Origin of the sequence: Lutimaribacter marinistellae, from assembly GCF_042648365.1 — a bacterium.
Lineage (GTDB): Bacteria > Pseudomonadota > Alphaproteobacteria > Rhodobacterales > Rhodobacteraceae > Lutimaribacter_A > Lutimaribacter_A marinistellae.
This window is the reverse complement of record NZ_JBHRXI010000006.1, coordinates 166,559-209,767: the sequence shown is the minus strand read 5'-3', so window position 1 is coordinate 209,767 and position 43,209 is coordinate 166,559. Positions and strand designations below refer to the sequence as shown.

General features: G+C 61.8%; 43 protein-coding genes, 1 tRNA gene and 2 pseudogenes (1 of these 46 running past the window's edge). 29 read left to right on the top strand and 17 right to left on the bottom strand.

Going from position 1 to position 43,209, the window contains the following annotated elements:
- Window positions 1–141 precede the first annotated feature (141 nt).
- Both ACFORG_RS08340 and ACFORG_RS08335 read left to right on the top strand, forming a co-directional pair.
- Window positions 142–840 carry a DNA-methyltransferase gene (locus ACFORG_RS08340; protein ID WP_386734956.1) on the top strand — a complete coding sequence of 233 codons (699 nt, stop codon included), beginning with the start codon at window positions 142–144 and terminating at the stop codon, window positions 838–840.
- Between the two features lie 369 nt (window positions 841–1,209).
- Complete coding sequence (locus ACFORG_RS08335) at window positions 1,210–1,485, top strand: hypothetical protein (RefSeq protein WP_386734955.1); 276 nt, start codon at window positions 1,210–1,212, stop codon at window positions 1,483–1,485.
- A 359-nt stretch (window positions 1,486–1,844) separates the two neighbouring features.
- Here ACFORG_RS08335 and ACFORG_RS08330 read toward each other — a convergent pair whose 3' ends face one another.
- The 5 genes from ACFORG_RS08330 to ACFORG_RS08310 form a co-directional block, all read right to left on the bottom strand.
- Entirely contained in the window at window positions 1,845–3,941 is a 2,097-nt protein-coding gene (locus ACFORG_RS08330) for a 3'-5' exonuclease (RefSeq protein WP_386734954.1), read from the bottom strand.
- Window positions 3,938–7,684, bottom strand: a complete 3,747-nt coding sequence (locus ACFORG_RS08325) for an AAA family ATPase (RefSeq protein ID WP_386734953.1) — start codon at window positions 7,682–7,684, stop codon at window positions 3,938–3,940. The genes ACFORG_RS08330 and ACFORG_RS08325 overlap by 4 nt, the downstream gene beginning before the upstream one ends.
- A gap of 16 nt (window positions 7,685–7,700) precedes the next feature.
- Entirely contained in the window at window positions 7,701–9,068 is a 1,368-nt protein-coding gene (locus ACFORG_RS08320; RefSeq protein WP_386734951.1) for a hypothetical protein, read from the bottom strand.
- A gap of 9 nt (window positions 9,069–9,077) precedes the next feature.
- Window positions 9,078–12,188, bottom strand: a complete 3,111-nt coding sequence (locus ACFORG_RS08315) for an SNF2-related protein (RefSeq protein ID WP_386734950.1) — start codon at window positions 12,186–12,188, stop codon at window positions 9,078–9,080.
- Window positions 12,189–12,396: 208 nt separating this feature from the next.
- Window positions 12,397–13,758, bottom strand: coding sequence for a DUF6538 domain-containing protein (locus ACFORG_RS08310; protein WP_386734949.1), 1,362 nt, complete (start codon window positions 13,756–13,758; stop codon window positions 12,397–12,399).
- Between the two features lie 286 nt (window positions 13,759–14,044).
- Here ACFORG_RS08310 and ACFORG_RS08305 point away from each other — a divergent pair, with 286 nt between their 5' ends.
- The 4 genes from ACFORG_RS08305 (at window position 14,045) to ACFORG_RS08290 (ending at window position 15,635) form a co-directional block, all read left to right on the top strand.
- A complete protein-coding gene (locus ACFORG_RS08305) occupies window positions 14,045–14,380 on the top strand; it encodes an Arm DNA-binding domain-containing protein (RefSeq protein WP_386734948.1) in 336 nt (111 codons plus the stop codon).
- Between the two features lie 3 nt (window positions 14,381–14,383).
- Complete coding sequence (locus ACFORG_RS08300) at window positions 14,384–14,983, top strand: tyrosine-type recombinase/integrase (RefSeq protein ID WP_386734947.1); 600 nt, start codon at window positions 14,384–14,386, stop codon at window positions 14,981–14,983.
- Window positions 14,976–15,257, top strand: coding sequence for a tyrosine-type recombinase/integrase (locus tag ACFORG_RS08295; protein ID WP_386734946.1), 282 nt, complete (start codon window positions 14,976–14,978; stop codon window positions 15,255–15,257). Before ACFORG_RS08300 ends, ACFORG_RS08295 begins: the two co-directional genes overlap by 8 nt.
- A 195-nt stretch (window positions 15,258–15,452) precedes the next feature.
- A complete protein-coding gene (locus ACFORG_RS08290) occupies window positions 15,453–15,635 on the top strand; it encodes a helix-turn-helix transcriptional regulator (protein ID WP_386734945.1) in 183 nt (60 codons plus the stop codon).
- 69 nt (window positions 15,636–15,704) lie between these two features.
- On the opposite strand, the pseudogene istB reads toward ACFORG_RS08290, so the two are convergent.
- Window positions 15,705–15,923: pseudogene (gene istB / locus ACFORG_RS08285) on the bottom strand (IS21-like element ISPkr1 family helper ATPase IstB); the annotation flags it as partial.
- A gap of 94 nt (window positions 15,924–16,017) precedes the next feature.
- On the opposite strand from istB, the pseudogene ACFORG_RS08280 reads away from it, so the two are divergent.
- Window positions 16,018–16,316, top strand: a pseudogene (locus tag ACFORG_RS08280) (transposase); the annotation flags it as partial.
- Between the two features lie 359 nt (window positions 16,317–16,675).
- On the opposite strand, the gene ACFORG_RS08275 reads toward ACFORG_RS08280, so the two are convergent.
- Window positions 16,676–16,751 (bottom strand) — tRNA-Ala (locus ACFORG_RS08275).
- Window positions 16,752–16,891: 140 nt separating this feature from the next.
- Complete coding sequence (locus ACFORG_RS08270) at window positions 16,892–17,218, bottom strand: TIGR02300 family protein (RefSeq protein WP_386734944.1); 327 nt, start codon at window positions 17,216–17,218, stop codon at window positions 16,892–16,894.
- Window positions 17,219–17,320: 102 nt separating this feature from the next.
- Between ACFORG_RS08270 and ACFORG_RS08265 the strand changes: the two genes are divergently transcribed.
- The 6 genes from ACFORG_RS08265 (at window position 17,321) to ACFORG_RS08240 (ending at window position 22,592) form a co-directional block, all read left to right on the top strand.
- A complete protein-coding gene (locus ACFORG_RS08265; protein ID WP_386734943.1) occupies window positions 17,321–18,013 on the top strand; it encodes a M48 family metallopeptidase in 693 nt (230 codons plus the stop codon).
- 31 nt (window positions 18,014–18,044) lie between these two features.
- Window positions 18,045–18,701, top strand: a complete 657-nt coding sequence (locus ACFORG_RS08260) for a GntR family transcriptional regulator (protein ID WP_386734942.1) — start codon at window positions 18,045–18,047, stop codon at window positions 18,699–18,701.
- Between the two features lie 69 nt (window positions 18,702–18,770).
- Window positions 18,771–19,784: an ABC transporter substrate-binding protein gene (locus ACFORG_RS08255; RefSeq protein WP_386734941.1), complete on the top strand. Its 1,014-nt coding sequence runs from the start codon at window positions 18,771–18,773 to the stop codon at window positions 19,782–19,784.
- A 45-nt stretch (window positions 19,785–19,829) separates the two neighbouring features.
- Entirely contained in the window at window positions 19,830–20,597 is a 768-nt protein-coding gene (locus ACFORG_RS08250; protein ID WP_386734940.1) for an ABC transporter ATP-binding protein, read from the top strand.
- On the top strand, window positions 20,590–21,384 hold the full coding sequence (locus tag ACFORG_RS08245; RefSeq protein ID WP_386734939.1) for an ABC transporter permease: 795 nt from the start codon (window positions 20,590–20,592) through the stop codon (window positions 21,382–21,384). The genes ACFORG_RS08250 and ACFORG_RS08245 overlap by 8 nt, the downstream gene beginning before the upstream one ends.
- Before the next feature lie 62 nt (window positions 21,385–21,446).
- Window positions 21,447–22,592, top strand: coding sequence for a lytic murein transglycosylase (locus ACFORG_RS08240; RefSeq protein ID WP_386734938.1), 1,146 nt, complete (start codon window positions 21,447–21,449; stop codon window positions 22,590–22,592).
- A 113-nt stretch (window positions 22,593–22,705) separates the two neighbouring features.
- On the opposite strand, the gene ACFORG_RS08235 is transcribed toward ACFORG_RS08240, so the two are convergent.
- Window positions 22,706–23,668, bottom strand: coding sequence for an acetyl-CoA carboxylase carboxyltransferase subunit alpha (locus ACFORG_RS08235; RefSeq protein ID WP_386734937.1), 963 nt, complete (start codon window positions 23,666–23,668; stop codon window positions 22,706–22,708).
- 103 nt (window positions 23,669–23,771) lie between these two features.
- Window positions 23,772–24,365: a LysE family translocator gene (locus ACFORG_RS08230; protein ID WP_386734936.1), complete on the bottom strand. Its 594-nt coding sequence runs from the start codon at window positions 24,363–24,365 to the stop codon at window positions 23,772–23,774.
- 72 nt (window positions 24,366–24,437) lie between these two features.
- Here ACFORG_RS08230 and ACFORG_RS08225 point away from each other — a divergent pair, with 72 nt between their 5' ends.
- Both ACFORG_RS08225 and ACFORG_RS08220 read left to right on the top strand, forming a co-directional pair.
- Window positions 24,438–24,890, top strand: a complete 453-nt coding sequence (locus tag ACFORG_RS08225; protein WP_386734935.1) for an Lrp/AsnC family transcriptional regulator — start codon at window positions 24,438–24,440, stop codon at window positions 24,888–24,890.
- Between the two features lie 107 nt (window positions 24,891–24,997).
- Window positions 24,998–25,576: a PA14 domain-containing protein gene (locus tag ACFORG_RS08220; protein WP_386734934.1), complete on the top strand. Its 579-nt coding sequence runs from the start codon at window positions 24,998–25,000 to the stop codon at window positions 25,574–25,576.
- Window positions 25,577–25,696: 120 nt separating this feature from the next.
- Here ACFORG_RS08220 and ACFORG_RS08215 read toward each other — a convergent pair whose 3' ends face one another.
- Window positions 25,697–26,656, bottom strand: coding sequence for an L-malyl-CoA/beta-methylmalyl-CoA lyase (locus ACFORG_RS08215; protein ID WP_386734933.1), 960 nt, complete (start codon window positions 26,654–26,656; stop codon window positions 25,697–25,699).
- A 118-nt stretch (window positions 26,657–26,774) separates the two neighbouring features.
- Here ACFORG_RS08215 and ACFORG_RS08210 point away from each other — a divergent pair, with 118 nt between their 5' ends.
- The 4 genes from ACFORG_RS08210 (at window position 26,775) to ACFORG_RS08195 (ending at window position 29,867) form a co-directional block, all read left to right on the top strand.
- The gene (locus tag ACFORG_RS08210; RefSeq protein ID WP_386734932.1) at window positions 26,775–26,921 is read left to right on the top strand and encodes a hypothetical protein; all 147 of its coding nucleotides are present in this window, start codon (window positions 26,775–26,777) and stop codon (window positions 26,919–26,921) included.
- Window positions 26,922–26,953: 32 nt separating this feature from the next.
- On the top strand, window positions 26,954–27,955 hold the full coding sequence (gene dgcN / locus ACFORG_RS08205; RefSeq protein WP_386734931.1) for an N-acetyltransferase DgcN: 1,002 nt from the start codon (window positions 26,954–26,956) through the stop codon (window positions 27,953–27,955).
- Window positions 27,956–28,029: 74 nt separating this feature from the next.
- Entirely contained in the window at window positions 28,030–28,995 is a 966-nt protein-coding gene (gene dgcA / locus ACFORG_RS08200) for an N-acetyl-D-Glu racemase DgcA (RefSeq protein ID WP_386734930.1), read from the top strand.
- A gap of 11 nt (window positions 28,996–29,006) precedes the next feature.
- The gene (locus tag ACFORG_RS08195; protein ID WP_386734929.1) at window positions 29,007–29,867 is read left to right on the top strand and encodes a D-amino-acid transaminase; all 861 of its coding nucleotides are present in this window, start codon (window positions 29,007–29,009) and stop codon (window positions 29,865–29,867) included.
- Window positions 29,868–29,883: 16 nt separating this feature from the next.
- Here ACFORG_RS08195 and ACFORG_RS08190 read toward each other — a convergent pair whose 3' ends face one another.
- The 3 genes from ACFORG_RS08190 to ACFORG_RS08180 all read right to left on the bottom strand — a co-directional run bounded on the left by ACFORG_RS08190 (window position 29,884) and on the right by ACFORG_RS08180 (window position 31,890).
- Window positions 29,884–30,678 (bottom strand): dioxygenase family protein, encoded by a 795-nt coding sequence (locus tag ACFORG_RS08190; protein WP_386734928.1) that lies wholly within the window; start codon window positions 30,676–30,678, stop codon window positions 29,884–29,886.
- A 97-nt stretch (window positions 30,679–30,775) separates the two neighbouring features.
- Complete coding sequence (locus tag ACFORG_RS08185) at window positions 30,776–31,090, bottom strand: DUF1244 domain-containing protein (RefSeq protein ID WP_386734927.1); 315 nt, start codon at window positions 31,088–31,090, stop codon at window positions 30,776–30,778.
- 62 nt (window positions 31,091–31,152) lie between these two features.
- A complete protein-coding gene (locus ACFORG_RS08180; protein WP_386734926.1) occupies window positions 31,153–31,890 on the bottom strand; it encodes an N-formylglutamate amidohydrolase in 738 nt (245 codons plus the stop codon).
- A gap of 121 nt (window positions 31,891–32,011) precedes the next feature.
- Between ACFORG_RS08180 and pyk the strand changes: the two genes are divergently transcribed.
- From pyk to rplT, 4 genes are all read left to right on the top strand, one after another.
- Window positions 32,012–33,457, top strand: coding sequence for a pyruvate kinase (gene pyk / locus ACFORG_RS08175; protein ID WP_386734925.1), 1,446 nt, complete (start codon window positions 32,012–32,014; stop codon window positions 33,455–33,457).
- Window positions 33,458–33,467: 10 nt separating this feature from the next.
- Window positions 33,468–33,698: a hypothetical protein gene (locus ACFORG_RS08170; protein WP_386734924.1), complete on the top strand. Its 231-nt coding sequence runs from the start codon at window positions 33,468–33,470 to the stop codon at window positions 33,696–33,698.
- 109 nt (window positions 33,699–33,807) lie between these two features.
- Window positions 33,808–34,008, top strand: a complete 201-nt coding sequence (gene rpmI, locus ACFORG_RS08165) for a 50S ribosomal protein L35 (RefSeq protein ID WP_130403305.1) — start codon at window positions 33,808–33,810, stop codon at window positions 34,006–34,008.
- Between the two features lie 15 nt (window positions 34,009–34,023).
- Complete coding sequence (gene rplT / locus ACFORG_RS08160) at window positions 34,024–34,389, top strand: 50S ribosomal protein L20 (RefSeq protein WP_386734923.1); 366 nt, start codon at window positions 34,024–34,026, stop codon at window positions 34,387–34,389.
- A 311-nt stretch (window positions 34,390–34,700) separates the two neighbouring features.
- On the opposite strand, the gene ACFORG_RS08155 is transcribed toward rplT, so the two are convergent.
- Together ACFORG_RS08155 and ACFORG_RS08150 are read right to left on the bottom strand one after the other, a co-directional pair.
- A complete protein-coding gene (locus ACFORG_RS08155) occupies window positions 34,701–35,885 on the bottom strand; it encodes a YbfB/YjiJ family MFS transporter (RefSeq protein ID WP_386734922.1) in 1,185 nt (394 codons plus the stop codon).
- Window positions 35,875–37,008 carry a serine hydrolase domain-containing protein gene (locus ACFORG_RS08150; protein ID WP_386734921.1) on the bottom strand — a complete coding sequence of 378 codons (1,134 nt, stop codon included), beginning with the start codon at window positions 37,006–37,008 and terminating at the stop codon, window positions 35,875–35,877. The genes ACFORG_RS08155 and ACFORG_RS08150 overlap by 11 nt, the downstream gene beginning before the upstream one ends.
- Window positions 37,009–37,124: 116 nt before the next feature.
- On the opposite strand from ACFORG_RS08150, the gene pheS reads away from it, so the two are divergent.
- The gene (gene pheS / locus ACFORG_RS08145; protein ID WP_386734920.1) at window positions 37,125–38,198 is read left to right on the top strand and encodes a phenylalanine--tRNA ligase subunit alpha; all 1,074 of its coding nucleotides are present in this window, start codon (window positions 37,125–37,127) and stop codon (window positions 38,196–38,198) included.
- Window positions 38,199–38,266: 68 nt separating this feature from the next.
- On the opposite strand, the gene ACFORG_RS08140 is transcribed toward pheS, so the two are convergent.
- The gene (locus ACFORG_RS08140; protein ID WP_386734919.1) at window positions 38,267–38,692 is read right to left on the bottom strand and encodes a PACE efflux transporter; all 426 of its coding nucleotides are present in this window, start codon (window positions 38,690–38,692) and stop codon (window positions 38,267–38,269) included.
- A 186-nt stretch (window positions 38,693–38,878) separates the two neighbouring features.
- Here ACFORG_RS08140 and ACFORG_RS08135 point away from each other — a divergent pair, with 186 nt between their 5' ends.
- The 5 genes from ACFORG_RS08135 to ACFORG_RS08115 form a co-directional block, all read left to right on the top strand.
- Window positions 38,879–39,163, top strand: a complete 285-nt coding sequence (locus tag ACFORG_RS08135; RefSeq protein ID WP_386734917.1) for a YrhK family protein — start codon at window positions 38,879–38,881, stop codon at window positions 39,161–39,163.
- 69 nt (window positions 39,164–39,232) lie between these two features.
- Complete coding sequence (locus ACFORG_RS08130) at window positions 39,233–40,018, top strand: type 1 glutamine amidotransferase (protein ID WP_386734916.1); 786 nt, start codon at window positions 39,233–39,235, stop codon at window positions 40,016–40,018.
- Complete coding sequence (pheT, locus tag ACFORG_RS08125; RefSeq protein ID WP_386734915.1) at window positions 40,015–42,411, top strand: phenylalanine--tRNA ligase subunit beta; 2,397 nt, start codon at window positions 40,015–40,017, stop codon at window positions 42,409–42,411. Before ACFORG_RS08130 ends, pheT begins: the two co-directional genes overlap by 4 nt.
- 70 nt (window positions 42,412–42,481) lie before the next feature.
- A complete protein-coding gene (locus ACFORG_RS08120; protein ID WP_386734914.1) occupies window positions 42,482–42,931 on the top strand; it encodes a YtoQ family protein in 450 nt (149 codons plus the stop codon).
- A 57-nt stretch (window positions 42,932–42,988) separates the two neighbouring features.
- A protein-coding gene (locus tag ACFORG_RS08115) for a GMC family oxidoreductase (RefSeq protein WP_386734913.1) crosses the window boundary here: on the top strand, window positions 42,989–43,209 show its start. Its footprint extends 1,426 nt past the window's final position; 221 of the gene's 1,647 nt are visible here — the first part of the coding sequence; the start codon lies at window positions 42,989–42,991; its stop codon lies beyond the right edge, outside the window.

Here is a 43,209-nt window from a genome sequence, read left to right as displayed (position 1 = left end):
GCCATCTGCGCATCCGTCAGCCAGAAGAGATCAGACATGGTCACCGCTCGTTTTTCGAACCGTGAATCACGCTACCAAGCGGAAATCAATGGGTCCTGACCCTACGGGTTTGGCTACCTCGGCGCCGGTTGGGACTGCACCGTGCCCGCCGCCGCTCTGTGGAGCGAGGTCCTGCGAGTTCTCAAACCGGGGGCCTACCTGGTAGCGGCGGCTGCCGCCAAGAACTGTCACCAGACGGCAGCGGCGCTGGAAGCGGCTGGATTCGAAATCCGCGATATCCTCATCTGGGCGTACAAGATGTCATTCCCCGGCTCGCAGAAGCTCGAGGGAAAATGGCGATCGGGTCTGAAGACGAACCATGACCCCTGGATTGTTGCGCGCAAGCCTCTGGAAAAGGGCCTGACGCTTCGCCAGAACTGGGAGAAATGGGGTACGGGCGGCGTCCTGTGTGGCGAGGCCGGGCAAGGCACGCCATGGCAGTCCAACATCATCCATTGTGAAAAGCCGAAGAAGTGCGATCGCAACCTCGGTCTTCACATGCTGAGCCCGAAGCTGACGGGCGGGAAGAAGGCGACCGGCCATTTCGGACAGGCGGTTCAGGCCAACGACCACCCGACCGTGAAACCTCTCGCATTGATGCGAAGCCTGTGCCGCACCTTCTGCCCGCCGGGTGGCGTCATTCTGGACCCATTCATGGGTTCGGGCACCACAGGCATGGCGGCTGTTGCCGACGGCTACCAGTTCATTGGCTGCGAGCTTGAACATGAGCACTTCGTGAAAGCCTGCCTGCGCATCGACCACGCCCATTTGCATGCAAAGACAATACCGGCCGCTGCGTAATGCGCAGCAGCCATTCAGTGCAAGAAACGAAAGGTATTTGATTATGCCCAATGGGATTTATGACTTGAGCCTATTTGCGCAGATGAAGCTGCAGGAAGCTCAGGAGGCTGGCCTGGGAGTGTTTCTGGTCGACCTCTGTGCATGCCAGGAGCACCACAGAGTTTGCTGGGTGTGGGAGCAGCCGGATATTCAGACGTACCACACCTTTGAGCTCTTTGTTGAAGGAGGACGGATGAAACTCCAAACGCGCCTCTGTGCCAACAAAGACAAAGACGCCAGTGGTGAGTTGGTTGATGCTAGTGCCCGCCTAGCGCGCGATACTCTGGTATCTGTGTTTGGCCCCTCTACCACAGAGGATGTTGCTGCATAATGCTTGCCCGTCTCCAGAACGCTCAAGACTATGTCGCCCGCTGTATTGCGGCGGGCGACGAAAGTCTTTTGCCGCTGTTCGAGCGGTTGGAGCAGGAGATTCTGGTGGCAGAAAAGAAGAAAAATGCGCTTGAACGAGCCCGATACATGGCGGCAAAATATCGTGCTGAAAACGTTGTGGCGTTTTCGAATAAGACGCCTGCATCTAATGGAACTGCTTTCGGGGCTCGGCTCAGAACCGACGCTCGGCGCGCTCACGTCCTTGAACGCATTTGAGGTAGTCACGCGGCAAGCTCCGACAGGCAACGGAAGCTAGCTCGAACCCGACGTTGTGCCTCATAGATGCGGTCTTCGATGAGGGGCGCTTAGCGGAGTTCGGATTGAATGGCGGCGAGGTGCTTTTGGCGAGATAAGACAGCCTCGCGCTTGGACGAGGTCGAGTAGCGCATGCGGGATATTTCTAGAATTCTTAATCGCGGGTCGTTCCGCTCTTCTCGATGCATACAAAGTAATTCGTGGCTACACGTACTCTGAGCGACAAAGTCAGATGGTCGTAGCTTCTACGTACAGTGCGGATGTCCACATGGCCTATGGGTTTGGTGCTAGATGGTTCTAGCGGGTGATGCCAAGAATCTTCAGGTCTTCACTGTCCAGAGACCAGTCTTGAACGGGCTAAGGAGCTTGCTTCTCTGCCTTCTGGGTTGGACGACCATTAGGGCACGCATGGCCCGTGTCATCGCAACGTAAAGTGTCCGACGCTGCAAATCCTCAAGTTCGGCCAGCTCGGCGCTGCTGGCACCGGTCGGAACAAACGGAAAGGTTGGCGGCCAGAGTCCGGCAATGACCACCACTGGGAACTCCAGTCCTTTGGCTGACTGGAACGGGAGGATCTTCACGCTATCACTCGAAATGTCGAGGTCACGGCCCGTGCTGAACTCGGCAGGTAGTCCGGTCGAACGGAGGCGCTCGGCGATCGCTTGGCCCTGACGTCGAGCGGGAACCAAGATGGCACAGGATGATTGCGACAGCCTTAGGACGCTCGACGCTCCCGAGACGAATTGCGACACGACCCGCGCTTCTGACTCCTCGTCGTCTACGATGTAGTGAACGGGCATCGGACCGTCGTGGGCGTAGCGCTCATCGATTGTTCGCAAATCGGAGGTTCCCAGATAGCTCTTCGCCGCGGCATCGATCTGTTCGGTCGAGCGATAGTTGCCAGGTAGATCGGAGATCTTGGCCTCGATGCCCAGGGTTCGAAGGACTTCGGTCCACGCGAATGTGGAGCGGTAAATCGACTGCCCACCGTCGGCGGTCAAGAACAGACTGCTTCGGTCTACGGAGATGTTTGAGAGAAGGACGATCATGGCCGGCTCGAGATCCTGGACTTCGTCCACGATGACGGCGTCGAACGAGAGGGGCACACGTCCGCTTTCGACTAATCGTGCCGCTTCAACGCGCAGCTCGCTCCAAGTCTGGAGACTTTGGGTCGACAGGGCGTCTGAGAATTCTCGCGCGATACTCCAGACGAGCTCTCGCTCCACGGTCGACAACGGCTCTCTGCGTCCATGTCGAGGGTGATCGAGGTAGCTCTCCAGATCTCGAAGGCCCTGTGCAAGGACCACCGAGCAAACTTCGTCGAGCAAATAGCTCTCCGAAAATCTCGTTAGGGCGTCGCGGTTCCGTTGCTTTTCGAGTGCGTTCGAGCCTACGGCCGCGCGTGTCATCGCATGGCGAAGCGTGTCCCGCATCTGTGTCTCATTCGCAGGAGCAAAGCGGAGACCTGCCGCTTCGATGATCTCTTTCACGAGACTGTCCGCCGTCTTTACGACCACAGCCTCAGAGTGTCCGGGCAGTAGCGTGCGCAGAAGGGAAGTCGACACGTTGGTCAATGCATTCGTGTAGGTCGTGAAGAGTACACGGGCGTCTTTCTTTCCGGCCTCCGCTGCGCGCCTGACGATCTCCGCAGCCCGATAAAGGGCGACGGTACTCTTTCCGCTTCCCGGACCGCCCTTGACCAAAGTCGGCTTCGTTCCGTCAATGTTGAAGTCGACCAAGGCTTGCTGCCCTGGGCTCAGCTTCAACAGGAAGCCAGGAAGATCACCGGCTTTGAACCGGAAGAGGTCCTCGACGCTTTCGGCGACGAATTCTGGCTGATCGAGGACTTCCCTGAGGGGCTTTTCGAAGATGGCCTCGTGGATTCGCAGCAGAAGCTCGTCGTTTACGCCAGGACAATCGAGGAGCTCTTCCTCGGTCTGTACGTCCAATAGGCGTTCTTGAAGCTCTTTGGGGACGAACAGTCGGTCGAGCAACTTGTCCGTCAAAGGCGAGGGAAGACGACGTTGGCCGGCTCTGCTTTGTTCGAGAGCGAAGGCCTCCCAATATCCGGCACTCGATCTACTGTCTACACCAGACATTTCCAGGTCGGTATCGCCGGGCCCGCCGAAGTTCACTGCTGCGATTTCTTCGTCGTAGGTATCCTCACTGCGACGACGCAGTGCCAACAAGCTGATGTACGGCTCGTCGATTGCGTAGAATATCCTGTAGTCGCCGCTTCTCAGTCTGTAGACGTTTCCGCCCTTCCAGTTCTTAAGCTGCTTCTTGACCTTGGCATCCGGAAGTGGGTCCTCCACGAGTTGACTGAGTTTCTTCTGAATCTGAGCATTCTCCTTCGGCGGCAATGCCAGGAGCTCAGATTGAAAGTTCTTCCGAAGGCTCAGGGTCCATTCCGTCATCGACCGAAGACCTCCTCGAGTCGGCGCTTGATCTCGGCGGCGTCGATCGATCCGTCGCGGCCGTCCTCGGTGACGACGAGCCTCGCGCGCCCTCCACCTTCCGGCGTCACGTCATTTGCGGCATACCATGCGAGCTTAAGCTGCCAAGCGCGCTCATAGGCAGGATCCGCAAGCATCCCCAAATGCTCGACTAGGACCGTCTCCCCGGTGTCATCGTCCTCGATCGTGAAGTCTGGGAACCTCGCGGTACCGTCAATGCCTTCGAAGCGCCTCTCGTATGCGTAGTCGAGGCCGAGGCTCGTCAATATGTCCGCCACGATCACCTCGCTCTTGGACCGTACGAACTCGTTCGTAGACGTGCGATGGACAAGTTTCGCCTCCATGAGCCGTGACTTCTCTCCTCTCGTGATTGCGACGGGCTTGGGGGCTTCGAACAAATTTGTGAGGCGCCGAGCGATTTCCGAATGCTCGGCAGAGGAGTAGGTCTTCAAAGCTTCAACTTCACCCTGATGGAAAACCGTGAGCGCCGTGCGATGTCGGGTGAGAGCGGTGTAGAGCAATTCCCGGCTCATGAGCGCACTCTTGGCCGGCAATACGAGGAAGACGCGGGAGAACTCGCTCCCTTGAGACTTGTGGACGGTGATGGCGTAGGCGAGCTGTAGCGGCGACGTTCCTTCGTCGCCGTCCAACGTCCCCCGCCAGAACGTGTACTTGAACCCCGGTTGTGTCGAGAACTCGACCTCGAGATGCTTCGGCACACCCCTGAAGTTCTTTCCTTTGAATGTCCCGACGACGCTTCCGATCTCGCCATTGGCGACGTATTCGATGGAGCCATCGGGATAGACTTGGTTCCTTCGCTTTCGTTCGTTTCGAATGTTGATCACCTTGTCACCGTAGATGATCCGTTGCGGGCCTGCTGGTCGTGGCACCTTCTGGTGCCAACGTTCCGCGCTCAGTGCACGCTCTATGGCCTCTCCCCGATACGTCCGGTGAATGTGATCGTTAAGGGCTTCGACACCCCAGTCACGCCCCCAGACCGGCGACAAGATTTGCCATAGCTCGGCCGACTTCCCCGCACCGTCCTCTCCCTTGCGACTCGGATGGAAGTAGATGCTTCCGTTGTACTCCGAGCCACCGATGGACTTTTCGAACCAAACCGGGTCTTCAGGATCAGAGCCAAAGGTCTCCTGAAGCTTGGATGTCAGTCGGTCCTGAAGTTCGGCTGATGTGTCCCATCGGACGAAATCGACACCCGCGCCCGTCGACTCGGACTTCAATTCGTCCCAGACGATATCGCTTTCGGGGTCGTCACGGCGATCGGTAAACCAACTTGCGAGAAGCGTGTCCAAGCGCCGCTCACCTGCGTCTTGACGTTGTTGAACGCGAAGCTCGGCGTAGCCTTTCGCGATCGATCGAAGGTACTCTGCGATGTCCACGAATGGCCGCCCAGCTCCGATTGGAGGAAGCTGTCTCGTATCGCCGACCAGCACGAAACGCTTCACGCCCTTCAGCGCGTCGATCGTCGCCGAGAGCTGTTCTTCCGTCAGCATCGACGACTCGTCGATGATCACCGTGGCATGGTCGGCCGACTGGCGATCGGTTCCCATGAGAGAATACGATCCGGTTTCGGTGGAGTAGCGTCCAAACTTCAATAAGAACTGAGCTATCGTCTGAGCGCCTGTCTCTCCGGTTACCTGTTCGAGGCGCACGCGCGCCTTCCCCGTCGGCGCGAGGAGGAGAACTCCCCCGCTTCTCACTTCAGGTAGAGCGCACAATGCCTTCAAGAGAGTCGTCTTTCCGGAGCCTGCGGGGCCGATCAAGACAGAGACGCGTGAAGCGTGAAGCTCTTCGAGTGCTCGCGCTTTTTCCTTTCGTCCAGCCTCGTCTCGCGTGTCGTTTGGTTTGGCGGTCGACTCGATCGCCTGGTCGACGCGTGCCCGCCAGTTGTGCTGACCTTCGTGGCGGGCGCCTGCTGCGCGTCTTTCGACGAACCGGCGAATGACGTCGCCGACGCGCGCCAGACGTGCGAGCTGGAAGTTTTGTTCGCCGTCCGCGCCTTCCGACTTCGTCAATTCTCCTTCGAGAAAGCTCTCAGTGAAGTCGAAAAGGTCCGTGGTGAGGGCGCATTTGGGGTCGACCGGTGCGGCGCGGACCCTGGAGATGAGTTCTCCTTTCGGAAGCAGCGTCGAGCCCTCTTCGCGCGCGCATCTCTCGAGCACGTCAATCGCCACTGCGCGAACTCTGCGAGGGTCGTCTGGCTCTTCAATGGGTGAACTGCCTGGTAGTGGAAAGCGCGAAAGAACGTTTTCCCTTGCAAACACGCCACGATCGATACGTGCTAATGGAATTGCGTCCGGAGCGCGTCTATCGACTTCGAACAGGAGGTAGGGGTTCTCCACGATCTCGGCGTCTGACGCCTCGATGCCTGACCCCTTTCGCTCCGTAGGTTCGAAGAAACGTGTCGCTTGCCTCGTCGTTAGTGGAAACCGGCTCAAAAGCGTCAAGAGGGTGCGCCGTTCTTCGGGGAGAGCCTTGTAGAGGGCGAGCTTTCTGACGCCCAGATACTGACGGGCGGCGCTTGGTAGGAGGGTCGGGTTCTCCAGCGCGGCACCTACGAGATCCCAGGGGTTCTCGCGCCACTCCCCATCGTCGGTGCGAAGCGCCCGTTCGATCTCGAGGGCCACCAACGTGCCGTGGTGGACGCCAAAGGCCTCCAGAGCCGAACCGAGACCTGGGAAGGGACCACGCATACGCCAAAGGCGATTGAGTTCCGTGTTGACCCAATCGATTGCGCTCGCGACATCGAATTCGGCCTCGGACGGGAGCTGCTCAAGGGCGCGAAGGATCGACATTAGTGAGGAGATCGCTTCATCGTCAGTGACGTGTTCGGTGCCATAGCTGAATGCGTCGAAACTCTCCTCAGGGGCAAAAGCTATCCGCGTTGCCAGATCGAAATCCTCGTCTCTATCGGCGATTTCGAGGAGCTTGTGATAAGGTAACAGAAAGCCATCTCTTCCATCGGGGCGTATGGAGTGTCGAACGTTTCGTTCCCAGATCACGGAAGAGGGAAGGCTGTCGCTCTCGTGTCTGTACTCATGGTGTGATCCCACATGTTTGATGCGACCGACGCCAACGATAATCCGACGAGGGTCGTCGCTCAGCGGTGTTGCCTTCGCGTAGAAAAAGCAGAGCGACGTCTCTGGCCTGAGGGCGCTGAAGAAGGTATCCAATAAGGCGAGTTGGTTGTCGCGAGCTTGGACCCAGGCGGTGTTGCCGTACTTCAAAGAGGGTTCTCGGTTCACGTCGAACGTGACACCGAAGCGGTCCGCGAGGCCATCCTCATCTTCGGAACCTTCAACTTTCTCCCGAAGCATCCATGCATAGGGTATACATGCTGCGGAATAAGCGGGATGCTCGAACGTTGTTGGCAGGAACCCTGAATATGCTTCTTCGAAGTCCACGTAGGGATGGTTGAATCGCCTCGTGTACGCGCGTTCCGACATGAAGGCACCGTGTTCGTCGGCACAGGGCGGGAGCTGATGGGCTTCGAGCTCAGACCAAGCTTTGCCCGCGACGCTCTGCTCGAATTCGTCGCGCCGTCCTTCTGAGATCCGTCGCAGGGCCATGCAAGCATGGTTGCCGATCGGATTGTTGCACACGTGCCCCGTCCAGGCATTGTCCATCCATGGGACGCGGATCGAGACGTGGCGATGCGGGAGCGCTTTGACGGATGCTGTACTCAATGGGGGGCCTTTCGATTCAATCGTAAATATCCTTGTGATCGGCGTAGTCCGGCAGTCCGAAGGTCCGTTTGGGGGTCGGTGGTCTCGAGATCTCAAATTGACTCGGCAGGCCGATGTCTGGCCCCTCGCCGAACGGAACCGACAGGCCGTATGCGATCAGGAAGCGATGATACTCGTTTGGGTCAACACTTTGCATCTGGAGGTCGGGTGGAGCTGGCACTTCGACGAGGTCAAAAGGGGGGATTCCATAGCTTCTCAGAGTGTTGCGCTCGTAGGCACTTGAAAGGGACCTCTGATAGAAGGGCGATCTGTTTCCGCCCCCTCCAACGAACATACGCAAAGGGGTCAACTTGTCGTCGTTCCAATGTCGTCTCAACGTGCGATGTACCAAACCCGCTTGGAATTGGACTTTTCGCCAATCGCGACCGTCCGTGCGTTGTCCTTCATAGACGACCCGTCCGACAAGCTTCGATATCTCTTTGGAATAGGTGGCAAAGGCTGCGTCGACCTCCTCGGAGGCTTCATTGAGAAGGACGCGCTTTACCGACTCCGGATCATGCTCGTTTCCATCGTCTTCCCTGAGACGGCGACAAACGTCCTCAGAGATCCAGTCTGCTCCCAAGGACTCCACGTGCCCCGAATAGAAATTGATCCGGACTTCTCCGGCTGGACGAAGAAGGTTGAAGACGACGCCGTCCACGGTCCCTCCGCCGATGTCGAAGTAGACGTAGACCCCGGGCTTCGCATTTCGGCGCGCTGCAAACGACAAGACGGCGGCGGCAATCTCGGGATAGGTCTGGCAGTAGCTTTTCTGCGGGTGTTCACGCGCCGCAGTACGCGCGTAGCCTTCCAAGACATCTCGGATTTGGCCTGTCGGCGCGCCGCGTTCGGCCCATTCCCAAGCCACCGCAATGACTTCCTGAAACTTTGGGGCAACGTCCGAGTCGACGTATTCCACGGGAAGCCCCACATTGGCTGACCAGACCACCTCGCGGTCACCGATGTGCTCACTCCAAGCCGATCTCACCCATTGCTTGGCTCGCGCCATGACCGTCGCCAAGAAGAAGGCGGAGAGAGGTTCTGCGAGCTCTTCGGAGTGCTCGCCGAGCAACTCAGGACGGACGTTGAGGCCCAACTGTCCACGATCGGCGAGCGCCATCTTGAGATAGGCGACGAAGTTTTCTGGGTTCGAAGGTGACCCTGCATCAGGGACGGACAAGTGACCATTGTCATCCACCGAGACGACAGAGGGTACTAGAGCTCCATCCAACCCGTCGTCGAAATAGTCAACGATGGTCGCGCCAACACCTTCGGAACGCGCACAGACCTTCGTGAAGCGTGTGCCGAAATCGATACCGAGATTTATATAGATTTCTCCTGGCAACTGCTTTCCTCAGCTTTCGACGAGAACGAAACCACCGGCGACGTCGGAATAGCCGATGTCAACGTTGCTTCTTCGTTGGATTCGGTCGAGTTTCGTCTCAAGGATCTCTTCTTGTTTTCTGATCTGATCTCGCGCCAATCGGGCGCCTCGTTCCTTTCCTTGAGCCTCCATGCGCGCGGCTCGTTCGCGAAGCTCACCGATCTTTCGCTCAGCGAGCCGTCGTGCGCTCGTGCGCTGCTGAGCGCACCGCCGTTCGTTCTCCAAATCGAACTCCGTGGCCCGTTCTCCGAAATCCTCGGTCAGCAGCCGTGAGGTCATTCGATATGCTGAAAGCGCTTGATCCAACGCCGTGTCGTCGAGGCGACCGAACGGCAATTTGCGACCCAGTCTTGAGGCAGCCACGACGAGCCGCTCCGCATCCAGGGTATCGAGAGATCGCTCGTCGGTGACGCGCGTCGCCCGATGCGTGACAACCACTTCGGTACGTATTCCTCGCAGCTCCCATTTCTGGCTCGCAAAAGCATAGAGACCCGGCGCGCAGTCGACGTTCTGCTGGGCGACTACGAGGGCAAGTGGCGGGACGAAGTCGATGCTCTTGCTCGACATCTCAGCCTCAATCCAGCGCAGCAGTGGATGCATGGGATCGATGAGCTCACTGCCACGCGGAAGAGCTCCCGATCGCCTCGGGTCGAAGAAACAGAGGACCGGACGTGTCGACGTCTCCAGGGTCGACCGACGCCCACCCTTCATACGCTCGGCGTAGGCCGCCAGAGCGAGCCGTGCATCCGACGAGAGGCCCACGTTCAAGGCGTTCGGGGCATCGCTCTTCGGTTCGAGGCTGGTTCCAGGGTAGTACCGCTTGAAGAAGTCGTCGACGAAGGCAACGGTTTCCTCAGGCGACAACCATCGGCCCATGTTGCGGGCTTCCTTGATGGTGTCCATCAAGTAGTCTGAGAACCCTATCAAATTGACTGCTTTTGCTTCGAGGTTCTCTTGTTCCAGGCGACTGTTCTCGATGGCCATGATCGAAACATCGGCGATGCGCTCTCGTTCCTCGTCCGTCAGTTTGGGGTCGAAGATCCGTTCGAGCAGGGCGTCGCTCATGTCTCCGAGGATGCCTTCGAGATCGCCGATCGTCTGCTGGAACAAGGCGATCCGTTCGTAGAGGCGCATCAGGATGCGGTCCTCCACCGTGTTCACGACGGCGAAACTGACAATCGAGATGCGCTCAGCTTTCTGGCCAAGTCGGTCGATACGCCCGATGCGCTGTTCGACCCGCATTGGATTCCACGGAAGATCGTAGTTCACGACGACCCGGCAGAACTGCAAATCAATACCCTCACTTCCGACCTCGGAGGACAACAATATCGACGGTCCTTCCGGATCGGCGAAGTTCGCGAGCGTCTCGCTCCGTTCGGACTTCGATCGCGAACCGCCCCCCATTATGAGCGCGGTCTCGAAACCATCGGCCTGGAGCCGACGCTCGAGATACTTCAGCGTCCCTCGAAAGAAGGCGAAAACGATGACCTTTTCATAGGGATCATTGATGATCAGAGATCTCAAAAACTCTCTGAGTTTGAGATACTTGCTGTCGGTCTCTTCGAGAAGATGCGCCAAATCGAGATCGATGGCCGGCAGTTCCACTTCTACTTCTGTCAGGCCCTCGACCTCACGCCCGACGTCCTCCCATGCGAGATCCGCGAGAATGCCTTTGTCGTGCCAGGAATGAAGGGCGGCCGGCAGAGAGCTGGCCATCTGACGCTGGCGCGCGATCAGGGCGAAGACGGAGACGCCCTGTAATCCTTGAGACTGTTCCCTCAGGTTCTCCGTGATCCTCTGGTACGTGCGGCGCTCGTCCTCGTTGAACTCGACGGTCAAAACCTGAGGCGTGCGCTCCACCCGTTTTTCGATAACTTCGCGCTTTCTGCTGCGCGTCATATACGGAGCGATGAGTGACCGCGCCTCTAGCTTGCGGCCCATTTCCACGCGGCGGACCGGCGTCAGATCGTTGGTCGCGTTGAGCTCATCGACGAGAGCGGGAAGGGCAGGGTCGGACGCGAAGTATTCGTTCGTTGCTGCGTGGCGCAGAGCGTCAGCGGCTCGCTTCGGGTCGGGTGGTATTGTCCAGACGGCGCGTTGGGCTTCCACGATGGGAGCGTTTGCTTCGAGCATGGCGTCGAATTGACGGATGTCCTCGAAGACGTCCTGATCCAGGAGGCGCATGAGATTGTATAGGTTTTCTGACCCGATCTGGATCGGTGTCGCTGTGAGCAGCGCTAGGTGCCGAGACGCATCTCCGAGGAGAAGTCCGAGACGGTAGATTAGGGTATTGGCGTTGCGCATATAGTGCGCTTCATCGACCACCACGAGGTCGAGGAGCGGTTCGTCGCCTTCAGATGAAACCTCATGGAGCAGGCGTGCTATGTCGGCTCGCGGTCCGGTGACGTGGTCTTCGAGATAGTCTCTGGGTGGACGAGCGGCATCGAAACTTGCGATCAAGGTGAAGCTCGTTCGATCGGGTGCGGCACGGGCCTTCAGTAGTCGCTCACACAGAGCCTTAGCGTCGACGATCTCGGCCTCGAGCGAGAACAGCCGGTCCATGTCGGCGCGCCATTTTTCACGCAGCATTGATGGGCACACAACGAGAAGTCGCTTCGCGCGCTCGCGCGCTTCGACCTCGCGCCACAGATAGATTGCTTCAATGGTTTTGCCGAGCCCGACTTCGTCGGCGATCAGAATGCGTCCCGTAGGTGACTCCACGAATTTCATCACCGGCTTGAATTGGTGCGGGAAGAAATCGGTGCGGCTCGACTCCATAGAGTAGAAAACGTCGGTCAACTGGCCGCGAATCTTCTCGACGGCCAACGAGCGTCGGAGAGCGTCTGGGCCCGCCCATTTCCGCCCTGCGAGTAGCTCTTCAAGCTCTTCGGGATCGTCGGAAACGATCTCCAGTTCTTCGATCCGCTTGTAGGGTCTTTCATTCGGGCCGAACTCAATTTGCGCCAAGACAAAGGGACCCGCGTTGCGGATCTTGCCGGTAGTGATTGCCATGCGCGTGGGGTCGGATTTTAGGCGAACCCGCAGTCCCTGCTCGGCGAATTTCTGTTCAACATCAATCAAATGAACACCACTCTGTTGCTCCGGCAGCTAGCATCGCACTTGACCACATCCCGCCCAGTACAGCAATGTTATTGAAGTGACTTTGCGATCGGATGGCAAGCATATGAGTTTTGCAAATGATTGCTTTGGCATTTTGGAAAAAGAATAAAGACACCTATTAAAACGAGACTTGGTGCGGTCATTCAGCAACTGCCGACTGGTCAGCTTATTACAATTGATTGCGATCTAAATAGTGAATGTTTTCATTCTTAGGCTGCAGTTCAATTAATTGGTGGAATTGTAGCCTACGCTCGAGAGACATTTGATCCCCATAATGCTCGCGCCCTCTAATTCGCCTAACGCTATGTCCCATTAGCTCTCCTCTGTCATCACTATGAACCCCAGCGTTCTTTAGGCGCGTTTCAAATGAATGCCGTAGGCCGCCTATTGTTACCCCTTCGGGAAGCAGTGCCAACTGTTTCAATCTCAAGTTTGCCGAGCCTGAGAAAGTGCCCTTGCCGCGATATCGCGGAAAGCCTGAAGGATGCCTTTTCATTGCCTGCAGCGCCACTCCCACGAGTGGCACGGGACGGCTGGTGACTTTATTCTTCACTTCTCGAGCATTGTCGCCTGTCTCATGTCGTACCCAAATATGGGGTATGACGTGGTCCAAGAAAATTGAGTCCGGCGGTATGTCGGTTACCTCATTCTGGCGGCAACCGGTCTCCACAAGAACCAGTATGATGTCCGCAAGGTCTTGGTTCAGTGCGCCAAGTGCGCCGGGTGCGACTATGCGATTAATGTACTCGATGGGGACTTCTTTCTTGCGCCCTTCAGTGTCGTTGCGATCGAGGCCTGCGCCAAGACCTCTGAAGGGGGAACGAGGAATCTCGGTCTCATCTACTCCGATTGAAAGGTGGTACTTCTTCCAAAGCAGGTTGAGGTTTTGGATGTCCTTCTTCGCGGATCCGCCCTTTAAATTTCCTTCTAGGACCTGCTTTTTGAGACTGCCGACGAAACTGAGTGCTTCTTGCCTCTGCAACTCTTCGAGCACAGGGTCATAGCCCAAAAAAGAAACCAATTTCGATGCTGGCCGCGTCCACCTCGCACCCCATGTATCTCTTTGCTTGGGGGTCTTATACTTGACCTCTTCTTCGAACCGTTCGGCCATACTTTCCGCAACCGCGGTCAGCGTGAGGCGTGGCCGTTCTACGGCGCCAAGCAAGGCTTGGGATGCTAATGATCCAGGTTCATCCCCGGAAGCGATCAGCTTCGTTACTCTGCCCAGCACGTCTTCAATCGGCCCGCCTGCAAGCTCCCCTGCCGTTTTGTATGCATACCCGCGGTTGCTCGATAGCTTTGCAATGGCTTCAAACCGAGATTCTCTGTCGCTCGGCCCCTGAACAGCAAGCCGTGCGTCCAGCTCGTCCAATATCTGTGCTTCGACTATCGCGCGTCGGGCTTCAGCCTGTTTTCGATCGCCGGTCTTCAAGCTGCGGTGTAGCTCCTTTCGGTGCTCCACCGAACTGTAGCGAACCGGTACACGCATCCTTAGATGCCAAGTTCCATTGCGCTTGATAAGGCCTGCCATAATCGCTTTAAGTTGCTACACAATTTGCTACACAACAAGTGTTTTGCCAATAAAAAATGTTTATTAAAAACAATGACTAAGAAATTAATCACGTAGTGTTCCGATTCCGCCCCCGGACACCACAATCACTTACAGTTGTGGTTTGAAGCCTCTTCTAATAGCCTGAATTTTGTCGAAAATGTTGGACCTATCGTCCGACGTTGTCCGAAGCGACACCGCTCAATCTACCCCGAATGGGGGTATGTGTAGGGGTACCGCCGAAGTCTTGAAATAAGGGTACCCCCAGATGCCTGTGTTGAGCGATGCCAAGTTCCGTGCGCTGAAACCAAAAGAAAGGCCCTATAAACAAGCGGACTTCGATGGGTTGTTTGTGCTGGTCAATCCCGGCGGGCCGAAACTTTGGCGGTTCAAATATCGCTGGGCGGGGAAGGAGAAATTGGTCTCCTTTGGGAAGTGCCCGGATTTGAGCCTCAAACAAGCTCGGGATAAGCGAGACAAGGCGCGCAAGATGCTTACCGAGGGTCGGGATCCTTCCTTCGAGCGCAAGAAAGAGCAGGCCACAATGGAAGCGGAGCAGCGGGCAACATTCAGCAAGCTTGCCGATGCCCTTTTGGAGAAATAGCACTTGGAAGGCAAAGCCGCCTCGACCTTGGCGAAAACAGAATGGCTCCACGCCCTCCCATGTGCGGATCTGGGCAGCTATCCTATCAGCCAGATTAGCGCGCGGGACGTTCTCGTACCTCTGAAAAAGATGGAAGCAAAGGGGCGCAACGAAACCGCGCTACGTATGCGGTCAGCCGCTGGCCAGATATTTCGATATGCTATTTCGCAGGGCTTAATCGAAAACGATCCGACTTTTGGCCTCAAGGATGCGTTGACACGAGCCCCTGTAACCCATCGGTCTGCCCTCATTCACCCCGAGCGGGTGGGTGGCCTAATGCGCGCTATCGAGGGCTTTGACGGACAACCGACTACCCGAATTGCGCCTCAGCTTTTGGCAATGACCGCCTTACGGCCAGGCGAACTGCGCATGGCAGAGTGGGAGGAGATCGATCTGGATAAGGCAACTTGCACGGTCCCGGGACACCGCGCTAAAATGCGACGCGCTCATACGGTGCCTTTGTGCTCTCAGGCGCTGGGCAAGTTAAGCGAGCTTCAGGAGCTGACGGGCTGGGGGCGGTTGTTGTTTCCCTCCATCCGAATCTTCGAAGCGATGCATGAGTGAGAATACGTTAAACGCAGCGCTGCGTCGTATGGGGTATAGCGGCGAGGACATGACCGCTCACGGGTTCCGTGCGACATTTTCCACCTTGGCGAACGAATCTGGCCTATGGAGTGCAGATGCAATCGAACGTGCACTTGCTCACGTGGAAAGGAATGAGATTCGGAAAGCCTATGCGCGGAGCACTCATTGGGATGAAAGGGTCCGAATTGCTTCGTGGTGGGGCGAGTATTTACAGAAACTTGCTGACGGCAGCGCACGTCATACGACACCCTAGGACTCAAGATGTTCTATTTTGGTCCAAAGATCACGAAAGTGGCTTGTAGGACGTAAATTGCACAGTTAGTGTCCTGCCATCATAACGATGACGATGTGTCGTTTCCTGTTCCGCAAGGAACGCCCCGCCCGGCGGGAGGCGACACGCATCAGGTCTGAGCATCTCCTCCTGTTTTTCATGAACGAAACCAAGTAAATGGTTATGACAAATCCTGATCGAATATTGAGATGTAAAGACGTGATGGCCCTGACAGGACTTTCGCGCAGCACCCTCTATGCCATGATGAGCGAGGGGACATTTCCGGCTTCGATCAAGCTCAGCAAACGTGCAGTCGGCTGGCGCGCAACGGTTGTCCAGGCGTGGATTGACGCACGATGAGAGGCTAGCTGGCCCGATGCGATGTAGCCCCCATACAGCGCAGCTGTATCGAGCCAGCGTGGGTGCCGGTCATTCTCGGGTCTTGAAGCGCCAACTTTCGTTGCCGGTTGCAACGATGTCGCAGTGATGGGTCAGGCGGTCTAGCAGCGCAGTAGTCATTTTCGCGTCGCCAAAGACCGAAGGCCATTCCCCGAAGTCGAGATTGGTCGTCACTATGATCGAGGTTCGCTCGTAGAGGCGGCTGATGAGATGGGATAGCAGCTGGCCGCCGGTCTGCGCGAAGGGGAGATTCACTTCGCGCCGCGTGAATTTTAACGGAGTGTCCCATCATTCCAGCTCGCACGTCATTCGCGTAGCCTGCCTCTTCCATGCAGGCCTCAAAGGTATTCCGATCATTCCGATCCGCAAGAACGGGCGGCTATGGAAAGATGACTGCCCGCCGGCACGCGCCCGAAACGAAACCCGCGTGCGACGCGATACTACGGCAGGGCCTTCTGGAAACGCTGGACGGAATACCACGCCCGCAGCCGCATCGAGGCAAGGATGCGCTGCCTGAAAGCCTTCGGCGAGCGCATCATGGCAAGAGACGCCGACCGCCAGACCGCAGAAATCCATATCAGCGTCGCCCTTATGAACCGCTTCAACACCCTCGGCACCGCCGAGATTGGCCGCATCCCATGACGTCAGTGGGGTATGGGGCCATCACGTCTCAAGTGCGAGTTGCGCAACAACACCCTCAAAATGCTTCTGAGAGCGCCGTACAGACGCTATCCTGCGTTCAGCTGCGCGGGCGCGTGGCCCGATTTATCTGTAAGGCCTGCCAGCGGCCTCCTCTGGCTGTCTCTACGCCTACCCGATTGAGGCGCTCGGGTATCTCGTGCAAAGACTTGCCTGCAGCCCGATCAGAATTTGGTATTGGCCAGCGGAAGAAAAAGATGCCGTGTCTTGACCGGTTGGGATAAGCAGGAGGCTTCATCCTGTGTCACACCTGTGTGTCACACCATTCCGATGTTAAGCTATTTTGTTTAACTTGAATGATTTGGTGGAGCCTAGGGGAGTCGAACCCCTGACCTCTTGCATGCCATGCAAGCGCTCTCCCAACTGAGCTAAGGCCCCGGACCGCTAAAACGGCTGTCGTCGCTGCGGTGGCGGACAATTATGAAACGGCGGCGGCGAGTGCAAGGGCAAAAAGCGGAGGCTTGCGATTTTTTCCGCGGCCGGTTCGGAGGCGGGCGCCGGGGCGCCCGCGGCGGGTATCAGGAATCGTCGTCCTCGGACGAGACATCGGTGATCTCGTCGAGCGAGACGTTGTCTTCGTCATCGTCATCGTCCAGAACATCATCGCCCAGATCGACATCCACGTCATCGTCATCATCCAGGACGATGTCGTCGCTCTCGGTCGATTCCCGCGATTTTGCGGTCGCCGCGTCCTCGTTATCGGCGGCGATCATACGGCTCTTGCCGTTCTCGAATTCCACGATCTCTCCCGTGTAGGGGCTGACGATCGGGTCCTTGTTCAGGTCGTAGAACCGCTTGCCTGTGGTCGGGCAAACGCGCTTTACGCCCCATTCTTCCTTGGGCATAAGAAATCCCCTTGATATCTGCTGAGTCGTGTCGACGATTCCGGTCACCTGCCACAAGCGCAGGGTGCTGTCAAAACTTTTGGCCCGGGGTGTAACCCGCATATGGGAACGCGTTATCTCAACGGCAACCCGCTGGTTGCGATCACACTGCGCCGGACCGCCCGCGCGCGGCGTATCTCCTTGCGGATTTCTCAGGTCGATGGACGGGTTACGCTGACGTTGCCGCCCTACGTGGCCGAGCGCGACGCGCTGAAGTTCGCGCGCGAGAAAGAGGAGTGGATCCGCCACCACCTTGGCGCGCGGCCGCCTGTCGCGGCGGTCGGGCCGGGCGGTTCCGTCCCGGTCGAAGGGGTAGAACGCCGAATCGTGGCCACATCGGGGCGGCGGATCACGCTGGGCCAAGACGAGATCGCCGTCCCCGTGGCAGGTGCGGCGCGGCGGCTGGAACGGTTCCTGCGGGAACTGGCGCGCGACAGGCTGGTTGCGGCTTGCGACCTTTATTCCGTGCGGCTGGGCTTATCCTACGCGCGGATCACGCTCCGCGATACGCGCTCGCGCTGGGGGTCGTGCTCGTCCGAGGGCGCGCTGATGTTCTCATGGCGGCTGATCCTCGCGCCGCCCGATGTCTTGGCCTATGTCGCGGCGCATGAGGTCGCGCATCTGGCCGAGATGAACCATTCGCCGCGCTTCTGGGCGCAGGTTGAGCGTATTCACGGACCCTATGGTGCGCAGCGGGCCTGGTTGCGGGCCGAAGGCAGTGCGCTGCACCGCTATCGTTTCGACGTGGCGGATTGACCGTGCGGCGATTTGTGATCACATAGGTTTCATGCTGACCACGCGCCCCGGCGATGCCGCCCCTGCAACTCCTGCGACCCACGACCGGGTCTATCGCACGCTCCGCACCCGGATCATGCACGGAGAGATCGCGCCGGGAGCGGCGCTGACCCTGAGGGGCATTGGCAAGGATTTCGACGTGTCGATGACCCCTGCGCGCGAAGCCGTGCGCAGACTGGTGGCCGAGGGCGCGTTGTTCCTGTCCTCCTCGGGTCGTGTCTCGACCCCGGAGCTGAGCAATGACCGGATCGAGGAACTGGCGGCCCTGCGTGCGCTGCTCGAGGTCGAACTGGCCAGTCGCGCCCTGCCGCGGGCGCATATCGCGCTGATCGACCGGTTGCAGGTCATCAACATGACCGTCGCCGAGATGGTGACCAAGCGGGACGCTGTGGGATACATTCGTGCGAACCTCGAATTCCACCGGACGCTTTACTTGCGGGCGCAGGCCCCGGCGATGCTGGCCATGGCCGAAACGGTCTGGTTGCAGCTCGGGCCAACGATGCGCGCGCTTTATGGCCGGTTGCGCCGAACCGATCCGCCGCATCACCACAAGCTGATAATCGCGGCGCTCAAGGCGGGCGACGAGCCGGGCCTGCGCCTTGCCGTACGCTCGGACGTCACACAGGGGCTGCGGTTGCTGGTGAGTTGAGCCAATCGCGGATTGCATGTGCCGTCGCGGCTGGCCTAACCTGCCCCCGACAACAGGGGAGGAACCTAGATGACCGGTTTCACACGGCGCGGCGCGCTCGGATTGATGGGAGGCGCGGCAAGCTTGCCGATGCTGGGAACGCCCGCGCTGGCCAATACGAAATTGACCGTGGGCGCATTGCGCTTCACCAGCCATGCGGCGTCCTTCGTCGCGTTCGAGCGCGGCTATTTCACCGATGAGGGGCTTGATGTTGAGTTCCGGTTCTTCGAGGCGGCGCAGCCGATGGCGGTCGCCATTGCCAGCGGAGATGCCGATTATGCCGTGACTGCCATAACGGGTGGCTTGATCAGCCTTGCGGAAAAGGGCGCGACCAAGGTGATTGGCGGCGCGCTCAGCGAGGAAAAGGGTATCGACGGGCAGATGATCCTGGCATCGAATGCCGCTTACGAGGCCGGCCTGACAAGCCCTGCGCAGCTTGACGGCAAGACATTCGCCGTGACGCAACCGGGTTCATCCTTCCACTACATGGGCTCGAAAATCGCCGGTGCCGAGGGGGCCTCGGTCTCGTTCAAACCCTTGCAGAAGGTGGGGGCGATCATCGGCGCGATGAAGTCGGGCCAGGTCGATGCATGGTCCATCGTACCCCATATCGCCAAGGCGCTTGCAGGGGCCGGGGCGGTGCAGACCATCGGCCAAGTGGCCGATTACATCCCCGATTATCAGGTTACCACCGTCTTTACCTCGGCCGAGAATGCCGCAAACGAACGCGCCAAGTCCGAAGCTTTCTTGCGGGCCTTCTCGCGCGGGGCGGCCGATTTCAATGCGGCGCTGGTGGACAAGACCGCCGGTGACGAGGCGGCCGAGGACATGGTCAAGCTTATTCACAAATACGTCTATACCGACCGCGAATACGAAAAGGCGGCACCCTCGATCCGCAACGGTGCGATGCGCATCAACGCGAATGCCGCGCTGAACATGGGATCGGTCGAGGACCAGCTGGGATGGTTCAAGTCCGAGGGGCTGATCAAGGACGAGATCACGACCGAAACGCTTGTCGACAGCTCGTATGTCGATACCATGTAAGCCGACCGGGCGGGCCGTGCGCCCGTCCGGGACCACCCATTCTTCATGGAACTGAGAACCGAGGCGCTGACCCATCACTATGGCGACATGGTGGTGCTGGAAGATATCTCGCTTGCCATTCCGGCGGGCGAAATCCTGTGCGTGATCGGGCCTTCGGGCTGTGGCAAGTCCACGCTCTTGCGCATACTGGGCGGGTTGGAGCGGCCCGGGCAGGGCAGGGTGCTTCAATTTGGGGAGCCGCCCGCGGACTGCCTGAACCCGCTGACCTTCGTGTTCCAGGATTTCGCCCTGCTGCCGTGGCGCAGCGTTGCCGGGAACGTGTCGCTGGCGCTCGAGGATCACGAGCTCTCGCAGGCGCAGCGCGACGATATCATAGGAGATGTGCTGGCCCGCACGAAACTGTCGGACTTTCACAATGCGCTGCCCCGGCAATTGTCAGGCGGCATGCGCCAGCGTGTTGCCATCGCGCGTGCCTTGGCCGTGAATCCTGCCGTGATGCTGCTTGACGAGCCGCTTTCGGCGCTCGACGCGCAAACGCGCGAGTTGCTGATGGAGGATCTGGTCACCCTGTGGGCGCGGCAACCTTTCACCGCCGTTTACGTGACCCACAACCTTGCCGAAGCGGTAAGGCTCGGACATCGCATCGCGGTTCTGTCCCGCCGCCCCGGTCGGGTGCGCGAGGTGATCGAGATTCCGGTGCCGCTGGCCAAGCGCCAGACAGGTGATCCCCAGCTTGACCGTCTTCAGGCGCAACTTTGGCAGATGATGCGCGAAGAAGCGCAGGCCGCCGATCAGGAGCTTATGAATGTCTGACGGCGCCCGTCCGGTTCCCTTTCGCGGCGGCGGCTTTTCCCCGGTGGCCAAGCGCGGCACCGGCATAGTCGTGTTCGTTCTGCTCCTCTCGTTCATCGAATGGGGCACGCGGGCGGGCTGGATTTCCAACCTGACCCTGCCCCGACCCTCGGATGTTGCTCTCACCCTGTGGGACCTTGCCGAATCCGGTATGCTCTGGACCCATCTTGCGCCTTCGGTCTCACGCCTTGTCGTGGGCAGCCTGATGGGCATCAGCGCGGGCGTTGCCATTGGCGTGATGATCGGGCTCTTTTCTTATGTGCGGGCGGGGCTGGTGCCGCTGGTCGCCGCGATCTTTCCGATTCCCAAGATCGCCCTGCTGCCGCTATTCGTGATCTGGTTCGGTATCGACGAAGGGTCGAAATACGCGCTCATCGCGCTGGGGACCTTCACTCCTACGGTGGTCGCCACCTTTGGCGCCGTGGACAACGTCGACCGCGGGTTGGTACGGATGGGGCAGAGCTTTGGCCTCTCCTGGGCCTCGATCGTGCGCAAGATCGTGCTGCCCGGGGCCTTGCCCGGTATCCTGTCGGGGCTGCGTGTCAGCCTTGCCATAGGGATCATCCTGCTCGTCGCGGCCGAGATGCTGGGGGCCGAGCATGGCATTGGCGCCTACATCCTCCAAGCCGGCAGCCTGTACGATCTTGAGCGGCTTTTCGCCGGGGTGGTGATCCTGTCGACATTGGGCGTTCTGGTCAGCTGGGGAATCGGTCAGGCTGAAAAGCGCCTGCTGGCGTGGCGCGGCTGAACGTGCAGGAACCGGCAGATGAGGCGTGAAGACCACAAAAGACCAGAGCAGGACACCGAGACATGATCGACCGACGCGCATTTTCCTTCGGGCTTGGGGCCCTTGGCCTGACCGCCTGTTCCGCCGGCGGCACCTTGCAAAACACACCCGCCGCCGCCCCGCAGTACCGTACGGTGCCCAATGACGGCTGGAACCGCTGGGTCGCAGCGTTCAAACCTCGCGCCGCCGCGCAGGGGATCAGCCAGGCCACGCTCGACCGGGCGTTTCGCAATGCGGGCTACATCCCGCTGGTGATTGAGCGCGACCGAAACCAGACAGAGTTCAAGCGCAGCCTCGAGGATTACCTTGCCATCGCGGCGTCGGACGAACGCATCGCGACCGGTCGCCAGATGCTGCAACGCCACTCCGCCACGCTGGGTCGGATTGAGGCCCGCTATGGCGTGCCGAAAGAGGTCGTCACCGCGATCTGGGGGCTGGAAAGCCGTTATGGTGCGCGGCGCGGCGACATCCCGGTCGTGTCGGCCACTTCCACGCTTGCCTATGATGGACGGCGCGGTGCCTTCTTCGAAAAGCAACTTATCGCGGCACTCAAGATCCTGCAAAACGGTGACACGACCCCGGACCGGATGCTGGGAAGCTGGGCTGGCGCCATGGGCCACACGCAGTTCATTCCCACCTCCTACGAGCTTTACGCCGTGGACTTCACCGGCGACGGGCGGCGCGACATCTGGGCCGAGGATCCCACCGACGCGCTCGCCTCGGCAGCCGCCTACCTCGCCAATGCGGGCTGGCGGACCGGTCAGCCTTGGGGCGGCGAAGTGGGCTCTGCCGCCGCACGTTCGGGCACGCCGCTGCGCGTGCTCCAGCCGCAAAAGCCCGGCCCCCAGATCGCTGTCTTCCGCAATTTCGATGTCATCAAGCGCTACAACAACTCCGACAATTACGCGATCGGTGTGGGCCATCTTTCCGACCGGATCGCGGGTGGCGCTCCGTTCCAGGCGTCTTTCGGGCCGGACGAGACCGGCCTCACGCTCGCCGACCGCAAGGAGCTCCAGGAAAGACTGACCCGCGCGGGATACGACACTGGTGGCGCTGACGGCGTGATCGGTTCAAAGAGCAAGGCCGCGATCGAGGGGTATCAGCGCGCCAACGGGCTTGCGGTCACCGGAGAGCCGTCGCGCGCCCTGCTCGAACGTCTGCGCGGCTGAAGCGCGGCGCCCGCCTCTTCCTCTTGCCCTAAATATCCCGGAGCGCGAGGCAGCGCCTCGCACAAGACCGGAAAAGCGCGAGGCGAAAGCCTCGCTCCTTCAGGCGGCGGTTGTCAGGCCGCCAGCCCTTTCGATCCCATTTCCAGGAACTTGCGGCGACGGTCGGCGATCAACGCCTTGGCATCCTTGCCGGCCAAGTCGTCCAGCATCGCGTCGACGGCTTTGCCTACGCTGTCGATGGCCGCCGTGCTGTCGCGATGGGCACCGCCGCGCGGTTCGCGAATGATGCGGTCGATGACACCCAGCTTGTGCAGGTCCTGCGCGGTCAGGCGCAGCGCCTCGGCCGCCTCGCGCATCTTTTCGGCATCTTTCCACAGGATCGAGGCACAGCCCTCGGGCGAGATCACCGAGTAGACCGAATGCTCCAGCATCGCGACACGGTTGGCCGTGGCAAAGGCCACCGCGCCGCCGGACCCGCCCTCGCCAATGACCACCGAGACCAGCGGCACGCCGATCCGCAGGCACATCTCGGTCGAGCGCGCGATGGCCTCTGACTGGCCGCGCTCCTCAGCGCCCTTGCCGGGATAGGCGCCGGGCGTATCGACCAGCGTGATGACCGGCAGACCGAACCGGCCGGCCATGTCCATCAGCCGGATCGCCTTGCGGTAGCCTTCGGGCCGCGCCATGCCGAAATTGCGCTCGATCCGCGATTTGGTGTCGTGGCCCTTTTCATGTCCGATCACCATGACGGGCCTGTCGTTGAAGCGCGCGAGGCCGCCCATCACCGCGTGATCGTCGGCAAAGTTCCGGTCGCCGGACAGCGGCGTATACTCGGTAAAGAGCGCTTCGATGTAATCCTTGCAATGTGGCCGGGACGGATGCCGCGCTACCTGGCATTTCCGCCAGGGTGTCAGGTCGCGATAGAGATCCTCGAGCAGGCCTGCGGCCTTGGCGTCAAGAGCCGCGGCCTCGGAACTGACATCCATGCCCTCGGTGCGGCGGGCCATCGCCCGCAACTCCTCGGCCTTGCCTTCGATCTCGGCCAGCGGTTTTTCGAAATCCAGGTATTGGGTCATTGGGCCTCTCGTCGCGCGTTCCGTCGGATATATGACCGCAGCGCCGGTCGGATGCAACTCGGCAAGCGCCCTGCACCGCATCCCTTGCGCGAGCTTTGCTGGCTCACTCAGGCCAGATGACAGGGTAGAGCGAGGCGATCAGCAGCGCGGCCATCGTCCAGTTGAACGCCGCCAATCGCCTGGGGTCTTTCAGCAGGCGCGCCATCTGCTGACCCAGAACCGTCCATGTGCTGACCGAGGGCAGGTTGATCGCGCCAAAAATCAGCGCTACCAACCCGATCGCCCAGATCGAGCGGTCGGGCGTATAGGCGCTGATCGCTGTCAGAGCCATCGCCCAGGCCTTGGGGTTCACCCATTGAAAGGCCGCGGCCTGCAGGAATGACATTGGCTGCCCCGTCGCCTTTCCCGTGGTCGGGGCGGCGGTTGCGATCTTCCAGGCAAGGTACAGCAGGTACAGGACCGACGCGGCCTTGAGCGCGGTGTAACTCGCAGGCCAGGTGTCGAAAATCCGGATCAAACCCGTCCCCACCAGCAAGATCATCACGGTAAAGCCGATGCCGATGCCCAGCATATGCGGAATCGTACGGCGGAAGCCGTAATTCGCACCCGAGGCCATCAGCATCAGGTTGTTCGGCCCCGGAGTGATCGACGAGACAAAGGCAAAGAGCGCGAGGGCGAGAAGAAGATCCAGACTCATTGCCGAACTATCTGTCGACATGCGGTGAATGAAATTGCTTTACATGCCAATTTCGACGAATGTTAGCAATAAATGGCGAAGATTGATCAGATAAACCGCAGGATATTGCAAGAACTGTCTCTCGACGGCCGTATCTCGAATCTCGACCTTGCGGGCCGGGTCGGGCTGTCACCGTCGGCATGCTTGCGCAGGGTGCAAGAGCTGGAGCGCGAGGGCGTCATCGCAGGCTATCGGGCGGTACTGAATCCTGCGGCTATGGGGGTCGGTTTCACCGCTTATCTCGGTGTAGGACTCGGGGAACACACGAAAGCCGCGCAAGAGGCGTTCGAGCGCGCGGTATCGGCCGCGCCCGAAGTGGTCGAGTGCCACAATACCACCGGCACAATCGAATACCTGTTGCGTGTCGAATGTGCCGATTTGCCGTCCTACAAGACGTTTCACACCGATGTCCTCGGGACTCTGCCGCATGTCACCTCGATCACGTCCTACGTCGTCATGGGCTCGCCCAAGGATCTACGCGCCTGATCGAATGCGCGAATCCTTGCCCGAATTCGCGGCCCGCCATAGGATTTCTCCCATGCCATGCCTGTGTCCGTCATGATCCGGGCGAAGGTTCAGTCAGGGAGACGACGATGAAACTTATCCGGACCGCCGCACTTGCCGCCTCGGCGTTGCTGATCGCGGTCGCCGCGCAGGCCGCACCGCTCAAGCTGAAACCGGCCAGCCCGCAACCAAACCCAAAAAGTGGCCTGTCCGTACGATACTCCTGGGCGGGCGATCCGCCGGCCCGCATCCAGACACTCGGCGAGGCCAAGCAGATGCTGCGCAAAGCCAAGGGCGGCCAGCCGCTGCGCGGTCTGGACTATCGCGACACGAACGAGGGCGACCCGGTGCTGACCTCGGGCAAGGCGTTCAACGTGGCCGCCGACATTCGCGGTTACATCCGATTCGACTCACCAGGCATCTACGAGATCGAGACCTGGTCGAATGACGGGATCGATGCCCGTATCGGTGGTCAGCGCGTCGGGTATTACGAAGCCCGCCAGCCCTGCGAGCCGAACCAAAGGGTCGAGGTCGAGGTTCCGCAAGCGGGCTGGTACCCGGTCCAGATCAGCTATTTCCAGAAATACAGCACGGCTTGCCTGATGATGAAATGGGGCAAGAAAGGCAGCGGTATGAGCTGGGTGCCGAACTCGGCCTTCGGACGCTGATCCCTCAGAGAAACGATGCCGGGACGCTGAACCGTCCCGGCATTTTCATGTCTGGTCGCGCCGAAAACGGCAACGCCCTGAGGCGGACGCCCCGAATGGGCGCCCCCGATTGCTGGAGGATCAGCCCTTGGCGATCATCTCGGCCTGTTTCACGATGACTTCGGCCTGCTTGATCGAAGCGATGTCGACCAGCCGTCCCTTGTAGACCGTGGCGCCTTCGCCCTTGGCCTTGGCCTCCTCCATCGCAGTCAGGATTTCGCGCGCCTCGGTCACGGCCTCGTCCGATGGGGTGAAAACCTGGTTGGCAAGCGCGATCTGCTTGGGATGGATCGCCCATTTGCCGACCATGCCCAGCGTGGCCGAACGGCGTGCCTGTGCGATGAATCCTTCGTCGTCCGAGAAATCGCCAAACGGGCCATCCACCGGCAGGACGCCATGTGTCCGGCAGGCCGCGACGATGGCCGTTTGCGCCCAGTGCCAAGGATCCGACCAGTGCTTTTGCCCTTCGTGGATCATGTAATAGTTTTCCTGCGTGCCGCCGATCCCGGTGGTTTGCATGCCCATCGAGGCCGCGAAATCGGCGGCTCCAAGGCTCATCGCCTGAAGGCGCGGCGACGCGGCGGCAATCGCCTCGACATGGGCGATGCCGGCAGCGGACTCGATGATGACCTCGAAGGCGATCGGCTTTTTGCGCCCTTTCGCGCGTTCGATCGCCGTGACGAGCGCGTCAACCGCATAGATATCCTCGGCGCAGCCGACCTTGGGGATCATGATCTGGTCCAGTCGGTCGCCGGCCTGTTCCAGAAGGTCCACTACATCGCGATACCAATAGGGCGTATCCAGCCCGTTGATCCGCACCGACAGGGTCTTGGTGTTCCAGTCGACCTCGTTGATCGCCTTGATCGCGTTGGCGCGGGCCATGTCCTTGTCAGTGGGCGCAACCGAATCCTCGAGATCGATGTTGATCACATCCGCGGCCGAGGCGGCCATCTTCTCGAACAGTTTGGTGTTCGAAGCCGGGCCGAACAGTTGGCAGCGGTTGGGGCGCGCAGGTGCGGCGGGCTGGATGCGAAAGCTCATGTCGGTCCCTCGATTGGTAAGGAAATTGCTCAATTCTCGCCTTCGGCAGTATTAAATTGCGCCTGTATCTGCAAGCGTATTGTGCGGTTGCGGCATCGCAGTTGCGGCATGGTGCGCAATGACGCGTTTCCAAGATGCACAGGATTTGATCAGCCGTGAATCTTCGAAGATTTTTGCGGATGATTTCAGTTGTGTGCAACATTTAACCGACGGCGCGCCGCCACGCTTTGCAAAAAGCGAGATGCTCGTGCAGGGCTTTGCCTAGACTCGGCCGGAATCGTTGAAGGAGGCCGCGCGATGATCGAAACACCCTATCTGCTGTTTCTGGGTGATGCCCCCGACCAGCTGGCGGCCAAGGTCGCCATCGGCATCAAGGACTGGCGCCCCGAGAATGCAGTTGGCCAGTACCGGATGGACGGCTGCAAGGCCGACCTGGGCCTGACCGACATGGACCTTGCCGAGGCGAAAGCCGCGGGCGCCAAGACGCTGGTGATCGGCGTGGCAAACCGCGGTGGCGTGATCAGCCAGGCCTGGAAGAAGGTGCTGGTCACCGCGCTTGAGGAAGGGTTCGACCTTGCCTCGGGGTTGCACAACCTGCTGCGCGACGAGCCCGACCTTGTCGCCGTGGCCGAGGCGACGGGGCGCAAGCTGCACGACGTGCGGATCCCCTCGGTGAAATACCCGATCGCCAACGGCGAAAAGCGCACCGGTAAGCGGTGTCTTGCGGTCGGAACGGACTGTTCCGTCGGCAAGATGTACACCGCGCTCGCCATGGATGCTGAGATGCGCGAGCGGGGCATGAAGAGCACCTTCCGCGCCACCGGCCAGACCGGCATCCTCATCACCGGCGACGGCGTACCGCTCGATGCCGTGATCGCCGATTTCATGGCCGGCTCGATCGAGTGGCTGACACCCGACAATGAAGAAGACCACTGGGATCTGATCGAAGGGCAGGGCTCGTTGTTTCACGTGTCCTATTCCGGCGTGACAATGGCCCTGATCCACGGCGGGGCACCGGATGCGCTGATCCTGTGCCACGAGCCGACGCGCGAGCATATGCGCGGGCTGCCGGGCTACAAGCTTCCCAGCCTCGAGACGCTGCGCGACACTGCGCTGCCGCTGGCGCATGTGGCCAATCCGGACTGCAAGGTGGTAGGTGTTTCGGTCAACACGCAGCACATGTCCGAGGAGGATGCGCGCAGCTACCTTGCGAAGATCGAGGCCGAGATGGGCCTGCCGGCGACCGACCCGTTCCGCTTCGGATCGGGCAAGCTGGTGGATGCCCTGGCCGCGTTCTAGGGTGGGCAGGCCGGGGGGACGCTGTCCCCCCGGACCCCCCTGGGATATTTTCAGCAAGAGGAAGGAGAGGGTACGTGCAGATTGACGTTTCCCGAGAGGTGTTCCGGCTGGCGCAGGTCTTTACCATCTCGCGCGGATCGCGGACCGAGGCGCAGGTTCTCACCGTTCGCATCGAAGAGGATGGCGTGACTGGATGGGGCGAATGCGTGCCTTATGCCCGGTATGGCGAGACGCTGGAGTCGGTCGAGGGCCAGATCGGATCGCTGCCCGGGCGTTTCGATCGCGCCGCGTTGCAGGATCTGCTCCCAGCGGGCGCGGCCCGAAACGCGGTCGATTGCGCGCTGTGGGACCTTGAAGCCAAGCGTGCGGGCAAGCGTGTCTGGGACCTGGCCGGTCTGCCCGCGCCGGGCCCGGAGATCACCGCCTACACCCTGTCGCTGGCCGCGCCAGAGGAGATGCGTGCACAGGCCGAGAAGAATGCGCACCGTCCGCTGTTGAAGATCAAGCTTGGTACGCCCGACGACATGCCGCGCCTCGAAGCGGTGCGCGCGGGGGCGCCATCCTCGCGTATCATCGTCGATGCCAATGAGGGGTGGTCGGCGCAGACCTATGCCGAGCTGGCCCCGCACCTGTCGCGCCTTGGTGTCGCCTTGGTCGAGCAGCCATTGCCCGCGGGCGAGGATGACGCGTTGCGCGGGCTTGACCGTCCAGTGCCGCTCTGCGCCGACGAATCCTGTCACGACCGCGCTTCGCTGCCCGCGCTTGAGGGGAAGTACGACGTGGTCAACATCAAGCTCGACAAGACCGGCGGTCTGACCGAGGCGCTGGCCCTGCGAGAGGCGGCGCTGGCCGCGGGTTACAAGGTGATGGTCGGCTGCATGATGGGCTCTTCGCTGGCAATGGCGCCTGCGACCCTGCTGGCGCAGGGTGCGATGATTACCGATCTTGACGGCCCGCTCCTGCTGGCCGAAGACCGCGACACGCCGCTGAAATTCGACGAGGCCGGGGTCTACCCGCCGGATGCGGCGCTTTGGGGTTGAGGAGGGACGACATGACCCGAACCGTTTACGTGAATGGCGAGTACCTGCCCGAGGGCGAGGCAAAGGTTTCGGTCTTTGACCGCGGCTTCCTGATGGCTGACGCGGTCTACGAGGTGACCAGCGTGCTGGGTGGCAAGCTGATTGATTTCGAGGGCCATGCCGTGCGGCTCAAGCGGTCGCTGGACGAGCTCGACATGGCAGAGCCCTGTTCGAAGGACGCGTTGCTTGAAATTCACCGCAAGCTGGTCGAACTCAACGGCATCGACGAGGGGCTGGTCTATCTGCAGGTCACGCGCGGGTCGGACGGGGATCGCGATTTCGTGTTTCCGGCCGAGGACACGCCGCCGACACTGGTGTTGTTCACCCAGTCAAAGCCTGGCCTTGCCGACAACCCCGCTGCGAAGAAGGGCGCCAAGGTCATTTCGATCGAGGATATCCGCTGGGGCCGCCGTGACATCAAGACGGTGCAACTGCTCTACCCGTCCATGGGCAAGATGATGGCAAAGAAAGCCGGAGCCGACGACGCATGGATGGTTGAGGATGGCCACGTGACCGAAGGCACCTCGAACAATGCCTATATCGTCAAGGGCGGCAAGATTGTTACGCGTCCTCTGTCGAACGGCATCCTGCACGGTATCACCCGCAAGGCCGTATTGCGGCTTGCGCAGGAGGCGCAGATGGAAGTCGAAGAGCGGCTCTTTACCATCGACGAAGCCAAGCAAGCCGACGAAGCCTTCACGACGTCGGCCAGCGCCTTCGTCATGCCGGTGGTCGAGATCGACGGTGTCGCGCTGGGGGCAGGTACGCCGGGGCCCGTCGCGACCCGCCTGCGCGAGATCTACCTCGACGAGGCGCGCAAGACGGCGATCTGAACGGCACGGCCCGGGTTCAACCGAAACGCCAGCCCGAGGCCGTGACACCGCCGAAGATCCCCTTCTGATGGTAGATCCGCGTGGCCGGCTCTGCTTCGGCGGCGCCAAGCGCGGCGAAGATCGGCATGAAGTGATCCTCCTGCGCGTGACACACACGGGCATGGGGGGCGTCCTCCCAGTGCAGGAGTGTTTTGCTGCGTGCCTCTGGTGCCTCGTCCAGCGCTGCGGTCAGCCACTCGTCGAACGCCTCCGAGGGCTCGCGTGCGCTGGCATTCATCAGGCGCAGGTTGTGATAGCTCAGCCCTGAGCCGATGATGACCACGCCTTTGTCACGCAAGGGCGCCAACGCGCGCCCCAGCGCCAGATGCGCCTCCGGGTCGTAGTCCGCCCGCAGCGAGACCTGGAAGACCGGTACATCGGCCTTTGGATACATGACCGCGAGCGGCGCGAAGGTGCCATGGTCGAATCCGATCGTGTCGTCCATCCGAACTGCCAGTCCGGCATCTGCGATCAGGGCCGCGGCATCGTTCGCCAGGTCCGGCGCGCCGGTGGCGGGATAGCTGATCTCGTAGGTTTCGGGCGGAAAGCCATGGTAGTCATAGACCATCGGCGGCCGGGCCGCAGACATCACCGAGAACACGTCGCTCTCCCAATGGCCGGACACCACGAGAAGCGCGCGCGGCACCTCGGGCAGTTGCGCGGGCATGTCGCGCAGCGATTGCTCCAGCGGTGCGAACTCGGCGCGCCACCGCGGCAGCCAGGGCCATGGGCCACCACCGTGCGAGATGAAGAAGCTGGGCATCCGGGCCATCGACAATCCTCCTGATCCGTCGATATACAGCAGGAATAGCCCGCACAATCCGCAGGGGAAACATTCCCTGCGGCACATGATCTGTGCGCGCCCGCGCTCAGCCCTTGTCGGTGACGTTCTCCTTGAAGGCTTGTTCGAAGGCGACCTGTTTCTCCGGCCCGGCCTCGGTCTGATAGTTGGCCTTCCACTCGTCCATTGTCATGCCATAGAAGATTTCGCGCGCCTTGGCCTTGTCCATCTCGATGCCGCGTTCATTTGCGGCCTCCTGGTACCAGCGGCTCAGGCAGTTGCGGCAAAACCCGGCAAGGTTCATCAGGTCGATATTCTGTACGTCTGTCCGGTCTTCCATCAGGTGTTTCTGCAACCGGCGGAACGCGGCGGCCTGAAGTTCGATCTCGGTCTGCTGATCCATGGGTTCACTCCTCGTCTGTCGCATTACAGGTAGCAACGCCAAGGGTCCTGGACAATGCCGGCTCAGAGGCCCGAGGCCGCCAAGGCATCTTCGAGGATCGGTGCCAGCCGCTCTGCCCAAGTTCGCTGGCCGGCGTGATCGGCGATCAGGTCGTTGCGGATCTCGATGAGCGCGTTCGGCCGGTTATGCGCGGTGGCATGCCGGTCGATGGCGTCGCCGGGCAAGTAGCCGGTATAGGGCTGGTTGACCCCGACGCACAGGTCGCTCTCTTGTCGCAAGCGCTCGACGAGGGGATCGGTGAAACGCGTGTCCTCGGCATGCAGGACACCCACATGCCACGGACGCGGTTTGCGCCCGCGCAATTGCCGTGTGAATGAATGCATCGACACGATCACCGCGTGTGGCAATCCGGCAAGTCGTTCGAGCGCCGAGTGATAGGGGCGGTAACACATCTGGAGGCGTCGTTCGCGCTCGGCGGCATCCACACCCCGGTTCGCCGGGATGATCGAACCGTCGTAAAGCTGCATGATCAGCGTGGGGTCGTCCTCGCCACGGTTCGGGTCGATCACCAGTCGCGAAAAATTGGCCGCGACGACAGGGGCGTTCAGGATTTCGCCCAGATGTTTCGACACCTCGTAGGCGCCGACGTCATAGGCGATGTGGCGCTCCATGTCCTCGCGTGGCAATCCCAGGTCGCCGCCTCCCACTTCTGGCGGCACCATGTTCGTGGCATGGTCGCAGGTGATCAGCCAGCGCGCGGGGCGGTCCTCTCCATGAATGAAAAACGGGGTATATGTCATGTGCCTGTCATTGCTTTTGACGCAGGTGTAGGGCAGTTGCGACGCAAAGGGAATTGCGCAATAAGCGGGTCGGGTTGCTGTTTGCGGTAACACAAGCGGCCCGGATCAAGGGGAGAGCGGCATGCGGCGCCAGAGAAACGTCAAGATCGTGGCCACGTTGGGCCCGGCCTCCGAAAGTTACGAGATGATCCGCGCTCTGCACGAGGCGGGCGCCGATGTGTTCCGCCTCAACATGAGCCACGGCACCCATGACGAGATCCGCGAGAAGCATCGCATCATCCGGCAGGTTGAAAAGGATCTCGACAGCACCATCGCTATCCTAGCCGATCTTCAGGGTCCCAAGCTACGTGTCGGAACCTTCGCCGATGGGGCCGAGGAGCTGGAGGAGGGCGCGGCGTTCCGCCTCGACCTCGACACTGCGCCGGGCGATGCCAGCCGCGTCTGTCTGCCCCACCCCGAGATCTTTGCTGCGCTGGAGCCGGGCGCCGGGCTGCTGGTCAATGACGGCAAGATCCGGTTGAAGGTCGAAAGCTGCGGCGCCGATTTCGCCGATTGCATCGTGGTCACGGGTGGCACGATCTCGAACCGCAAGGGTGTAAACGTGCCCGACGTGGTTCTGCCGCTCGCAGCGCTGTCCGACAAGGACCGCGAGGATCTCGAATTCGTCTGCCAGCTCGGGGTCGACTGGCTGGCGCTCAGCTTCGTGCAGCGGGCTCGCGACGTGTTCGAGGCACGCGCGCTGGCGGATGGGCGCGCCGCGATCCTGTCGAAGATCGAGAAACCCGCTGCGGTCGAGGATTTCGAGGCCATCCTGGACGCCTCGGACGGTATCATGGTGGCGCGCGGCGACCTGGGCGTGGAATTGCCCGTCTCGGCGGTGCCGCCGATCCAGAAACGCCTCGTGCGCAAGTGCCGCGCGGCGGCCAAGCCGGTAATCGTCGCCACACAAATGCTCGAATCGATGATCGAAAGCCCGATGCCGACACGGGCCGAGGTTTCGGACGTCGCGACCGCCATCTACGAGGGGACCGACGCCATCATGCTCAGCGCCGAAAGCGCGGCAGGCCAGTACCCGGTCGAGGCGGTGCGCACGATGGACCAGGTCGCGGCCGAGGTCGAGGACGACCCGACCTATTCGCAGATCATCGCTTCCTCACGCACGGCTCAGGGCTCCTCGGTGGCCGACGGTATCGTGTCTGCCGCGCGCGAGATCTCCGAGAAGACCGAGATCAAGGCGATCTGCTGCTTCACGCAAAGCGGGACCACGGCGCTTCTGACCGCGCGGGAGCGTCCGGGCGTGCCGATCATCGCGATGACCTCGTTCCGGGGAACGGCGCGGCGGCTCTGCCTGACCTGGGGGTGCTACTGCGTCATGACGCCCGAACTCGAACGGTTCAAGAGCGCGGTGGTCAACGCGGCCCGTGCCGCCCGGGCCGGCGGCTTTGCCACCGAGAGCGACCAGATCGTGGTGATCGCCGGCGTGCCCTTCCGCGTGCCGGGTACGACGAACATCCTGCGCGTGGCGCCCTGCGACGAGCGTTTGATCTACAACACCGATCCGGGCTAACCTCTGCCGCATGTCCATGGACAGCGACCTTGCCCTCATCCTGGGCCTTGTGATCGGGTTTCTTGCGATACCCGCCATCGTCTCGGCCTATAGCGACGGCCGCCGCCCGATCGCGGCGATCCTCGTGTTGTTGATCGCCGCCGGTCTCGTTGCCTTCGCCGCGTCGTCGCGCCCCGGCGGCTATCGCCTCGCCGAGATCCCGGATGTCTTCTATACCGTGGTGGCGCGTTTTCTGAACTGACCCCCTTGCATGCGGCCCCCGCTTTGGGTAGAGGGCGCGTCTATTCGCGTGGCCGGCCGGTGAGGCATGCCGAGTCGCGCGCTGACCGAACCCGTGAAAGGAGACGGAAATGCCCAAGATGAAGACCAAGTCGAGCGCCAAGAAGCGCTTCAAGGTGACCGCCACCGGAAAGGTGCTGTCGGCCCAGGCCGGTAAGCGCCACGGCATGATCAAGCGGACCAAGAAATTCATCCGCGACGCGCGCGGGACGACCACGCTGTCGGCCCCCGATGCCAAGATCGTCAAGGGCTACATGCCCTACGACCGCTGATAAGGAGATAGAGACATGTCCCGCGTCAAAGGTGGTACCGTCACCCACGCCCGTCACAAGAAGGTCATCAAGGCCGCCAAAGGCTATTACGGCCGCCGCAAGAGCACCTTCAAGGTTGCCCGCCAGGCCGTCGACAAGGCCAACCAGTATGCAACCCGCGACCGCAAGAACCGCAAGCGGAATTTCCGCGCACTGTGGATCCAGCGGATCAACGCAGCTGTCCGCGCCCATGACGAGGCGCTGACCTATTCCCGTTTCATCAACGGCCTGTCGCTGGCTGGCATCGAGGTCGACCGCAAGGTCCTGGCCGATCTGGCCGTGCACGAGCCCGAAGCCTTCGGCGCGATCGTCGACCAGGCGAAAGGCGCACTGAACGCCTGATCCGGATTTCCGGGAGACAGTGAATGACGCGGCCGTCCCGACCGGGGCGGCCGTTTCGCGTTTCGGGGATGGGGTGTTCCCGCCCGGACCGCCAGCCCCAGCTGGCGCCGGGCCAGGCCTCCGGTTGGGCCGGGCGCCCGTTCCGGGCGCCGGGTCTTGCGAGGCTCTGCCTCGCGCTCCGGGATATTTTTGGCAAGAGGAAGACGGCAGAGCCGGCGCCGGCCGCAGCGCGCCCGCGAGGGCGCGCTGCCCGGCCCAACTGGTGGCGGGCCATCTATGATGGTCCTGCCGGCGGGCGGGAGCGCGCTCCTCTATCGTTCGGTGAGCGGACGCTGGAGCAGGGCGCAGATCGCGCCTGCCATGAGAAGACCGGATGCGGCCAGCAGGCTGGTTCCGATCCCGCCCGCAAGATCGCCGAGCCATCCTGCGCCGACCGGGCCGAGCGTCTGTGAGACCGCGAAGACCAGCGTGAGAAAGCTGATCGCGGGCCCCCAGGCCTCGCTGGGCAGGTTCTGCCGTGTAAAGCTGGTCACCGCGCCCGGCGCCATAAAGACGCAGGCGCCAAAGACGATGGCCGAGGCGACCAGCCCTGCAGTTGTCGGCCAGAGCACCGGCAGGGACGAGCCCGTGGCGATTCCCGTCAGGATCATTGCCAGCGGCAGGCCCGAGGCGAAGCGCGCGAAGATCCCTCGCCACAGGAACGGCGACAACGTGATGCACGATCCCAGCAGCACCCAGGTCAGCGCGATCGTGCCGGCGCCGAAATCACGCTCGACCATCCATGCGGACAGGAATGTCAGATAGACGATGTAGCCCAGGCCAAAACCGGCATAGCCACCGATTTCGCCCAGCATTGAGCGTAGCGGCAGGGGTACGGGTGCAGGGGGCTTGGCACGGGGGACGCGCAGCTGTTCGGAAGACCAGACCGCCAGCGGACAGATGAAAAGGCTGACGATCCCGATTCCGATCCAGGCCCAGCGCCAGCTTTCTGCGCCCCAATGCTCCAGCATCAGCGGTACGCCGGCGCCCGCGAACACGATCCCAAGCCCCCCTCCGCCTCCGAAATACAGCGCGATGGCCAGCGCGTTGCGCCGCCCGTCGCGCGGAAAAAGCGCGGCGGCCAGTGCCCCGCCGGTGACGAAGGACAGCGCGCCGAAAAGCCCCGCCGCAACCCGCCAAAGAGTCTGCGCCCACATCGCCTCGTCGAAGCCGGTAGCCAGCAGCGCGACCGAGGTCAGCAGAACCCCGGCGCTGAACAGACGGGCCGGAGAAACGCGCCGGATCAGTGCCATGGTCAGCAGGGCGCCTGCCACGTACCCCAGCGCATTCGCGGTGTTCAGCCAGCCCGATTGCGCGTAGCTCCAGCCCAGTTGCGCCTTCATCGCGGGCAGGACCAAACCATAGGCAAAGCGCGCGAACCCGTTGGTGACGCACACACCCAGCGCAAGGCCGGCGAGGATCAGCCATTGCCGGCCATGTGACAGCTCACTGGTCATAAACGGCGCGCTCATACGCGTCATAGGCCGACATGAAGCGCGGTTCGGCGAAGGGCAGGCTCTGCGTCATCAGTACCGCTGCGACATCTGCAGCGGGATCTAGCCAGAAATGGGTGTTGGCAATCCCGGCCCAGCCCTGGCTGCCGGCGCGCCGCTTGCCGGGCTGATCGCTTTCGAAGCGGGCGAAGGCAAAGCTGTGCGTCGTGTCGGCGGGCAGAACGAAATCGGCCGAGGTCGCGGGCGTGGCGCTGCGCATCGGCAGGACGGTCAGCCCGCGCATCTGGTCAGCCAGAAGCGCCCCCACCGCCTGTTCCGACAGAAGGCGTTCGCCGTCCAGCGCGCCGCGGTTCAGCACCATCCGCAGGAACCGCATGTAATCCCCGGCCGTCGAATAAAGCGCATGACCCATGCCATAGAATTCGGGCTGTGCGGGGGGAGACAGCTTTCGCCGGGCGAAGCCGCCATCGTCCTGCCTCTGCCAGACGGCGGCAAGCCGGTCTTCGAGCCCGTCAGGTTCGAAGCGGGTGGTGTCCATCCCGAGCGGCGCAAAGATCTCTTCGCGGCAGAAGGTGTCGATGCGCCGACCATCCACCGCCTCGACGACCTGGCCCAGCCAATCGGACCCCGGACCATAGCTCCACCGCGTGCCGGGATCTGCCATCAGCGGGTAAAGCAGCGACGCCTTGCGCCCCGACATGATGGTGCGCAGCCCGACTGCCTGCATGTATCGCCTGACATCGCCATCCCAGAATTCGTAATCCATCCCGGCGGTATGGGTCGCGAGGTGGCGGATGGTGGCCGTCTCCTTCGGCGGGCGCATCACGGGGGTGTCGCCGTCGAACCGGTCGAGCACCTGAACCCGGTCCCAGTCAGGCAGGATCTCGGCCACCCGCGTGTCCATCCTCAGCTGGCCGCGGTCGATCAGCATCATTGCCGCCAGTGCGCCGATCGCCTTGGTCATGGAAAAGATGCGGAACACCGTATCGGGTCCGGCCGCGCAGCCGGGCGCGGCTTCTCCGGCGGCGCCTTCAAAGGTGATACCGCCCGAATTGCCCGCCATCGCCACGGCAAACGGCATCGCGCCACTGGTCACGGCCTCGTCCAGCACCGATTGAATCGTCATGATGTCTCCTCCCGATACCGGATTGGTAGCTGCCCATACCGGCTGTCGCCAAGCCCTGCTTGCATTCGCCCCGCGCCCCCGGTAGCAGAACGTGGCGTTATCACGGGGACAGTGTCATGGACGATCTCAAGGCGAAATACCTGGGCCAAATTGCAGAGGCCGCCGACGAGGCCGCGCTCGAACAGATTCGCCTCGCCGCTGTCGGCAAGAAGGGCGAGGTCGCGCTCAAGATGCGCGAGTTGGGCAAGATGACCCCCGAAGAGCGTCAGACAGCGGGCCCTGCTCTCAACGCGCTCAAGGACGAAATCAATTCGGCGCTCGCCGCCAAGAAGGCGGCGCTGGCCGATGCCGCGCTCGATGAGCGTCTGCGCAGCGAATGGCTGGATGTCACGCTGCCCTCGCGCCCCCGGCGGCAGGGCACGATCCACCCGGTCAGCCAGGCCAGCGAGGAGCTGACCGCGATCTTTGCCGAAATGGGCTTCTCGGTGGCCGAAGGGCCGCGCATCGATACCGACTGGTACAATTTCGACGCTCTCAACATTCCCGGCCACCACCCCGCACGGGCCGAGATGGACACGTTCTACATGCACCGGGCCGAGGGCGACAATCGCCCACCGCACGTGTTGCGGACCCATACCTCGCCTGTGCAGATCCGCTCGATGGAGAAGATGGGAGCGCCGCTGCGCATCATCTGCCCCGGTGGCGTCTACCGCGCTGATTACGACCAGACTCACACGCCGATGTTCCACCAGGTCGAGGGGTTGGCGCTGGACCGTGACATCTCGATGGCGAACCTGAAATGGACGCTCGAGGAGTTCTGCCGCGCTTTCTTCGAGATCGACGATGTCGAGCTGCGTTTCCGCGCCTCGCACTTCCCCTTCACCGAACCCTCGGCCGAGGTCGACATCCGCTGCTCGTGGCAGGGCGGCACGCTCAAGATCGGCGAGGGCGATGATTGGATGGAGATCCTCGGCAGCGGCATGGTCCACCCCAAGGTGATCGCCGCGGGCGGCATCGACCCCGACGTCTACCAGGGCTTTGCCTTCGGCATCGGCATCGACCGGCTTGCCATGCTGAAATACGGCATCCCCGACCTGCGGGCCTTCTTCGACAGCGACCTGCGCTGGCTGCGCCACTACGGCTTTGCCGCGCTGGACATGCCCAACCTGCATGGCGGGTTGAGCAGGTAAATGCTCTACGCGCCCGCCGGACGGGCGCGTGTTTTGCGTTTTGTTGGCATGCTCTTAATTCGTTTGGTTCAGGCCTTTTGCCGCCCCTCCGGCGGGAACAGGCTGTCATAGCCCCAAGTGAATACGAACGCGTAGCCCATGTAGAACAGGGCAAAGGCAATCTCCATCACCAGCGCCTGTGCCAGCGAGACGTCCAGCCACAGGGCAAAGATCGGCACCAGGATCACCAGCAGCGTCGCCTCGAACAGGACTGCATGCAGGACGCGCAGAGGCACCGTCTTTGCCGGGGTCCCGCGCCACCTGACCAGCGCGTGATCGAAGCCGAGGTTGAAGGCATAGTTCCACCCCGTCGCGGCCGTGGCGCCCAGCAGGGCAAGCACGCCCATGTCCCCGATCGGATGATCGAAGGCCCATGCGAACAGGGGGGTGACGATAGCCAGCCCGATGATCTCGAAACTCAGGGCCTGACGAATACGGTCTGAAAGGCTGCGCAAGTGACTGCTCCGGTTACATGTCCGGGCCGTCCCGTCTGCTTGCGGATCATCCGCGCGAGGTCGTCCTCGCTGAGAGGCAACATGAAGCCACCCGCCCGCGATTTCAACCCCCGGGCGAAGTAGTGTTAGAACTGCGCCCGCCTGCCATGCGATGCAGGCACCACACCCGGCAAACTGGAGATACCGATGCTCTTTCAGAAAGATCACCGCAGCGATGGCACGAACCGGCAGAAACGGGTCTACGCAATGTTCGAACTGGCCTATACGGCGGTCGATTTCGCGGCCGCCACGCTCTTCGTGATCGGGTCGATCATGTTCTTCTCGGAGGATTGGCAGACGCAGGGAACGTGGATGTTCCTCATCGGCTCGATCTGTTTCGCGCTCAAGCCCACGCTGCGCCTGGCGCGCGAGCTGAAGCTGGCCGCGATGGGTGATGTCGACGACCTTGCAAAGCGTGTCGGCCGGGACTGAGCCTGCCCCTTTTCCCGCCCGGTCTGATCGGCTAAAGCGCATGGGGAAAGTGGCGGCAGGACAGGGAAAATGACCCGTATCCTCATTCTGGAATCGAACGCGCCCGAGATCGTGGCCCGTGGCATCGCAGATGCCGCGCCGTTTCTCGACACGTTGCCGCAACTCTCCGAGGAGCTGACCCTCACGGTGGCCGAACCCTATGTCGCACCGCTTACGCCAGCCCTGCTGGACGAGGCCGAGGCGGTGATCTTCACCGGCTCCGGCGTGGCATGGTGCGTCGACGATCCGCGCGCCGAACCGCTGGCGCAGGCCATGCGCACGGTGTTCGACCGCGGCCTTCCGGTCTGGGGCTCATGCAACGGGATGCAGCTTGCCGCGCATGTGCTTGGCGGGGCTGTCGGCGCCTCACCCAATGGTAACGAGGACGGCGTGGCGCGCGACATGCGCCTGACCGAGGCGGGCAGGGCACACCCCATGATGGCTGGCCGCGCCGACGGGTTTGCCGTGCCCTGCGTTCACCGCGACGAGGTACAGCACCTGCCCGATGGGGCCGTGCTGCTGGCGGGCAATGACCACAGCCCGATCCAGGCCTTCGCCTACGAGCGTGACGGCGTCGATTTCTGGGGCGTGCAATACCACCCCGAAAGCTCTCCGGCGCAGATTGCCGGCTGGATCGATGCGCGCCAAACCCGCACGGCCGAGATGGAACGGATCGCGGACGCCATGCGCGATGCGTCCGCCGACCCCGAAAACGCCCGTAGGCTGGGGGTGGACCCGGCCGATCTGACATTGCATTCAAGGGCCCGCGAGCTGATGAACTGGCTGGCCCATATCAAGAACAGGACCTCGACATGAAATTCACCCTTTCCTGGCTCAAGGACCATCTCGACACCTCTGCCAGCGTGGCCGAGATCGCCGAGGCGCTGACCGACCTGGGGCTCGAGGTCGAAGAGATCACCAACCCCGCCGAGCGCTTGGCCGATTTCACGCTCGGCTACGTGACCCATGCCGAGAAACACCCCGACGCCGACAAGCTGCGCGTCTGCAAGGTCGACACCGACGAGGGGGAGCTGCAGATCATCTGCGGTGCGCCCAACGCGCGCGAGGGGATCACCGTGGTCGTGGCCAAGCCAGGCGTCTATGTCCCCGGCATCGACACCACGATCGGCGTGGGAAAAATCCGCGGCATCGAAAGCTACGGAATGATGGCCTCCGAGCGCGAGCTCGAGCTCAGCGACGAGCATGACGGCATCATCGAACTGCCCACAGGCGAGGTGGGCCAGCGCTTTACCGACTGGCTGGCCGAGAACGACCCGTCCAAGGTCGACCCGGTCATCGAGATCGCGATCACCCCCAACCGCCCCGACGCGCTGGGCGTCGCGGGCATCGCGCGTGATCTGGCCGCCCGCGGTCTGGGCACGCTCAAAACCCGCGCGCATGAGCCGGTGCAGGGCGATTTCGCTTGCCCGATTTCCGTCACCATCGACGAGGATACGCGCGACGGCTGCCCGCTTTTCACCGGGCGCGTCATTCGCGGCGTCCGCAACGGCCCCAGCCCGCAATGGCTGCAGGATCAGCTGCGCGCCATCGGTCTGCGCCCGATCTCGGCGCTGGTCGACATCACCAACTACATGACCTTCGATCACAACCGGCCCCTGCACGTCTTTGATGCCGACAAGGTCGCGGGCGGGCTGCGCATTCACCGCGCACAGGGCGGCGAGACACTGACGGCGCTCGACGAAAAGGAATACGCGCTCCAGCCCGGCATGATGGTCATCTCGGACGAGAACGGCCCCGAATCCATCGCGGGCATCATGGGCGGCGAAGAGACCGGCTGCACCGAAGAGACAGCGAATGTCTTCCTCGAAAGCGCGTTCTGGGATCATGTCCAGATCGCGATGACCGGCCGCGCGCTGCGCATCAACTCCGATGCGCGCTACCGGTTTGAGCGCGGTGTCGATCCCGAATACACGCTCGAAGGCCTGGAACACGCGACCCGCATGATCCTCGACATCTGCGGCGGCGAAGCGTCCGAGGTCGTCATCGCGGGCGAGGTGCCGGACCATTCCCGCGCTTACCGCCTCGACCCCGAGCGCGTGATCTCGCTTGTCGGCATGGATATCCCAGAGGCCGACCAGCGCCAGACCCTGACCCGGCTGGGCTTCCGGCTAGAGGGGAACATGGCGCATGTGCCGTCCTGGCGCCCCGATATCCAGGGCGAGGCCGACCTCGTCGAAGAGGTCGCCCGGATCGCCTCGCTTACCAAGCTGGTGGGCAAGCCGTTGCCGCGTCTTACCCCGGGCATTCCCAAGCCGGTGATGACACCGCAGCAGCGCCGCGCCCAGATGGCGCGCCGCTCGGCCGCGGCACTGGGCTACAACGAATGCGTCAGCTACAGCTTCATCGACCGCGCCTCGGCGGCCCTTTTCGGCGGGGGCGAGGATGCAACGATGCTGGAAAACCCCATCTCCTCCGAGATGAGCCACATGCGCCCCGCGCTGCTGCCGGGCCTGTTGCAGGCCGCTGCCCGCAACCAGGCGCGCGGTTTCGCCGATCTTGCGCTGTTCGAACTTGGCCCGGTCTTCCACGGCGGCGAGCCGGGCGAGCAGCGGACCGAGATCGCTGGCCTTCTCGTCGGCCGCACCGGCCCCAAGGACGTGCATGGCGCCGCGCGGCCCGTCGATCTCTACGACGTCAAGGCCGATGCCGAGGCCGTTCTTGCTGCGATCGGCGCGCCCGCAAAGGTCCAGATCCTGCGGGGCGGCGAAGGGTGGTGGCATCCCGGTCGCCATGGCCGGATCTGCCTCGGCCCGAAAAAGGTGCTGGGCACCTTCGGAGAGCTGCACCCCCGCGTGCTCGAGGCGATGGACGTCAAGGGCCCGGCGATGGGCTTTGTCATATACCCTGAAGAGGTGCCGCTGCCGCGCAAATCGGGGGCAACGCGCGCCGCGCTGGAAATGCGCGACCTTCAGGCGGTCGAGCGCGACTTCGCCTTCGTCGTCGACGCGGGCGTCGAGGCGCTGACGCTGGTCAACGCCGCGGCAGGGGCCGACAAGGCACTGATCGAGGATGTCCGCGTCTTCGACGAGTTCATCGGCGGAAGCCTTGGCGAGGGCAAGAAATCGCTCGCCATCACCGTGCGGATGCAGCCCACCGACAAGACGCTGAAGGAAAAGGACATCGAAGCCATCAGCGCCAAGATCGTCGAAAAGGTTGCCAAGGCGACCGGCGGCACGCTGCGCGGCTGAGCTTTCCGGCAACTGTTCGGAACAAGGTGAAGGGGCGGCCAGCCCCTCCATTCCCATAGGAGGACTGCACATGACGTTGAACATCTACCTGTCGGGCGAAATCCATACCGATTGGCGCGAACAGATCGTCGAGGGCGCGAAGGGGCTCGATGTCAACTTCTCCGGGCCGGTGACCGATCATGCAGCCAGCGATGATTGCGGGGTGACGATCCTCGGTGCCGAAGACCAGAAATACTGGCACGATCACAAGGGCGCGATGCTCAACGCCATCCGCACCCGGCACGGGATCGCGCAGGCCGACGTGGTCGTGGTGCGCTTTGGTGACAAGTACAAGCAGTGGAACGCCGCCTTCGACGCGGGTCAGGCCGCTGCCCTGGGCAAGCCGCTCGTTGTTCTCAGCCCGCCGGAACACCAGCATGCGCTGAAAGAAGTGCATGCCGCCGCCCTCGCCGTGGCCGAAGAGCCGCGCCAGGTGGTCGAGATCCTGCGCTACGTCCTGACCGGGGCATTGCCGGGCTAACCTCTTGATACGGCAGGCCGCCCCGGCCTAGGCTTTCCCGATCAGGGAGGGCCGGTCATGGAATTCGATTACGTCATCGCGGGCGGAGGATCTGCAGGCTGCGTCATGGCTGCAAGGCTCAGCGAAGATCCCAGTATCCGGGTCTGCCTCGTCGAGGCCGGCGGGAGCGGAGAGGACGTGCTGATCCGCGCCCCCGCGCTGGTCGCCGCCATGCTCTCGGGCAGGCCCAAGATCAACAACTGGGCCTATCAGACCGAACCGCAGCCGGGGCTGAACGG

What these genes read in the sequence shown, in the direction of transcription:
- ACFORG_RS08170 (WP_386734924.1), top strand. Translation starts at nt 33,468, where the DNA reads ATGTCCATGGACAGCGACCTTGCCCTCATCCTGGGCCTTGTGATCGGG.
- ACFORG_RS08265 (WP_386734943.1), top strand. Translation starts at nt 17,321, where the DNA reads ATGGGAACGCGTTATCTCAACGGCAACCCGCTGGTTGCGATCACACTG.
- ACFORG_RS08230 (WP_386734936.1), bottom strand. Translation starts at nt 24,365, where the DNA reads ATGAGTCTGGATCTTCTTCTCGCCCTCGCGCTCTTTGCCTTTGTCTCG.
- ACFORG_RS08135 (WP_386734917.1), top strand. Translation starts at nt 38,879, where the DNA reads ATGCTCTTTCAGAAAGATCACCGCAGCGATGGCACGAACCGGCAGAAA.
- ACFORG_RS08335 (WP_386734955.1), top strand. Translation starts at nt 1,210, where the DNA reads ATGCTTGCCCGTCTCCAGAACGCTCAAGACTATGTCGCCCGCTGTATT.
- ACFORG_RS08250 (WP_386734940.1), top strand. Translation starts at nt 19,830, where the DNA reads ATGGAACTGAGAACCGAGGCGCTGACCCATCACTATGGCGACATGGTG.
- ACFORG_RS08310 (WP_386734949.1), bottom strand. Translation starts at nt 13,758, where the DNA reads ATGGCAGGCCTTATCAAGCGCAATGGAACTTGGCATCTAAGGATGCGT.
- rplT (WP_386734923.1), top strand. Translation starts at nt 34,024, where the DNA reads ATGTCCCGCGTCAAAGGTGGTACCGTCACCCACGCCCGTCACAAGAAG.
- ACFORG_RS08155 (WP_386734922.1), bottom strand. Translation starts at nt 35,885, where the DNA reads ATGACCAGTGAGCTGTCACATGGCCGGCAATGGCTGATCCTCGCCGGC.
- ACFORG_RS08290 (WP_386734945.1), top strand. Translation starts at nt 15,453, where the DNA reads ATGGTTATGACAAATCCTGATCGAATATTGAGATGTAAAGACGTGATG.
- ACFORG_RS08185 (WP_386734927.1), bottom strand. Translation starts at nt 31,090, where the DNA reads ATGGATCAGCAGACCGAGATCGAACTTCAGGCCGCCGCGTTCCGCCGG.
- pheT (WP_386734915.1), top strand. Translation starts at nt 40,015, where the DNA reads ATGAAATTCACCCTTTCCTGGCTCAAGGACCATCTCGACACCTCTGCC.
- ACFORG_RS08180 (WP_386734926.1), bottom strand. Translation starts at nt 31,890, where the DNA reads ATGACATATACCCCGTTTTTCATTCATGGAGAGGACCGCCCCGCGCGC.
- ACFORG_RS08270 (WP_386734944.1), bottom strand. Translation starts at nt 17,218, where the DNA reads ATGCCCAAGGAAGAATGGGGCGTAAAGCGCGTTTGCCCGACCACAGGC.
- ACFORG_RS08190 (WP_386734928.1), bottom strand. Translation starts at nt 30,678, where the DNA reads ATGGCCCGGATGCCCAGCTTCTTCATCTCGCACGGTGGTGGCCCATGG.
- ACFORG_RS08260 (WP_386734942.1), top strand. Translation starts at nt 18,045, where the DNA reads ATGCTGACCACGCGCCCCGGCGATGCCGCCCCTGCAACTCCTGCGACC.
- dgcN (WP_386734931.1), top strand. Translation starts at nt 26,954, where the DNA reads ATGATCGAAACACCCTATCTGCTGTTTCTGGGTGATGCCCCCGACCAG.
- ACFORG_RS08235 (WP_386734937.1), bottom strand. Translation starts at nt 23,668, where the DNA reads ATGACCCAATACCTGGATTTCGAAAAACCGCTGGCCGAGATCGAAGGC.
- ACFORG_RS08150 (WP_386734921.1), bottom strand. Translation starts at nt 37,008, where the DNA reads ATGACGATTCAATCGGTGCTGGACGAGGCCGTGACCAGTGGCGCGATG.
- rpmI (WP_130403305.1), top strand. Translation starts at nt 33,808, where the DNA reads ATGCCCAAGATGAAGACCAAGTCGAGCGCCAAGAAGCGCTTCAAGGTG.
- ACFORG_RS08195 (WP_386734929.1), top strand. Translation starts at nt 29,007, where the DNA reads ATGACCCGAACCGTTTACGTGAATGGCGAGTACCTGCCCGAGGGCGAG.
- ACFORG_RS08225 (WP_386734935.1), top strand. Translation starts at nt 24,438, where the DNA reads ATGGCGAAGATTGATCAGATAAACCGCAGGATATTGCAAGAACTGTCT.
- ACFORG_RS08215 (WP_386734933.1), bottom strand. Translation starts at nt 26,656, where the DNA reads ATGAGCTTTCGCATCCAGCCCGCCGCACCTGCGCGCCCCAACCGCTGC.
- ACFORG_RS08240 (WP_386734938.1), top strand. Translation starts at nt 21,447, where the DNA reads ATGATCGACCGACGCGCATTTTCCTTCGGGCTTGGGGCCCTTGGCCTG.
- ACFORG_RS08295 (WP_386734946.1), top strand. Translation starts at nt 14,976, where the DNA reads ATGAGTGAGAATACGTTAAACGCAGCGCTGCGTCGTATGGGGTATAGC.
- ACFORG_RS08210 (WP_386734932.1), top strand. Translation starts at nt 26,775, where the DNA reads ATGACGCGTTTCCAAGATGCACAGGATTTGATCAGCCGTGAATCTTCG.
- ACFORG_RS08305 (WP_386734948.1), top strand. Translation starts at nt 14,045, where the DNA reads ATGCCTGTGTTGAGCGATGCCAAGTTCCGTGCGCTGAAACCAAAAGAA.
- pheS (WP_386734920.1), top strand. Translation starts at nt 37,125, where the DNA reads ATGGACGATCTCAAGGCGAAATACCTGGGCCAAATTGCAGAGGCCGCC.
- ACFORG_RS08220 (WP_386734934.1), top strand. Translation starts at nt 24,998, where the DNA reads ATGAAACTTATCCGGACCGCCGCACTTGCCGCCTCGGCGTTGCTGATC.
- ACFORG_RS08130 (WP_386734916.1), top strand. Translation starts at nt 39,233, where the DNA reads ATGACCCGTATCCTCATTCTGGAATCGAACGCGCCCGAGATCGTGGCC.
- ACFORG_RS08120 (WP_386734914.1), top strand. Translation starts at nt 42,482, where the DNA reads ATGACGTTGAACATCTACCTGTCGGGCGAAATCCATACCGATTGGCGC.
- ACFORG_RS08245 (WP_386734939.1), top strand. Translation starts at nt 20,590, where the DNA reads ATGTCTGACGGCGCCCGTCCGGTTCCCTTTCGCGGCGGCGGCTTTTCC.
- pyk (WP_386734925.1), top strand. Translation starts at nt 32,012, where the DNA reads ATGCGGCGCCAGAGAAACGTCAAGATCGTGGCCACGTTGGGCCCGGCC.
- ACFORG_RS08330 (WP_386734954.1), bottom strand. Translation starts at nt 3,941, where the DNA reads ATGACGGAATGGACCCTGAGCCTTCGGAAGAACTTTCAATCTGAGCTC.
- ACFORG_RS08255 (WP_386734941.1), top strand. Translation starts at nt 18,771, where the DNA reads ATGACCGGTTTCACACGGCGCGGCGCGCTCGGATTGATGGGAGGCGCG.